The 41,589-nt window shown below is 40.3% G+C and carries 34 protein-coding genes and 2 pseudogenes; 10 read left to right on the top strand and 26 right to left on the bottom strand.

Annotated elements, in window-relative coordinates; all coding sequences use genetic code 11:
- The first annotated feature begins 404 nt into the window (after positions 1–404).
- Entirely contained in the window at positions 405–1,259 is an 855-nt protein-coding gene (gene folD, locus BIW53_RS07770) for a bifunctional methylenetetrahydrofolate dehydrogenase/methenyltetrahydrofolate cyclohydrolase FolD (protein WP_070991300.1), read from the top strand.
- Positions 1,260–1,361: 102 nt separating this feature from the next.
- On the opposite strand, the gene BIW53_RS07765 is transcribed toward folD, so the two are convergent.
- The 8 genes from BIW53_RS07765 to prmB all read right to left on the bottom strand — a co-directional run bounded on the left by BIW53_RS07765 (position 1,362) and on the right by prmB (position 10,252).
- Positions 1,362–3,872 (bottom strand): hypothetical protein, encoded by a 2,511-nt coding sequence (locus BIW53_RS07765; RefSeq protein WP_070991299.1) that lies wholly within the window; start codon positions 3,870–3,872, stop codon positions 1,362–1,364.
- A 62-nt stretch (positions 3,873–3,934) separates the two neighbouring features.
- Entirely contained in the window at positions 3,935–4,444 is a 510-nt protein-coding gene (locus tag BIW53_RS07760) for a DUF4402 domain-containing protein (RefSeq protein WP_217495707.1), read from the bottom strand.
- 39 nt (positions 4,445–4,483) lie between these two features.
- On the bottom strand, positions 4,484–4,981 hold the full coding sequence (locus tag BIW53_RS07755; RefSeq protein ID WP_070991297.1) for a hypothetical protein: 498 nt from the start codon (positions 4,979–4,981) through the stop codon (positions 4,484–4,486).
- Between the two features lie 21 nt (positions 4,982–5,002).
- Positions 5,003–5,761 carry a fimbrial biogenesis chaperone gene (locus BIW53_RS07750; protein ID WP_070991296.1) on the bottom strand — a complete coding sequence of 253 codons (759 nt, stop codon included), beginning with the start codon at positions 5,759–5,761 and terminating at the stop codon, positions 5,003–5,005.
- A 262-nt stretch (positions 5,762–6,023) separates the two neighbouring features.
- Positions 6,024–7,019: a phytanoyl-CoA dioxygenase family protein gene (locus BIW53_RS07745; RefSeq protein WP_070991295.1), complete on the bottom strand. Its 996-nt coding sequence runs from the start codon at positions 7,017–7,019 to the stop codon at positions 6,024–6,026.
- Positions 7,020–7,109: 90 nt separating this feature from the next.
- Complete coding sequence (locus tag BIW53_RS07740; protein ID WP_070991294.1) at positions 7,110–7,979, bottom strand: MBL fold metallo-hydrolase; 870 nt, start codon at positions 7,977–7,979, stop codon at positions 7,110–7,112.
- Between the two features lie 185 nt (positions 7,980–8,164).
- Entirely contained in the window at positions 8,165–9,265 is a 1,101-nt protein-coding gene (gene aroC / locus BIW53_RS07735) for a chorismate synthase (RefSeq protein ID WP_070991293.1), read from the bottom strand.
- Positions 9,266–9,316: 51 nt separating this feature from the next.
- Positions 9,317–10,252, bottom strand: a complete 936-nt coding sequence (gene prmB, locus BIW53_RS07730) for a 50S ribosomal protein L3 N(5)-glutamine methyltransferase (protein ID WP_070991292.1) — start codon at positions 10,250–10,252, stop codon at positions 9,317–9,319.
- 89 nt (positions 10,253–10,341) lie between these two features.
- Here prmB and smrB point away from each other — a divergent pair, with 89 nt between their 5' ends.
- From smrB to BIW53_RS07715, 3 genes are all read left to right on the top strand, one after another.
- Complete coding sequence (gene smrB, locus BIW53_RS07725) at positions 10,342–10,899, top strand: endonuclease SmrB (RefSeq protein ID WP_070991291.1); 558 nt, start codon at positions 10,342–10,344, stop codon at positions 10,897–10,899.
- A 95-nt stretch (positions 10,900–10,994) separates the two neighbouring features.
- Positions 10,995–11,798, top strand: coding sequence for a response regulator (locus BIW53_RS07720; RefSeq protein WP_070991290.1), 804 nt, complete (start codon positions 10,995–10,997; stop codon positions 11,796–11,798).
- A 168-nt stretch (positions 11,799–11,966) separates the two neighbouring features.
- Positions 11,967–12,233, top strand: a complete 267-nt coding sequence (locus BIW53_RS07715) for a hypothetical protein (protein ID WP_070991289.1) — start codon at positions 11,967–11,969, stop codon at positions 12,231–12,233.
- Between the two features lie 200 nt (positions 12,234–12,433).
- Here BIW53_RS07715 and BIW53_RS07710 read toward each other — a convergent pair whose 3' ends face one another.
- On the bottom strand, positions 12,434–13,039 hold the full coding sequence (locus tag BIW53_RS07710) for a peroxiredoxin C (RefSeq protein WP_070991288.1): 606 nt from the start codon (positions 13,037–13,039) through the stop codon (positions 12,434–12,436).
- Positions 13,040–13,286: 247 nt separating this feature from the next.
- Complete coding sequence (gene fadR / locus BIW53_RS07705) at positions 13,287–14,000, bottom strand: fatty acid metabolism transcriptional regulator FadR (RefSeq protein ID WP_070991287.1); 714 nt, start codon at positions 13,998–14,000, stop codon at positions 13,287–13,289.
- A 178-nt stretch (positions 14,001–14,178) separates the two neighbouring features.
- On the opposite strand from fadR, the gene dsbB reads away from it, so the two are divergent.
- Together dsbB and BIW53_RS07695 are read left to right on the top strand one after the other, a co-directional pair.
- Complete coding sequence (dsbB, locus tag BIW53_RS07700) at positions 14,179–14,694, top strand: disulfide bond formation protein DsbB (RefSeq protein ID WP_070991286.1); 516 nt, start codon at positions 14,179–14,181, stop codon at positions 14,692–14,694.
- Entirely contained in the window at positions 14,691–14,993 is a 303-nt protein-coding gene (locus BIW53_RS07695) for a hypothetical protein (RefSeq protein WP_070991285.1), read from the top strand. The genes dsbB and BIW53_RS07695 overlap by 4 nt, the downstream gene beginning before the upstream one ends.
- A 29-nt stretch (positions 14,994–15,022) precedes the next feature.
- Here BIW53_RS07695 and BIW53_RS07690 read toward each other — a convergent pair whose 3' ends face one another.
- Positions 15,023–15,328 carry a ComEA family DNA-binding protein gene (locus BIW53_RS07690; protein WP_070991284.1) on the bottom strand — a complete coding sequence of 102 codons (306 nt, stop codon included), beginning with the start codon at positions 15,326–15,328 and terminating at the stop codon, positions 15,023–15,025.
- Between the two features lie 267 nt (positions 15,329–15,595).
- On the opposite strand from BIW53_RS07690, the gene BIW53_RS07685 reads away from it, so the two are divergent.
- The gene (locus BIW53_RS07685) at positions 15,596–15,898 is read left to right on the top strand and encodes a YebG family protein (protein ID WP_070991283.1); all 303 of its coding nucleotides are present in this window, start codon (positions 15,596–15,598) and stop codon (positions 15,896–15,898) included.
- Positions 15,899–15,964: 66 nt separating this feature from the next.
- Here the strand turns inward: BIW53_RS07685 and BIW53_RS07680 are convergent, their stop codons facing one another.
- From BIW53_RS07680 to BIW53_RS07665, 4 genes are all read right to left on the bottom strand, one after another.
- Entirely contained in the window at positions 15,965–17,155 is a 1,191-nt protein-coding gene (locus BIW53_RS07680; protein WP_070991282.1) for an amino acid aminotransferase, read from the bottom strand.
- A gap of 126 nt (positions 17,156–17,281) precedes the next feature.
- On the bottom strand, positions 17,282–17,947 hold the full coding sequence (locus BIW53_RS07675; protein ID WP_070991281.1) for a GAF domain-containing protein: 666 nt from the start codon (positions 17,945–17,947) through the stop codon (positions 17,282–17,284).
- Positions 17,948–18,015: 68 nt separating this feature from the next.
- Positions 18,016–19,659, bottom strand: coding sequence for a fused response regulator/phosphatase (locus BIW53_RS07670; RefSeq protein ID WP_070991280.1), 1,644 nt, complete (start codon positions 19,657–19,659; stop codon positions 18,016–18,018).
- A gap of 27 nt (positions 19,660–19,686) precedes the next feature.
- Entirely contained in the window at positions 19,687–19,992 is a 306-nt protein-coding gene (locus BIW53_RS07665) for an STAS domain-containing protein (RefSeq protein ID WP_070991279.1), read from the bottom strand.
- 201 nt (positions 19,993–20,193) lie between these two features.
- On the opposite strand from BIW53_RS07665, the gene BIW53_RS07660 reads away from it, so the two are divergent.
- Complete coding sequence (locus tag BIW53_RS07660) at positions 20,194–20,523, top strand: SUI1 family translation initiation factor (protein ID WP_070991278.1); 330 nt, start codon at positions 20,194–20,196, stop codon at positions 20,521–20,523.
- A gap of 179 nt (positions 20,524–20,702) precedes the next feature.
- On the opposite strand, the gene BIW53_RS07655 is transcribed toward BIW53_RS07660, so the two are convergent.
- The gene (locus BIW53_RS07655; RefSeq protein WP_070991277.1) at positions 20,703–23,666 is read right to left on the bottom strand and encodes a YncE family protein; all 2,964 of its coding nucleotides are present in this window, start codon (positions 23,664–23,666) and stop codon (positions 20,703–20,705) included.
- 537 nt (positions 23,667–24,203) lie between these two features.
- On the opposite strand from BIW53_RS07655, the gene BIW53_RS07650 reads away from it, so the two are divergent.
- Positions 24,204–26,984: a DUF5666 domain-containing protein gene (locus tag BIW53_RS07650; protein WP_070991276.1), complete on the top strand. Its 2,781-nt coding sequence runs from the start codon at positions 24,204–24,206 to the stop codon at positions 26,982–26,984.
- A 302-nt stretch (positions 26,985–27,286) separates the two neighbouring features.
- The gene (locus tag BIW53_RS07645; protein ID WP_084228098.1) at positions 27,287–28,201 is read left to right on the top strand and encodes a TolB-like translocation protein; all 915 of its coding nucleotides are present in this window, start codon (positions 27,287–27,289) and stop codon (positions 28,199–28,201) included.
- A gap of 54 nt (positions 28,202–28,255) precedes the next feature.
- Here the strand turns inward: BIW53_RS07645 and BIW53_RS07640 are convergent, their stop codons facing one another.
- The 10 genes and pseudogenes from BIW53_RS07640 to BIW53_RS07600 form a co-directional block, all read right to left on the bottom strand.
- The gene (locus tag BIW53_RS07640; protein ID WP_070991275.1) at positions 28,256–29,254 is read right to left on the bottom strand and encodes a sphingomyelin phosphodiesterase; all 999 of its coding nucleotides are present in this window, start codon (positions 29,252–29,254) and stop codon (positions 28,256–28,258) included.
- A gap of 345 nt (positions 29,255–29,599) precedes the next feature.
- Positions 29,600–30,208 carry a hypothetical protein gene (locus BIW53_RS07635; RefSeq protein WP_070991274.1) on the bottom strand — a complete coding sequence of 203 codons (609 nt, stop codon included), beginning with the start codon at positions 30,206–30,208 and terminating at the stop codon, positions 29,600–29,602.
- Positions 30,209–30,600: 392 nt separating this feature from the next.
- Positions 30,601–30,717: pseudogene (locus BIW53_RS21280) on the bottom strand (class I SAM-dependent methyltransferase); the annotation flags it as partial.
- 36 nt (positions 30,718–30,753) lie between these two features.
- Positions 30,754–31,710, bottom strand: a complete 957-nt coding sequence (locus BIW53_RS07630) for an RbmA family biofilm matrix protein (protein ID WP_070991273.1) — start codon at positions 31,708–31,710, stop codon at positions 30,754–30,756.
- 553 nt (positions 31,711–32,263) lie between these two features.
- Positions 32,264–34,549, bottom strand: a complete 2,286-nt coding sequence (locus tag BIW53_RS07625; protein WP_070991272.1) for a fibronectin type III domain-containing protein — start codon at positions 34,547–34,549, stop codon at positions 32,264–32,266.
- A gap of 406 nt (positions 34,550–34,955) precedes the next feature.
- Entirely contained in the window at positions 34,956–36,008 is a 1,053-nt protein-coding gene (locus BIW53_RS07620) for a DUF5700 domain-containing putative Zn-dependent protease (RefSeq protein ID WP_139158802.1), read from the bottom strand.
- 495 nt (positions 36,009–36,503) lie between these two features.
- Positions 36,504–38,069, bottom strand: a complete 1,566-nt coding sequence (locus BIW53_RS07615; RefSeq protein ID WP_070991270.1) for a hypothetical protein — start codon at positions 38,067–38,069, stop codon at positions 36,504–36,506.
- Position 38,070: 1 nt separating this feature from the next.
- A complete protein-coding gene (locus tag BIW53_RS07610; protein WP_070991269.1) occupies positions 38,071–38,580 on the bottom strand; it encodes a hypothetical protein in 510 nt (169 codons plus the stop codon).
- Positions 38,573–40,024 (bottom strand): hypothetical protein, encoded by a 1,452-nt coding sequence (locus tag BIW53_RS07605; protein WP_139158801.1) that lies wholly within the window; start codon positions 40,022–40,024, stop codon positions 38,573–38,575. Before BIW53_RS07605 ends, BIW53_RS07610 begins: the two co-directional genes overlap by 8 nt.
- A 544-nt stretch (positions 40,025–40,568) precedes the next feature.
- Positions 40,569–41,543 (bottom strand): annotated as a pseudogene (locus tag BIW53_RS07600) (transposase).
- Positions 41,544–41,589: the final 46 nt, after the last annotated feature.

Below are 41,589 nucleotides of genomic sequence, written 5' to 3'. Positions count from 1 at the left end.
ATTTGAACCTGCGACCCCTTGGACCCAAACCAAGTGCGCTACCAAACTGCGCTAATCGCCGATACCATTTGTTGTTTTCGAGTGACCTCGTTGACAACGGGGTGCATAATAGTGATTTGGCCGAACTAGGTCAAACACTTTTTCAAAAAATCGTTTCAACTGACTACTTTTGCTACAAAATGTTCAAGAAGTAGATCACTTTGCTGAAAATTAAACAGTTTTGAGGCCCTATTTGGCGCTGATAAGCAGATATTATTAGGTAAAACGGTATATCAGCTTGGCGCTTGCGCTGTTTTCTGAGAAAATAGCACAATGACGCTACTTTATATTGTTAAGTGGCAATTTGAGCGCAACCCCTATACGCTCACTATCGTTCAAGTTTTTAATCCCAAGAAAGGTCACCCATGACGGCAAACATCATAGATGGTAAGGCAATCGCCAAACAAGTACGCACAACAGTAACTAAACGTGTTGCCGAGCGCGTTGAACAGGGTCTTCGTGCCCCAGGACTCGCAGTTGTATTGGTAGGGCAAGATCCTGCCAGTCAAGTTTATGTTGGTTCAAAACGTAAAGCATGTGAAGAAGTCGGGTTTATTTCAAAGTCTTTTGACCTCCCAGGGGATACAAGTGAACAACAGTTGCTAGAGTTAGTTGATGCTTTGAATAACGACCCTGAGGTTGACGGTATTTTAGTTCAATTGCCTCTACCTGAAGGACTTGATGCTGAAAAAATTCTTGAGCGTATTCATCCACATAAAGATGTAGACGGTTTCCACCCATATAACATTGGCCGCCTAGCACAGAGAATGCCAGCACTTAGACCTTGCACACCGAAAGGTATAATGACGCTACTTGATTCAACAGGTGTCCGTTATAAAGGAATGCATGCTGTCGTTGTTGGTGCTTCAAATATTGTTGGTCGCCCTATGTCTTTAGAGCTTTTACTGGCAGGCTGCACAACCACCGTATGTCACAAGTTTACTCAAGATTTAGAAGCACATGTTAGACGAGCTGATTTATTGGTAGTCGCCGTTGGTAAGCCTGAATTTATTCCTGGGGATTGGGTTAAAGAAGGTGCCATTGTAATTGATGTGGGTATCAACCGTTTGGATTCCGGCAAATTAGTTGGTGATGTTCAGTACCGTATCGCAGAGCAAAACGCCAGCTTTATCACGCCTGTACCTGGTGGTGTTGGCCCTATGACAGTAGCTAGCTTGATTGAGAACACTCTTGAAGCTTGTGAAAAATACCATAGCTGAATTTAAGCTCTGATTTTAAAAATAAAAAGCCACATCTTGTTGTGGCTTTTTGCTGTCTGTAACAGCTCTAATAACCACTTTCACTCTCATAAATTTCGTTACTTATAAAGATTCCTTACTGGCTATTGCTTTAGGTATAAGCTTAATAGGCTCTAAAAAGAAAATATAATCATCTGCCATTTGTGTATCTATCACTTGCTGACAGTTTTCACATTCAAGGTTGTGATCACGCAAATATTGCTCAGGTACTGTTAGTAAATATTGGCCCTTCTGAAGTCTATCTATTATGAAAAAGCCATCATGCTCTGTACTGTATTCTCTCAATGAAGATTGCTCACCTTCGAGTGTTAGTATTTCAAGGGGGACAAAACCACTATTTCGCTCCTGCTTACCTTGAGCATTAAACTTTATTACCTCCCCTTCTGCCTCAAAAACTTGCTGAAAAGGGAGCGCAACATCTATGACACCACCGGGATGTGATTCAAGTTGCACCGTTGGGAAAACCGGGATCAAAAAAGGGTTGTCTAATGACTCTGCGTCCACATGAAATATAGTAGGATCATAAACGTCTACTCCCACCATGTGCGATTGTTCTTCGGAAACAAACTCCTTTGGTCGCTGCTGTGAAGCTTTTAGCTTAACACCATTTAGGATAGGCTCCGAAAGCTCTCCATCCCACATACCATTATAGTTTGAGTCCAAAAAGGCCCAATTTTTGACTACACTACCTCGCCTATACGACGAACTACTTAATGTTTTTAACGGAGCCTTGCCATGAAATGAAAAAGAAAAATTCAGCGTCGCTACGCTTTCACCGGCAGTGCTGTTGGATAAAGAAAAACTTAGAGACACGGATTCTAGTGACTTCGAAAGTCGAAATTTAGTTGTTGTATCCTTGCGCTCTGGAGCGTAACGGACAGATGTAGAAAAGTTATACCCTTGCCAGTACTTGTTGTAGGACAGCATAAATTGGTCAGCTTTTCGTTCATAAAACTCACGGCTTAAGGATAGATTCAACGCTCCCCAACTACTATTGTATGAGGAAACAAACGATACCTTGTCAGCACTAAAACCGCTCACTTGATTGTTCCAACTAATATAGTGGCTATGTCCCTTTGCAGAATATCCTAGTTTAAACTCTACACCTTGTTCTTGAGCATTAAACCCAGAACTCGATGCATCATAATAACGACTATCAAACTTGAACACTTCACCTGTGTATATATAGCCTACAGAGCGACTCCTAACGATAGAATCTTCCATGTCGCGCTTACTATTTTGCAAATATACGGCGTGGTTGTTACTGTTAATATTCAATTGACCTTCATATATCAACTGATCGCTATAGCCAAGTTTGGAAGTGAACAGCGAGCCCGTGTCGTCCCGCCACTCGATATCCGTGAAAGGGATCAGGTTGCTTTGTTGCTCGCTGTCACTCCATTCCAATCCACCACGTAACAATGTCGACTTGCTATAAATATAAGTGGCATTGGCCATTGCGAACTTGCGCTCATTTTTTGCCCCATACGTTTTAAGTAGGCTTTCACTAGAATCAACGTACAAAAATTCAGGAGTCCACTGCCCCTCCCTTAATCCCTGCCAACTAGGTTTAGATATGGCGCGCTCCTCTACCCTTCCATCAGGATAGTTAAAACGGATCCGATATACCGCTCGATGATCTCTAAAATTTAGCCCTTTAAACTCATAGAAACCATCGTCACGAGCGACTACAAAATCCAGCAAATAATCATTTTGAAATAAAGAAACTTCGGTGCCAGGTATAATATAACCACTAACATTTTCTTGTAACTTCTGGCTCCTCCTTTCATCTTGACCAAAATACAGTCCGACCCCTTTTGAAACGTTCTGAGAAAGCGTAGCTTGGGACGCTCTCACATCTCCAAACTTATAGCTCATTGGCACTCTATGCATATGGAGTTTACGAGAAAAAACAGCTTCTCCAGTCAATTCATTATTATCACTTTGACTCATTTGAATATCAGCTTGGTGATATAACAAATCCTGCGTAAGCTGTGCATATGCGTAATACCCAGCATCCTTTTGATGCTTTAGCGCTAAATTAACGTCCATATTAGGAGCCGTAAACGCACGATATTCATTTTCTTTAACCAATAACGATGCTTTTCTTTCCTTAATAGCTGCTATAAGTTTTTTCCTCTCCTGCGCTATTAGCTCTTTGGTTCTAGGATGCATATCATTAGTTATTATCCGCAACCATTGCTTAGCGTGATTGAATTCATATTCTATTGAGAGAACTGCCAACAAACGGATTGACACAAATGGCTCATCTTCTTCAAGCATAAATAGCTCTGGAGATAGAGTTTTGTTTACTTCTTCATCCCAAAACTTCCCCGTTAGCAGCCCAGAGTTCATATCAAGTATGAGTTCACAAGCTAGATGCTCATTAAAGCTCTGTAGTGAAAGGTAGAAATTCTCGTAGTCTCGAGTAATAAGTTCAACTTCACCAGAAACGAGTCGGTTGTCGATTTTCAGATCAGCAAAAATAAAATCGAGGTACTCTTGCGCCTCACCACTGCGAGTAATGAGTAAATTCAGTAGTATAAAAAACAGGAGGAAAGCTGAACGTTTCACAGAAGCAGTTGGAAGTTAAAAGTTGCAGAAGCTAGCTGCCTTGCAGCTAGCACTTTTTGAGGTTACTGATATGCAGCTACAATATCGTAAGTGAATGATTTAACACCAGGGTTTTGCATTGCTAGGTCATGGTCAATCAAAGTAATTGTACCGAAGTTGCCTAAATCCAAAATACCACCAGAAGTTAACTTCTGGTGTGTGGCAAGGGTAGAAGACTCAAGAAGGTTCATAGTAAAACGCAAGCCGTCTTGATCTTGTGACTGTGCAGGTAATGTCCATGTTACGTCCGCGTAAGGTACACCCGACAGTCTAAAGTGAGCATAAGTCCCAGAACCTGTACACAATCTGTCTTCGGCAGATCTACCAGACGGCTGGTTTGGTTGTGACGTACAAACTGCACCGACGTTAGTAGCACGAGTGATCATCAGCTCAGGGAAAGACATTGCTTGAGTTTGCGTGATTGTAAGTGGCACTTCTTCCTTTTTAAGTGTTACTTCAACAGTGAACTGCTCTGCATTTGCTGTTGCGCTAAGAGCTAGAGCCATAGCTAGAGTCGAGATCTTTTTCATCATGATTTCCTTTAGTTAATATTTTAATGGGTAGAAAAATTATTATTGGTAAGCTACTGAAATATCAAAGGTAAAATAATATTCCGAGCTGTTAGCAGCGTCTTTATCCACTAGCGTAATCATACTTTGTGCGACATATTCAGCAGTACCTGAAGCATTTAGGCGTAAAGTTTTTACAATTGGCGTGGCATGTTTGTTGGTGGTCAAGCGCAAACCGTTGATCGTGTGATCGGCTGTATGGGTCAGTACTATAGTAGCATTCGCAGCTCCCACAATGTCGAATACTCCAGGCTGACCTATCAAGCCAGGACAAAGTGAGCGAGCACTATTATTTGGGTTAGGCGTACCCGTTGCACTGCAATAGGCTCCTTCCTCAGTACTATTATCTGAGAGCAAATCTGGAAACTGCAGCTTCTTAACTTCAATTATCTCTAGTACGGTTTTTACAGCTTCATAATTAACCTGAAAACCGAATTCCTTTGCTGATGTGCCAACAATTGGAAGCATGACTAGTAATACCCACAGCAGAGGCTTTCTCATAATATATTCCTTTAAATATGATTATATTTTTGTCTCAAATTGCAATTCTGCGTTTTCAACCAAGCTTTCAAGAGCGATGGTAAGTTCGCCGCTTATTTTCTTGGCATCAATATCTGTTTTAAACGTTCGCTGATTTAACTCTGGGTAAATACTAACCTGATTCGCACGATATAATTCATTCCCTTGCTCATCTTTGACGACTAAATTACCACTAAAAGACCCTACACCCTCACGAGAGAAAACCAAGTTCAACATATTATCTTCACTACTAATAAAATGCTTTTTTAGTGTTGCCTTAGCTTTTTCTTCAGCTGAATAATTTTTAATAAAAACAGGAATTATATACTTAACATTTGGTTGAATGAAAACTCCAGATACCTGCTTTACCACTTCTGAAGTTAAAGATTCGACCATAAGGTGTGAACGGAACTCGCCTTTTTCTTTAACGCCTTTTTTGATAATACGAATTCTGGCAAAACTTTGGGGAGGTATATCTCGAGCAACTCGTGGACCAATTCTCAAATAATCTTTGGCAGATAGAGCATACTCATCAACAGCTTCTAAGTGCCCCGCCTCATGCATTTGCATTTCTGTAAGCATAACTCTGAAGCTTTGTAATCTATCTGAGTCGTTGTAAATCCGAAACTCTTGTCTGCGGTCATCTTGTTCAAAAACAATTCTTGTTTTATCAAGTTTAAAACTGGCTGCTTGGATTGAAAATACCATGAAAAGCGTAGTGAAACAAAAAGCGACTAGTATAGCTCTATTTATAAAAGACAATTTAAACCCCTAAAGACATCAAGATCAGACAGAACATTAACACATTATTAATATCCAACCATCTTTATTAAACATTGATTACACAAGAAATAATTTGAGGGTCACTTTACACGATGTTTATAAAACAGGCAAAAACAAATAACAGCAAGAGCTATAAAATATAAATAATGAGTATAAAAATACCAATAATGTATTTATTCAATATTAGCCGTTGATTCTTTTTTCTTAAATGACAAAAATATTGACGTTCATTTGTAGTTATTCACCGAGTTTTTGGAAACGGATACATATTGATGTATTGGACTATTCTTGGTTGCTCGGTCAGATTGGGGCGGCTTCCATGAGGCAAAAAATGGTGCCAAATCACCATATCACCAGCATTTGCACCAATGGCCCTAGAACCAAATTGATGAAGGTCAATCTGATGTTGCTTACTCACATATTGTTTGATCTGTTTAGGCAACTGATGATGGAAGCCTGGTACAACCGTTAATGCCCCTTGCTCTGGTGCTGTATCGGTCAAATATACTATGCCTTGAGTACCAAGTTGTAGTGGTTTGCAAAGGTTAAGATCCCAGTGTAAATCGGGACCTGAAAATGGATGTGTATGGGTCTGTGGAGGGTTAAAACCACACCGATCGGTAGACACGATTAGGTCTTCTGTCCCCCATAACTGGCTATAAGCTTTATGGATCCGTTTCGCATTACGTGCCTGTGTTAAAGCGGGGTGCTGAATTAATTCAACCATAATGCCAGCGCGCAGTTCCAAATCATACCACTTTGATGAGTCATTAAGATCAACACTCAAAAAATCAGCAATGGCTTTTTTAACTGCAGAACATTGTTTCAGATCCAATGCCTCTTTTAAGATCACATAACCATCTTCTTGCCACTGTTGCAAATCTTCTGAAGTTAGCACATCTGGCATGGCTGCTATTTCGTCAAACCTTTGCTGTATCTGTGCAGGCTGATTTACCCCATTAAGATATGCACTGGCGCGATTTAAATTCAACAGACTAAAGCTACTTATTTTGGCAATATGACTTAAAAAGCCATCAAATGATAAAGCGTTCTCATATACTGCTGATATACCTTGATGTTGACTGACACCCAGTAAGTCGAATATAGCTCGATCAACCTCACTATCTAACTTCAACTCAGAGTCAGCTGAGTTAAGCAATTGAGTGTGTTGCCACCAAACAGTCTCTAACAAAGATGTATCACAGAGCAAGCTTGAAGAGTTTACAGATGATGCCATTAATATTCCTTCATATGTGCATGTAATAATACAACTGAGCGCACAATAGATTGAGAGCTGGTAATAATATCAGCTGAATTTTACCCGTTATCAATCATTACCTTCTGAGGACATTAAACTGCGATAAAACAATTTAGTTACACGTTCTTGAGGTAGCCAATTTGCATAACTCAATTTTAGCTCCGCCAGCGGCTGAGCCGCTACAACAGCTTCTAAGCTTTGGTGCTTTTCTATCGCTGCAAGCATGATGCTTTTAGAGTGCTCAAGAAGCGCTTTATATTCTGTCAAACCATCTTTATTGGTAACAGGGCCATGACCTGGGATCACAATCGTCTTATCATCGATACGCTCAAGGATATTAGCAACGGACGCTATCACTCCATCAAGTGAGCCACCACTATCTACATCGACAAATGGCAGACTGTTTAAGTTGAAAAATATATCACCTGTATGTACAGCGTTAGCGCGTTCATAAAAAATCACCGCATCACCATCCGTATGGGCATTGGCATAATGCCAAACTTTGGCATTCTCACCATTAAAATGCAGCGTCATGTCTTGGCCAAAGCTGATCACTGGCAAAAATTTCGAACCTTCACCATGTTTGTCTTTCAAGCGACGATATACGTTTTTGTGCGCGATAACATGGCTACCCGCGTTTGCAAAATTTTCGTTCCCACCTGTATGATCACCATGATGATGTGTGTTGATAACAAACTCAGGTACTTCTGGCTTTAGTTTACTTATTTGTGCTCGTATGCCATCACTCAATTTCGCAAACTGATCATCTACCAGATAAATACCATCTTCACCCACACTGATAGCTATGTTTCCACCTTGACCATAGAGTACATGAAGATGGGGCGATAGCTGTCGCAGTTTGAATTCTACTTCAGCACTAGCATGGTTCATTGCACACAGTACTAAGGGTAACAAAAGTACTTTCAAGATACGCTTCATAATCAAATCCATTACAGTTTCGTTGGTATAAGATATATTTCAACCTTTTGATTAATAAGGTAGCTTATTTTTATATTAGTGGGAAAGTATTCTCTACTTCAGGGGGGATTTTTTTCGGGGTGAATGAAAAATAGTGTCTGGCTTTCATTTTCCTGCGGATCATGAAAACCAGTTACTATACGACGTTATTCTATACTGGCTTTGATAGGACCATGTGCTAATTGCACATCTGGGTTTTGCCCACGCTGGCGTAGCAAATGATCCATCAAGGTTATCGCCATCATCGCTTCAGCAATTGGTATAGCGCGAATACCAACACATGGGTCATGACGCCCTTTAGTGACCATCTCAACCGCTTCATTTGAGGTATTAATACTTTGACCAGGAATGGTAATACTAGATGTAGGTTTAAGCGCTATTGAGGCGATGATATCTTGCCCCGTTGAAATACCTGCCAAAACTCCACCCGCATGATTGCTGGTAAAACCATCTGGTGTTAACTCGTCACGGTGCTGGGAGCCTTTTTGCTCCACAACTGCAAAACCATCGCCAATCTCAACCCCTTTAACCGCATTGATACTCATTAAAGAATGAGCTATCTCTGCATCTAAACGGTCAAAAACCGGCTCTCCCAAGCCAACAGGTACATTTTTAGCAACAACCATCACTTTCGCGCCAACAGAATCTCCAGACTTTTTCAGTTCACGCATGTACTCATCAAGTTCATCCAACTTGCTTTCATCGGGAAAGAAAAATAGATTCTGCTCAACCTGCTTCCAGTTGAATTGCGTGGCTTTAATTGGACCTAATTGCGATAAGCAGGCATTAATTTCAATGCCATGTACTTGGCGCAGATATTTTTTCGCAATACCACCTGCTGCTACTCTAATTGCAGTTTCTCTCGCTGATGAGCGCCCTCCACCACGGTAGTCGCGGTGACCATATTTATGCCAATAGGTATAATCCCCGTGACCTGGGCGGAACACATCAGCAATTTTTCCGTAATCCTGAGAACGTTGATCGGTGTTTTCAATCAACAGGCCAATACTGGTACCCGTTGTTTTACCCTCAAATACTCCGGAAAGAATCTTGATCTCATCCCCTTCTCTGCGCTGCGTGGTGTAGCGACTTTGTCCGGGCTTTCGTCTGTCTAAATCAATTTGTAAATCAGCTTCACAAAGCTCTAATCCCGCCGGAACACCATCAACCACACCACCTAAGGCTGGGCCATGACTTTCTCCGAAGGTGCTCACTTTAAAAAGCTGACCTATGCTATTACCTGCCATTATTTATCCTCATTCCAAATGACACCCTAAACCACTGAGTTAAATCATTAATCAGTCATTAAAATATTCAATTAATTGCTGCTTTGAAACCACAAACACACCAAGACCACCGTGCTCAAATTCAACCCATTCAAACGGTGCGCCCGGATACAATGCTTCCATATGTACCATAGAGTTACCTACTTCTACAAACAGCCAACCATCATCAGTTAAGTGTTCAGCCGCCTGTTGTAAAATAGTACGAGTTACATCCAAGCCGTCTTCACCTGATGCCAACCCAAGTTCTGGTTCATGATGAAACTCATGGGGTAAATCCGCCATATCTTCAGCATCAACATAAGGTGGATTGGCAACGATTAAGTCATACTTCTGACCTTCGATACCACTAAATACATCAGACTGAATCGCAAACACCTGATCTTGAAGCATATAGTCATCAATATTGATATTGGCCACTTCCAACGCGTCATACGAGATATCCACTGCATCTACTTGTGACTCTGGAAAAGCCTGCGCTAATGCAATCGCAATACAGCCAGAGCCCGTACACATATCCAAAATACGCTCAACGGGCTGAGCTTCTCTCAACCAAGGAGAAAACCTGTTATTGACTAATTCCGCAAAAGGCGAACGAGGAACCAATACTCGCTCATCAACATAAAAAGGCATTCCCGCAAACCATGCTTGATTGGTCAAATAAGCAACTGGGGTACGCTCAACAATACGCGTTTCGATATAACTCAACAACCTTAGTTTTTCGGTGCGAGTTAGACGCGAGTTCATTAGCTCTGTTGGAGTGTCCAAAGGCAGATTTAAAATAGGTAACACGAGACTTACCGCTTCATCCCACGCGTTGTCAGTACCATGTCCAAAAAACAGCCCCTCGCTTGCAAACTGGCTAGTGGTCCAACGCAGCCAATCTCTGATTGTTAGTAAATCGCTTACCGTTTCTTGCGTTAACGCTTCTGTTACCTGAAATTCGCTCATGTTTTTATCTCAGTCATCATAATGTAATTGTTGCTATTGTAGCGGTTTTTAAGCTGGGTTTTTATGCTTTTTTTATTTAGAATGTCCCAATGAAAAAAGAACGCCCAAACTCCCACATGATTAATGATGCTGATTTTGATTTATTCCGTCAGTCTATTGCTGGTGCAACAGAGTATAAACAAGATACAGTGCGCTTTGACAAGGCTCCAAGCAAGCCCAAATTAAATGAGCTTGCCAGCCAAACAAAACAGCATCAGTCTGAGTTTTATTTTTCCGACGAGTATATCCCTGACATTGATACCCATGGCACTGTAAACTATGTCAGACCGGGTGCAGACAGATACCTTGCTAAACAATTGCGCAGAGGAGATATCGCGCCAGAGTTGATCCTCGATTTGCACGGCTTAAACAAAGATCGCGCTAAAGAAGAGCTTGCTGCGTTAATCCATGCGTGCAAAAAGCAGCACTACTACTGTGCCTGTGTGGTTCATGGCATTGGTGAACACATATTAAAACACAAAGTGCCGCAATACCTTGTTCAACATCCAGATATACTTGCCATGCATCAGGCTCCCCTAGAATATGGCGGCAAGGGCGCGGTTTTAATTTTAGTTGACCTTCCACAATCAAATGAATTTAGGCGCTAAGCAAAGCCATACGCTTAATTAACTGGCTCCTAAGCCCACCTTTGGTTAATATGCTCGTAAACAATATCGATAACGCATACATTAACAGGGTTCATATGAACGAATTACTAAGTGCTGATCTTGCTATCTTGCTTATTGAGCCATCTCCTACGCAAAGAAAAATTATTACTAAAGAACTGCAAGGCGAAGGTATATTGCATATTGATTTTGCCGATTCTATCGCTGATGCAAAAGCCCAATTAGAAAGCAGTATTCCGGATCTTATAATTTCTTGTCTTCACCTACCCGATGGCAGTGCAGTAGATATCCAGCATCATATTAATAATGATCTCAGCGAATACTCCATTCCGTTTATGCTGATTTCCAGTGAAACACGAAAAGAGCAACTGGAAATATTTAAACAATCTGGTGTGATTGCTATTTTACCTAAGCCATTTAATAAACAACATTTAGGCAAAGCAATCAACGCAACTTTAGACATTTTATCACCGCAAGAGCTAGAGCTAGACCTTTATGACATTCAAGATCTACGCGTACTCATTGTTGATGATTCTAAGCTAGCGAGACAATACATACACAGAGTATTGACGAACTTAGGAGCCAGCCGATTTACTGAAGCTGAAGATGGTGCTCAAGCCCTTGAAATATTACAAACACAAATGTTTGATTTAATCGTTACCGATTACAATATGCCACAAGTTAATGGTCAGGAACTCACAGAGTCAATCCGCAACAGTGACAAGCATGCGCATATTCCAGTGCTGATGGTGACCTCAGAAGCAAATGACGCGCACTTGTCCAATATTATGCAATCTGGCGTCAACGCACTGTGTGACAAACCTTTTGAACCTGATACTGTGAAAAAATTGATTTATCAGCTGCTTGAACAAGATAGCTAAAATATAGCGTTTTTAACCATACTCAGTGGTCAATTTAGTACTTTCAATATCATTGACCACGACACCATAAAAATAAAGTACAATAAAAACAACCACATAAAATATTTTCATAACATGGCACAACCTTTGTAATAGTTATCACGACTAACAATCCAAAGGAGCAATATTATGAAAACTTTATCAAAACTAACTGCTATCGTATTAATTAGCTGTGCAAGTGCAACTAGCTATGCAAACCCACTACAATCTGATACCACCGTCGAACTATCCGATGTGATCAGTAATGCTATCACTACTAGCATCAACAACAGCATTGAAGAACTTAAAGCTTCAACACTTAAAGCGGTAACTCAGTCTTTAGACATCGCTTCGGAACAAGAAGCCACTGTGGTTATGTCGAAGTCGACTAAAACTCAAGAGGAAAGCTCATTATGAGTTATGAACTAATGTTATTGAGCTTACTTTCTTTACCAGTCATAAGTACATTTGTGGCGTATATGGGAATTGAGCTACTTCGCTTTGTCGGACAAAGACTAAGCGTGGGGTAAGTGTATGGTGGTATCTAGAATAAACAAGGCGTGCAGGCAAATAAAAACCCGCCAAGCGGCGGGTTTTACAAAACGAAAGACAGCTTATTATAGCGCGTTTTCGTTTTCAGATAGGAACTTAGCAACACCTTCAGGGCTTGCGTCCATACCTGCTTTACCTTCAGTCCAACCAGCAGGGCATACTTCACCGTGCTCGCTGTGGAAAGCTAGAGCGTCAACCATACGTAGCATTTCATCAATGTTACGACCTAAAGGAAGATCGTTAACTACTTGGTGACGTACATTACCTTCTTCGTCGATTAGGAATGAACCACGGAACGCAACGCCAGCTTCTGGGTGCTCAACGTCGTATGCTTTACAGATCTCGTGTTTTACGTCTGCAACAAGTGCATATTTAACTGGACCAATACCACCTTCGTTTACTGGTGTATTACGCCAAGCGTTGTGTGAGAATTGTGAGTCGATTGAAACACCGATAACTTCAACACCACGCTTTTGGAACTCTTCAAAACGCTTGTCAAATGCGATCAACTCAGAAGGACAAACAAAAGTGAAGTCTAGTGGGTAAAAGAACACAACCGCTTTTTTACCTTTGATGTTTTCATGTAGATTGTAGCTATCTACGATTTCGCCATTACCTAGTACCGCTGCTGCTGTAAAGTCTGGTGCCTGACGGCCAACTAATACACCCATTGTTTTCTCCAAATAGTTAGGTTTTTGTCCAATTATATCTAGCACATATCCATGCGCTAAAACTGTACTGACTATATTGAGGCAAATTTAAAAAAAACAACCTCAAAACAAATTTGGCCTCAGTGTATTCCTCATCACCTAAAAATAACAATCGAATAAAGCGATAACTATCATCTATTTTTTTGATTAAGACTTGGATCAGCAATACAAAAAACGCCTCATTTGGGAGGCGTTTTTTGATAATCTATTAATCCATAATGTTGTCAGGCATCTCACCACGGAGCTGCTGCCAGATCTCACCAGTTTTATGACCATATTTACGCATTAGCGAAATAGCACCATCATGATTTTGCTCTTGGGCTAATATAGTGAGATCTTTATAAAACTGTCTTGCAAGTTCTCTTGTGCGAGCATCAGAAAAATAGTGACCACCTATTTTTGAGTACAATCCTTTAAAGCCATTAAGTACTAGCACGTAAATACGGTTGTTACCTGCAACAGCTAATTGGTGATGAACACGGTAATCATATTCGGCAAAAGCCTCCGCAGTGTCTTCTAGCTCATCACTTTTTGATAGTATTTCAATGACTGATTGAGGGTTAAACTTGATTGCAGCACGAGTATAAATAGCGCTGATATTTGTGCGAGCAGATAAAAGTTGATCCGTTAACTCCGGCATCTTATCTTCATCCAAGCGCGCGAGTGTCTCAAGGATGTTTAAACCAGATGTTTCCCAAAAGTTATTTACGCGTGTTGGCTTCCCATGTTGGATAGTTAACCAACCATCTCTGGCTAATCGCTGAAGTACCTCACGTAGAGTGGTTCTCGTCACACCAATTAATTCAGACAGCTCTCGCTCGGCAGGTAAAATAGAACCCGGTGGAAACTCTCCGTTCCATATAGATTCAACAATATACTCCTCAGCAAACCCTGCTGGACTCTTGGCTTTGAAAATTCTCATTTAGCACCACTTATTAAAAAATGACCGCACATTATGCAATCCACTGATTGTACCAGATGATTTTCAACTAACAAGCAAAGAAAACGATTAGTAACCTGCTTAGCGCTATGCCGAGATTAGTTGCAGCAAAAAGCGTTTATGACTCATAATAGCAACAAAATAATACTCAGGAGTAGGTATGAATTGGTTAAGTGCACTGTCGTCATCTAAGAAGGCATGGGCGTTACTGGCTTTAAGTGCCGGATTATTCGAAATCACGGCGTTGTATTTTCAATATGTGATGGGGCTAGAGCCGTGCATCATGTGTATTTATCAACGTACCGCCATGCTTGGCTTATTTGCAGCGGGTATTGTGGGCTATTTATCACCGACAAACTGGCTAGTTAAAGGATTAGGATTTACCATTTGGGGAATAAGCAGTATTTGGGGTTGGATTATCGCCCGTGAACACATCAATATGCAAACAACCACAGACCCCTTTGCCTTTACCTGTGACATCGTGCCAAACTTTCCTAGCTTTATGCCGTTGCACGAGTGGTTCCCCGCATTTTTTGCAGCTACAGGTGACTGTGGGAACATTGATTGGTCTTTCTTAACACTCAGCATGCCTGGTTGGATGGAAATCATATTTGCGTTCTATAGCTTAAGCTTTATCGTTATTTTGGCCTCAAGTCTTTTGGTTCGCACTAAATGATTATCCGCCTTAGCCAGATAAAATCTCTCGAGCCTTACAAGCTGCGTGACAAACAACGTATATTGGCCATCGCTTTGGATGAAATGCCTGCTACGCGTAAAGTGACACTGCGTATCGCTAAGCTTACGGTATTAATACCTTTTTTCATCGCCTTAGCCTACTTTGAAGGGTGGAGCTTATTACCTATTTTACTAGTAGCTGGACTTAGCTACCCTATCCTTACCAGTCCAATTGAAATCATATTTGCTAAGCCGTGGCTTAATGAAGCTGTTGACAAATTTGAATCTGAGCAACGCTAGAAAGGGCCCGATGGGCCCTTAAACCTTGCTTAAAAACGAATCTTGCCCTCTAATTTAGCTGCGATTCGGCTCCCAATGCCTTTAACTTGTTGTAACGCATCAAGGTCTACAAACCGGCCGTTTGTTTGGCGGTAGTCAATAATAGCCTGAGCTTTCTTTTGGCCGACTCCCGGCAGCTTTGCCAGTTCATCAATTGAAGCTGAGTTAATATCAACTAAATGGGTGGTATGGTCAACGATCGTAACGCGAGTAGAGTCATTGAGCTCTTGAGCACTTGCATTGCAATTAAGCCCAAAGCCGATGATTAAAGTTACAACAAATATAATTGATTTCATTATAGTAGTTCCTTACTAGTTATATTCCTTAATTTAATCCTTTGCGTAAGTACTCATACTTCAAAAATACTTACTATCAAGGAACATTAAATAAAGGAAATGTACCTTAATTTGTCAAGATACTTGTCCATGAAAAACACTCAGGTAGTTTTAATTTAATAAAGTTACGTTATGCTGGTTAAGATAAAGGGCAAGAGTGAATAAAACCTTGCATAATGCATCATAAAGATTTACTGTATAAAAAAACAGTGTTTAGCAGGAGTGATCATGGCTGTTATTGTTAAGTATGTGGTTGAAAGAAACGGAGTCGAGCGCATGACCTTTACCAGTAAAAAAGAGGCTGATGCATACGACAAAATGTTAGACGTTGCAGAGTCGTTGGAGCAGATGCTGAGCAAAGTTGATGTTCCCCTTAGCGAGCAACAAGTTGAATCGCTAGCACTTGAGATTGCGAAGCAAAAAGATGAATTTGTAGCTGTGCTAAAGGGCAGTAAACCCGCTGTAACAAAAAAAGCTAAGCCCTCTGCCAAATCAAACACTGAAAATGTAACGCCGTTAAAAGAGGCGTAGGTAGTAAGGGTTACAACTGACAATAAAAAAGCCGCAATGTGCGGCTTTTGTATATCTAGCTGTTTGTTACTTCAATACATCAGCAACGGCATTAGCGAAGTAATCGATGTTTGCTTGGCTGATACCAGCAACATTTACTCGGCTCGATCCAACGATATAGATACCATAATCTTTTTGAAGACGATCAATTTGCTCTTTATTGATACCTAAGAATGAGAACATACCATTTTGTTTATCAATGAAAGAAAAGTCCTGAGCAACGCCCTTAGCCGCTAAACTATCTTTGATTAACGTACGTAGCCCATTGATGCGTGAACGCATTTCATCTAACTCTTCGTGCCACATTTGGGTTAATTCAGTGCTGCTTAAAATTGTATTTACAATATCAGCACCATGCGCTGGAGGCATTGAATAAATGCTACGTACAACACTCAACAATACTGAGTTTGAGATGTCTGCTGTTGCTGCATCTTTAGAGATGAGTGTACACGCACCCACTCGCTCACGATACAACCCAAAGTTCTTTGAGCACGAAGAGCAAATGATAAGCTCATCTACTGCGTCAGCAAGTAAACGTAAGCCATAGGCATCTTGATCTAAGCTTGCACCAAAACCTTGGTATGCAATATCAATTAATGGTGTAAAACCTACTTCTTTTGCTAGTTCAGCAACCACTTTCCACTGCTCTGCATTAAGATCCATGCCGCTTGGATTGTGGCAACATGCATGAAGTAATACAACATCACCTTTTGGCACTTGTTTTAGCGCATTGATCATTTCATCAAAAAGCAGGCCCTTATTTTCGTAGTCATAGTAAGGATATTCTTTAACCTGAAGGCCTGCTGCTTCAAATAAACTAATGTGGTTTGCCCATGTTGGAGTGGTAACCCACACTGTTGCATTGGTATTACAACGTTTGATGAACTCCGCAGCAACGCGTAACGCACCAGTACCACCTGGCGTTTGAGCTGTGCGAACTCGATTAGCCAATAATGTGCCGTGCTCACCTAGAAGCAACGACTCCATCTTATGACAAAAATCCAAGTTACCTGCTAAACCAATGTAAGATTTCGTTTTTTCATTTTCTAATCGAAATGCTTCCGCCTTTTTAACGGCACGTAGCACAGGTGTATCGCCCTGTTCGTCTTTATAAACCCCAACGCCTAAATCAATTTTGTTTGGGTTTGTATCTTGCTTGTAAGCTGCCATCAATCCTAGGATTGGATCTGTTGGTAGTGGTTTTAATTCACTGAACATGGGTCATCTCTTATTTTACGTTATATCAGCGAGCAATATCTGCACTGCACGGGCGCTATGCCTCGCTGAACACTAGGGTTTAAACTGAGCTCATATTAACATAATTATTGGTCAAAACGAGTCATATCACTCAGGTAGATACTGAGGAATTTTAATACATACAGCAATTAGTAAAGCTAACACGCTTGGTGTAAAAAAATCTTTGCTAAACGCTTCAGCATCAATGATACCGATACAGTTGTTTGCATTATCAAACAGTGGTAAACAAGCTTCGGCCTGTACTTTTGGATCACAAGTATAATACTCGCCGCCGTTACTAACATAAGCTGGAACATCGTTAATCACACGGCCTCGACCACTCATAGCTACCTGTACGTTATTACTTGTCGCAGCAAATTGCTCATTAACAGGAAACAATGGTCGGCTTGGTGCTCCAAGGTAAGCCAGTTTCAATAGCTGAGCCCCCTGTGATGTATCACGAGTCTGATATATACCAAACCAGTCCACATTTGTTTTGCTTTGTACAAAAGCCACGATGGACTGTAACTTAACTAACGCTTGTGAGGTTTGTTGATCTTGCGAAAGTAGTGAGGTCAGCTCAAAAGGTTCATCCTGAAGGTGGCCAAATAAACTACATGCCCCACCTTCACCAAGCTCTGGAATACGATAGGACCACACAGCATCTTGCCAGTTATTCTGGTCCTGTAAGAATGCATCTAATTGAGATAAAGCCAATTCAACATCGGCAGGCTCTGTATTAAGAGCCGATTGAGTTAGGTAAGAAGAAACCATCTAGCCATCCAAACATCTAAAAACAGCGTTAGACTAGCACGCAAATAATGCTTTGCAAATAGAAATTATTACAAAGAATAAACTATTTTCACCTCGTTACCTTGGGTGTTAAATTGAATGTCGCAAGACATCTCTTGCAGTAAACGTAGCCCTCGACCGTACTCCAACAGAAGATTATCATCTTCACTGTCCTTAACTCTAAATCCGCTACCCGAGTCTGCAATTGTAAATATTAATACAGCTTTTTGGGGCACATATTCAACCTTCATACTTACCGAAGCTTTTTCTAGTTTTAACAGTGCTTTTTCTCTAATTTGATAATACTCCAAAAAGCCGTCGTCTTTATTTTTGATATTTGAATCTAAGCCAAGCACGCCATGATCCACAGCGTTGTTATATGCCTCCGAAAGCAGTAAGAAAATATTAGACCTATGCTCGCTCACTCCTTCTATTTTGCTCAGGACATCAACCAATTCCAATATTGGATCCGTGCTAGCAATACACTGGGCGTCAACCTTTACACTCAACTCAAAAGGAATTTTTGAGTATGTAATGGGTGCATTTTTGATTTTTTCGCTCGCTAAACAATTGATAATGGCTATGCTCAAATCGTCTTGCTGTGCGCTATGTTCAGAAAAGCTTTGCGTCAGTTGAATTATTTGCTCAGTCGAGATGTTGTCACAGCTTCGCAGTACCTCTTTCAACCGCTGCTCACCGAACATTTCTCCATGTTTATTTTCTGTTTCGATTATGCCATCAGTGGCCAGCACCAACCGCTGGTTTGCTTTGACTTCCAAATGAATTGTTGTGCGCTCAAACTCGTCATCATCTAAAATTCCCAGCGCCATGTGTTGTGACTCTAACGTTTGTATTAGATTACCTTGCTCATCAATGAGATAAATATCAGGCAACCCGCCTAGCCAAGCCGACACACTTCTCCCTGATTCGCTAAGCTCCACAATGGCTGCCGCACAAAACATGTTGCTTGGTAACAAGGTGTTTAATACCCCGTTTAATTCAAATGCAATGTCATTAACCGCCATCCCTTTACTAACCATGGCATAAAAAATTCGTGACGCAGGTAATGCACCGACTGCCGCAGCCAAACCATGTCCAGTAAAATCTCCAAGTAGACAATAAAACCCACCCATAGGACTTTTTGCCATCAAGAACATGTCTCCATTGAACATTGAAGCTGGGGAAAGGTGATAGTCACAATGCTGATGATATCGAGAAGATTGATCGAGGGCGTTACTGAAAATGTGTTCAACAATTTCATGCTCTCGTTCTATTTGATTGTAGTGATATTCAAGTTGCTTCTTCTGCTGGTTCGCCTCTTGGCTCAACCTGCGAGTACGAGCATGAGCCTTGATCTTTGCAGATAATATAACTCTATCAAACGGCTTATGGATAAAGTCATCACCACCTACGGCTAAACATTTCTCAAAGCTGTCATGATCTTCTAGTGTGGTGATAAAGATAACTGGTAGATACACATCCCCAGCCAATTCTTTTATTTTAGGCGCAGCCTCAAACCCATTCATTACTGGCATAATGACATCGAGCAACACCACATCAATTTCATATTGTTGCATTAACTCAATTGCCTGAGCTCCATCATTAGCAACAACCACTTCATATTCTTGTTGCTCTAACATCGCTTTTAGCAAAATACAGTTTAACGGCTGATCATCTACAACCAATACGCGCACAGTTACATTTCCTGTTGAGAGGCTTTATCAGTCAATATCAAACTTTTTGTCAAACCTTGATATTTGCAATATTTTCTTTAGTTGAGGGCGACAGTTGGTAATTTGAATAGTATCGATTGATTCTGCGAGCGTTTTTTTCATATTCAACAGCATACCTAATGCAGAGCTATCCATGTAATCTGTTTCTCTCAAATCAACCACGACTTTTTCAGTCTGCTCACCAACATCGGCATACGCCTGACGAAAAGACTGAACGAGGTTAAAGTCAAACTTTCCTCTTATTTGTATTGTTAAGGTCTTACCGTCTGCTGAAGAATTTTTGCTCAAACTCATGTTAAGCTCCTAAAATATTTCGAATTTACTATTCAGTACACTGTCTTAAATATAAGCACTTTATTCAGTTTAGCCACAAATAAGTTACTGCGGAAAAATTAAGCTGATTTTTTCTCCTTTAATTCAACATCTGAAATACTACAGATACGAAAAAGATTAATGTTATGATCAGTTCACTGTTTTTTAAGTTGTGAGAGAAAAATGTCTGATAGTCGTTTAGTTTATTCAACAGAAACCGGGCGAATCGATACCAAAGAACCAAAAAAGGAAGTGGAATCTAAAGTATTTAAAGACGGATTCGTCAGAATTGAGAGACAAACAAAAGGGAGAAAAGGCAAAGGAGTCATGCTGGTTGTGGGCATCGACGCTCAACAACATGATTTGAAGAAGCTAGCAAAAATATTAAAAAGTAAAATGGGTCAAGGCGGCGCTTTGAAAGATGGGATCATCGAAATCCAAGGTGACGATAGAGAAAAGCTCAAGCAAATATTAGAAGCTCTGAAATTCAAAGTAAAAATAGCTGGAGGCTAGCGCACAGCCTTAGTTGCCGTGATGGGGGTAACACAGCGTTATTACCTCGTACCCATGCAACATTACTAGCTAATATGCCAACACTTCCAGCGAACCTTCTCTTCAGAGTTTGTCAATGTAAATGTAATAAAGCCACCGAGAACAATCACCAGTGGCTTGTTAGTTCTTGATAAACTTAACTATTGACTACTAAATGACGAAAATGGAACCAAATAGAGCGATGGAGCTGATAATACAGCAAGACCAGCAGGCAATGTGACTAAAGATGGATTAGTACCATAGAAACGAGTCATACTATCAAGTACAAAGTTACTTTTTATTTTTCCACTACTACGGTCATAAATTTGAAGTGCTGGATCTGTGTGGCCGAAGTGTGCGTGCAACAGGAAATACACTTCGTTTTTGTCTAAGTCTGAACTTATGGCTGGTTCGAGTGATCTTTCGTCGGTTCCGAGGATAGTAGCATCATATCTTTGTTCAGTTGTTTGCGACATTAGGTCAACGTATTCACCATCACGGTTAATGATAGCCCCCCCATTGATATGTACCGGATAGTCAAGGTTAGGTGACCCCTTTGAGCCCGCTTTAAAATCGTACAAAAAATGAATACCTGTGCTGTTTACCGACAATTTACTGATAGGTGCTGCGCCCTGATAGCTTTGGCCCTCAAGTGGCGCATAAATATAATAACTGCCGTCAGAGTCAAAGCCAAACGATTTACCACTACCACTATAGCCATCTACTATCCCTTTTATCTGATCCATATACACTTCCTGTGGAAGAATCTGGCCATTACCTATCACCATCAGTGAAGAGATCCCATGTGAATATCGTGTGCCAATTGCCAGCACAACGGCGTCACTCAATACGGGAGAACTATACATATTAATGAGATATACATCTTTAGGTAGTTCTATGAATTGTTTATCGAAATTACCAGAACTAAGCTCAATACGAGCAACGACACCCGCTTTTGAAAAAATGGCATAGAGATAATTACCATTAGCTGAAAGCGCTAGTTTATTTGGATTACTCAGCAAAGGAATATAATGCTCAACCTCAAGACTGTTACTATTAACAATGGCAACACTGTTACCTTTAGGTCCGCTTGTGTGCTTCATTGCAAGATAAAGCTGGTCTCGTACAGGATCAAATACGCTGTCTTGTATGTCACAGTTAAGTTTAATTAGGCTCTGATTAGATTCGTTCACATGGTTTATAGGCGCACAGTTTTGAGTCAAGTTTTGCGCCAGTGCGTCCTTCTCAATAAATTGGACGGAATGTCGTCCTCTAAGTACAACTCTAGAAGACGTAGACAGTACTTGTTCTGTTTCAAAGTTGCCTAGTGTGTAGCGTGCGACTTCCGCCTGATTATCATAGCGACTAACAACAATTTCTGAGCTATCTACATTATAAATACGTTCATTATTACTATCTAAATGTATTAACCCTCCCTCTAAAATGCTCCCAAATTTGACTAAACTTCTTTGCTTTACAAAGGTACGATCGATGAGATACCACTGGCCATCTCGCTGTATATCATAGTGTGGAGACCCATAAAAAATAGGACTGCTGATAGAGAGCACATCCTCTTGACTTATATTTAATTGAAAACCTGTGCCAGCGTCATCAACCACTATGAGCTTTGCTCCATCTGAAGCGTAAACGAATGAACTCACGTAGTAAGGCCTATCGTTTTGTTCAATCCCCCTTAACGAATTAGAAAACGGCTGCTCTCCTTTGAAAATATACAAATTATCGTAGGCACCGTTTTGTTCTGTATTTACAGCAATTTCATCCTCATTCGTGGGTGACGTTTGAACATCTTTGACAACACCTTTGGAGACGCGAATCGTATTCAATAATTGTAGGTCATCCGCTGCATATGAATGAACCTCATTACTTTGTTGAAACGCGATGTAAAATTTTGAGTAGTCATGACTAAATCGAATCAACTTAGGCGCCATATCAAAGTCTAGCAATTCAGATATTTTGTTTGATGAATCATCCATAGAAAGTAGTTTATGACCACCCATAGCGTCAGAAACTAAAAACAGTATTTGCTCTCTATTTTCATCATAAGCCATATCCACCGAAGAAATAGACAGCTGCTTCATGCTTACAGCAGTGGGTAAAGGGTCATATTTATTGTCCGTTAATGAAAACAAGAAGCCTTCAAGTAGCTCCTCATAACTTTCTATGGCCAGTTCAGTATCAACAAACTTACCCGTTCCTTCTACATCGATTTGTATTGGGTCAGTTTCATAATTCAAACGCACTGCGTTATGTTTACTGAAACATATCAATGGGGTGTACGTATTAAAAGACTTGTCACTCATTTGACAGGTAAATGTCGCCCCTAAAATAGAACTATTTATAAACAAGTCCATGCTTACATAAGGATATATAGCACTATTGTTATTTCCTTTGGTTTTGCTCAAAGAAAATTTTGAAAGATGCTCTTGTTGACCATCAACTATCACCGCAAAGTATTGGCTATCAACGGCAGTCGCTTTGAGTTCCTCACTCTTTTCAATGATGTCCCCCACTCCCAAATGATAATCAATTTGATAGACGCCTACTGCCTTTTGATCCCAACCTTTAACGGTTAAGCCGGTGCTCATATCAGCAATCGCACGTAAACTAATACCACTGTCGTCAATCGAGAACGCCTCAATATTGAGTATCACTTCTCCATTAATTGTGTCTGCGAAGAATGTGTCATTACAATTTTGATAAGTTAGTACTAGCAAATCACCCGCAGACACCGAAAGACTGTCGTCTGCATCCGTAAAATCAACATCAACTGCACCTGTGCCGTCAGTACCACAGCTAACATCATAATCCCCATGTGGTTGATTATGTTTAATTATCCGATTTACAAATGATTGACTCGCTTGTAGCACTCCTTCGGTGGCAACTAACGACAAACCAATTGCAGAAAATGAGTTATCACTTTGTGAAAATACAAGTGTCCCGCTATTTTCTCTACCTGGCACTTTATCGATATTTGATCCTGTACCTGTACCTGTACCTGTACCTGTACCTGTGCCTGTACCTGTGCCTGTACCTGTGCCTGCACCTGTGCCACCTTCGCCGCCTCCACCACACGCTGATACCGCAAGGGCTACCATTAAGGTCATAATGAATCGAATAGTTCTTTTAAACCGAATCCCGACGGCTTCAGTTATGGTTATGGGGTCAAAGAATCTGGGCAAAATATCCTCGAGTATATAGTTTAAGTGTTGAAAGTTTGTGATTGTTCACTCGTTATCGGGTCATCAAAAGTAGCGTTGTAGTAAAAAGCAACTGATTGTATCTATCTTTCAGCACGCGCATTTGGTTTTATCCCGAAAATCGCAGCAGTCTACACAAGTGACTAAATTCCGTCCACCTATACCGAGTCATCAGATTTCGAACATAAACCATTGAGAGCTTTAACACCCCCTAACACGAATTGGCCTGATAGATATTGTAAGGCGTGCAAACTCACTACACACAGCATATAACCAATACTTTTTACCCATATAAAATACAAAAGCCAATTCTTTTGTATAAGTCAATAAAACTCGTTAGACTGTGTTAGCGAAATTAACACTTCACCTTGAACTGACCTGAGTTGCTGCTTCGCATTTTCTCAGTTGGTGAATTATTTTATGTTTAAAATCCGGAGCTGTTATATGAGACGCTTGAATACATTATTTTACGGCGCATGTCTGATTGCACTATCAGGCTGTGGAGGCGGCAGCGGTGATCAAAGTACCACACCTACCACCCCAACCCCCTCAGATCCCCCAGCACAAACGATTGATACTGGAGATCTTACAGTCAGTATTGCTGGCCTCCCTCAAGGGGTCAGTGGCAATGTTACTATCACAGGTCCAGACGGCTACAGTAGCGAACTGAGTCAGTCTAAAACGATTGCAGATTTAACCGTCGGCAGCTATACGGTCACGGCAAATGCCGTCACCGCAGAGTCTCTCAGTTATGATGTACTACCTGCTGAATATACTGTTGACGTTTCTAAAAACACAACAAACAATGTTGAGCTTATTTACCAATCTCCCGTCGTCAGTAAGGGGGTTGTCAGTAACTTTGGCAGCATTTATGTTAACGGTGTACGTTACGATACATCAGGCACAGACTTTAAAGATGAAGACGGTGAACCAAGCACTGAAGATGACTTTGAAGTCGGCATGCTAGTGACCGTAGTAGGGCGCTCTGATGCAGACGGAGAGCACGCACAGGCTGAAGAAGTATACTTTGAGCTTAAAGCCAAAGGCCCCGCTGAAGCCATTTCATTGACCGATTCCACGTTACAAGTACTTGGTTTTGTTTTTCTCATTGACGAGTCTACTGAGTTCGAAAATACCACGCTTGAAACCCTACAGATTGATGACTTTGTAAAAATTAGTGCCATTCAAAATGATCAGCAACAACTGGTCGCCACTCATGTTGAATTAGATAATGTAGACACCACGCTCAAAGTCGCGGGAGTTGTATCATTACTTGATGAGCAAAGCAGCACGTTCTCATTAGATAATTTAGTAATAGATTACAGTACAGCCGAGGTGGAAGGTGTACTTGCCGATGACGAGCAAGTTGTGGTTCACAGTGAAACTACCGCCAGTGAAGGTGTTTTGCTCGCATCACACGTAAAAGTCATTGAGCGTGAAAGTAGTGATGATGACCAAGATCAAAGTATTCAGTACGCGTTAGATGGTGTTATCAGCGAAGTCGTTGATAATAGTAGCTTCACGCTTGGCGATGTAACAGTTAGTTGGTCATCTGATACTGAATTTTTTGGTGGTGAGGCCAGTGAGCTGGAGGTAGGCGTTCGAGTTAAAGTGCATGGTACGCTTACAGGCGACCAATTAAGCGCGAGAAAAATCCGCCTCGACAAGCAAGGTGTGATCAAATTAGAAGGTGCCATTGAAGAGGTCAATATCGATACTCGTCAGGTACTGGTGCTTAATACGCTATTTACGCTGGATGACCACAGTAAGCTAAAAGACAAATCAAGCCAGAAAGTTCGCCGCATGGAAATTACCGATCTGGTCTTTGGAGATATTGTTTCGATTAAAGCATTTGCCTCATCTGATGGTGATTCTTTATTGGTGAAACAATTAACCAGAGAAGCTGTATCTGATGAAGCGCCAGAGGGCAATGTGGAAATTGAAGGGTTAGTAAGCAGCATTGAAGCCCCTACTCTCACCGTTCAGGACGTCAATATTACCACCAGCGCAGTAACAGAATTTGAAGTTGATGGTGAAGCTCTTGACGCTGATGGCTTCTTTGCTGTGGTACAAGCCGGACACTTTGTTGCCGCACATGCTCAAGCAACATCTGATGGTCAGGTTTTAGCTTTAGAGATAGAAGCTAAAACCAACGCTGACGGTGAAACATCTGAATATGTAAAATTATCTGGTGCTGTGCATGATTTTATCTCTGCTGAGAATTTTAAGGTAAATGGTCGCCTCATCAGAACCAACGAATTCACACACTTTGAAGGTGGTACACAAGCGTCACTTGAAGATGATGTAATGGTTGAGATAAAAGGCGAAGAACACTCTGATGGCAGTATTGTGGCAATCAAAATTGAATTTGAATCAGAGGATGATGTTGAAGAAGTAGAAGTAAAAGGTGCCATCACAGCATTTACCTCAATCACTGACTTCACCGTAGTTGACCAACCCGTCACAACCGATGAACACACTATCTTTAAAGGCGCTAACAGTGAAAGCCTAGCAATTGATGTGGAAGTTGAAGTTGAAGGTGTACTCAATGCAGACGGTGTGTTGCTTGCACATAAAGTCGATATTGAATCACATCAGGATGAAATCGAGGTTTCTGGTGAAATAAGCAATTTTGTATCGGCACAAGAGTTCAGTGTGAATGAGCAAGCCATTACCACAACCGATGAAACCAAGTTCAAACATGGTAATGCCAGTAGATTGGCCGATGGCGTAACAGTAGAAATTGAAGGCACGCTAGATCAAAATAATGTGCTGGTTGCATCTAAAATTGCGTTTGAAAAGCTAGAAAAAGTGAAACTGACCGGTGAAGTAACCAGTTTGTCTGAGCAAGCCTTTACGATTGCAGAGGTAACCGTAGAATATTCGCAGCAAACACAATTTGAACATGGTGAGGCCTCTGACTTGGCTATCGGTATAACGCTTAAAGTCGAAGGACGTAAGCAAAGTGACACACTTGTCACTGCCGAAGAAATAGAGTTCGTTGACGGTGAACACGACGAGCACATCGAAGTGAGCGGTAAAATCAACAAGTTTACCTCAGCGACTGAGTTTTCGATTGGCGCACGTAAAATCACCACTGACGCTGACACACAATATATTGGCGCAGAAGCGAGTGACCTGACACGCGGCATTAAAATTCACGTCAAAGGTATTTTGCAAGACAACAATATTGTGCTTGCACAACAAATCGAGTTTGACGACTAACTGTCAACTCGTTAGCTATCCAAAAAAGCCTTATCCATGCTCTGATGTGGGTAAGGCTCATTACCATCCCCGCATTATGCTTCACTTAAACACTAAAAGCGCCTACTACTGACCGATATCACGACTGGTATTACCAAAATATGAAATCAACTTAATAAACTTAAGTATCAAAAAGTTAAATACCAAGCCAAAGCGAAATCATCAAGAAGTCATGACAACATCAGGTATCTAGATAGCAACTTACATATGGTAGAGTTGTACAAGCTTATTTTGGCTGGGCTACATAAAAACAAGGATAAATCATGACACAATACCGTTATTTTTTGATGCTGTTAATCTCTTTACTAATAGCAAACAGCGAGGCTTTGGCAAAGAGTGAGCGACCACTACTAAAAGGCCCCTACCTTGGGCAAACACCTCCTGGAATGATGCCAAAAGTATTCGCTCCTGGTTATGTTGCTACGAGACACAGAGATTACAGTGGCTCGTTCACACCAGACATGCAAGAGTTTTACTTTTCCAGAAAGGATGTCGACACGCAAAAGTGGTGGCTGGTTAGATTTAAAAGAATAGATAACCTATGGCATGAATCTGTGATTGGCCCAAGAATTGGAAGACCTATCCTATCGCCTGATGGCAATACCATGTATTTAGGTAGCAAATATATGCAACGTACCAGCAGTGGCTGGTCACAAGTCAAAAGTCTGGGGCCAAAGATTGATAGGCAAGATTGGGGCATTATGCGCCTGTCAGCATCGGCTAATGGCACGTATATATTTGATGATTATAAAAATAATGATGTACTGCGTATCAGTGAAGTAAAAAATGGTAAGCGCCAAGACCCCGTATTACTTGGGGCAAACATTAACTCTGGCAAATGGACAGCACACCCCTTTATTGCCCAAGATGGTTCTTACATTATCTGGGACAGTGAAAAAGACGACGGCTATGGGGACAAGGATTTATACATTAGCTTTCGTCAGCCTGATAACTCATGGGGAAAAGCAATTAACCTAGGTGCGCCTATCAATACCGCGGGGATAGAAGCAGGGGCTTATGTTTCCCCTGATGGCAAATACTTATTTTTTAACAGAAATATTCTAAAAAAAGGCGAAACAGAACCCTCCTCTGATGGTGATATCTATTGGGTTGATGCCGCAGTGATTGAAAGGCTGCGACCCAAGTCATCAAATAGCAATCTGCAAGCCGTAGATTGAAGAAATATACAAACAGACAGAGCGATGTATTACCACATCACTCGTCTTCAAGTTTTAGAACTCCAGATTCACCTGCACTGGGTAGTGATCAGATAACTCATTGTAGTAACCATCATGATAGTAGCGGCCGCCACTTAAATTCCAATTTCCGCGCAAGTAGCCCCAATACCAGTTTTTATCTGCTTTGGGGTATCGCACCATCATACTCGGGGTGTTACTAGGCTGTTTATGATCACGATGCCAAAACACATAATCTAACGTGTCATTGTAGTCTAGGCTGTAATCAAAATAGTAAGCGTTGGCTTTGGTAAACCAATTATGTTTTGCAGAGTATGAACCAATCAGAGGCGTTTGAAAGTGTAACTCTGCACGGGCGGTTTCAAGCATATCAGCCACTTCTTGCTGTTTACTCCACTGCACATTCATATCGCCGCCGATGATAACCGCTTCATCAGCAGGAATATTTTCAGCCGCAATAAAGGTTTGGATTTCATTGAGCTGTGCCATACGAACGCGATGATCTTGCTCTGTATCGCCATCATGCGTTGCTTGTAAGTGAGTACCAACCAAATGATAACGTTGAGTGCCCTTTTCTATCTCCACATAGGCAAAGCCTTTATTCGCTAGGTGATCCCAGCTACCGCTCAGGCTATTATTAAACACATGTGCTTTTTGCGTGATGATTGGATATTTAGAAAGAATAACCACCCCGCCACGAATAACAAAAGGGCTATTTGAACAGTTACCCGTTAGGGCATCCCAACCGCGACCACTACAATCTTGTCCTACATTAGGCGTTTGGTAAGGGTACAGGTTTGACAGCCTTGCTAAAGCTTGTTCCGCATCGCTACTAAACACCTCACTGACCAAAATAACATCTGGGCTGTCACTGAGCTTTGTCAGCACAGCGGGTAGACGCTGTGCTCTGTTACTTTGATCCCAATCCTGTACATTTAATTGCATGATATTATAAGCCATGACTTTAAGTGACTCGGCCAAACTTTGCGTACTCAACAACATTAGTGCACACGTCAGGGCATACTTCATCTTCATGTATTTCTCCAAAACTGCATTTTTTTTTTAGTTTTAATCGAAGTATTCACCCTCTAACCGACTGACTAAATGCAGATAAATAGTGAAAACTCAGGAGCGCAAAGGTAACCATATGAAATGTCAGAACGATTTCGCTAAGTTGCCTTTTTCATGAAGCTTTTTTGGAGTTTGTATGACTTTGAGATTTCTTTGTTGCGAAGGGGCCCGTAAGCTAGGCACATGGGCCACTCTATTAGGAGTAATCGATATCCATGTTATGTGGTAAAGAGCCTCTGAACTATTTATTTAACTATGAGGCTCTAGTTTCTCAATCAATCGAACACATATTTATAAAAGACAATACAGCTAGTTTGACCAAGCTATATTGACGGTAAAGTGTGTTAAGCGAGAGTTCTTAGTTCTACATTCGTCTCTTGGAATATACGAAGGGCAATCACTGTTAATTTCAGGGTTTACGACGCGACTTCTTAGCTCAAGCTCTACATCCCTCAATAGCATGCTATTTACCAAAGCACTAACATTGGCCCCATTGAGAGGTATACCCGAACCACGGGGAAAACCGCCGCCCCTTTTAGACTCGTTATAAAACCTATTCTGAGATGTAAAAAAGCCTAACAGAATTTCATAATTAGCCACTAATACAGCTTCTTTAAACGTATAACTGTAACTAACACTATTAATTTTGGCGTTGTACGGCACGCCAAAATAAGTAATACAGTTACTAAATGGCAGCCGAGGTTTGGGCTGAGTACTTGTCCAAGGATTTGGATAGTAACCATCGGTAAAAGGCATGGTTACGTCGTATGTTGCCCTACCATTGGCGTCATAATCAGCTGGTGAAAAGTTTCCATCTTCCTTTACAAGATTTAAAGTACAGTTACCTTGTTGAGCCAAAGCAGATGAACAGACAAACGTCGCACAGGTTAATGCTATCAATGCATATATTTTTTTCATGTTAAGTAATCCTTTATCGAAATTTTTAACTACTTTTGATGTAGTAAGCCGCTCACCCCAACTCAAAAACTGAGCAGGCTGTAAGCCATATAAAAATAGTTAAACTCGACAACTAAGCAAGGTATCCGCACAATAATGTATTGTTAATTGTCTCTGTTTTCGTTTATAGATAGGTTGTGAAAATTTCGGTGTACGAGGATCGTTGAGTTAGAAGTCTAACAGGTTGTATTAACTCACTTTTGTATGGCGGTTTTAAGTACCTAAGAAAAAAGGTGCGATATAAAAATATGAAACAAATTGGAAAGGCAACAAGACGTTACCTTTCTATGTCTGGTTAGATGCGCCAAGCAAGTTTATTGGTAACCTTACTCTGAGCTAGTAATCACACTTTCTTATAGCGCAGTTTTAACAAATTTAAGAGTCATACGGTCTGATTCACCTATTTTTGTGTATACCTCTTTGTCCTTTTCTTTAAGAGCTAGACTTGGTGGCAATGTCCAAAAACCTTTCTCACACAGATATGACTCACAGCCACTCAAGTCATACTAGCGAACGTATACCCACATTTTTTCGCCATTATAGTAAGGCCCATTTTGTGCATTTCCCCAGCCTGTGCCTTCTCTTTCTATGATAAATTTAGAGGATGAATAATCGTATACCGCGACAATATTACTCTTGTTAGAACCAAACACCGAGTAGTCCTGCCCTGCACCACCACAGCCACTAGACTCATTGTGAGCAAGCAGGTTTTCTGTTAAAGACTTAGCTAAAGGTTTACAGTTTGCGTTTTTTAAAGCATCCATATCAAGCACTGCGGTAATGGTATCCGCAACCACCAGCACTTCTTGAGAAACATATTTTAAATCAGCCCATTTTTGGTCAGAAATAACACCGCCTTCAAGCTCTGGAGAAGTTAGCTCTTCAACCACTTCATTCGGTTGTGTCCTTCTTTTAATACCAACGAGTGTCCAGCCACCCCCTTTGGTTTCCATATCACAATAAACTTGGTATGGACTCTCTGCGCTCATTGATTTTATTGTATAAACACCGCTTCCTTTGCTGTGCCCATTTGCTAGGATCTCGCTACAGCTAGTATTTTCAGTATCTGAGTACTGTTTATAAAAAGAAAAATTAGACGAAGTGACCTCACCAGTATCTCTGTTGTAAACAGACAGCACATAACTATATTTGCCCGCAGGAAATTCGGCAGGAACAACAACACTTGGTCTAGTTTTCTCTAGAGCTGTACCAGCGGATAGCATAATATTGCTTGCCGAAGAGCGGTTATATAACTCCCCTTTTGGGAAAATCAGCGTGTCGTAGTACCTTAAGTTAACATCAGCATTGCCTTCATTCTTGATAAGCATGTCAAAGTTTACTCGGCCACCATTGGCTTCTACTTTTGCATCCACATTATCTAATGTTGCCTCAACAACGATATTGGCATAAGAAATAGAAGAAAACATCAATGGAACGATTAGGGCTGTTTTTTTTAATTTCATCCGTTACATCCTTTTATAACATTTTTTCGATTTGCAGCAACTGCACCTATAAAGGGTACTTTTATGTATGCATTTTGTCAAAAAAAGTGCACATGAACAAGATGTTAAAACATCTTGCCTTTATTATTGTTCTATTTGGATTGATGAACCGACAGTTAGTTTTTAATTGGATTTGTAAGGGAGTTAGTATGATTTAGTATAGTTTTAGAAGCTACACTGCGCGCTTAGCTGATTACAAAGTTAACACCTTGATGGATAGAGCATTGTGGGTGACGGTAGAGCACATATCAGATGGTGACGTGCATAATGAGATTTCACTTGCACAAGTACAAATCCGTTACCTGAAAATTTATTCGAAATCACTTGCAACATAATAAGGCATCTCTATTTTTGAAGCCGAGATCCGAGGGCTAAAGAGCATTATAACAAAGTTCATTACGGCTAAAATGCCACTCGTTTAAAAGCGAATGGCATGTTTTCTTTTTTTTGATCTGTTTACCTGAAATCGAAGGTGAAGTTTAAAAGGCACTCTCCTCCAAAAGTCAAATTACTATCACTCCCAAGCTTCTAGGCACTTAGCAGAGCTCGCATTCGAGTCAAGCTTGGTACTTTCGTTGTAGAAGTCATTCACACAATCTAGCAGTGCAGGTGTCTTTATATACCAATCAGAATGGCCGATATAAAATAGTATACTTCTGTTACCCACAAAGTTTTGGAACACTTCCACTTGCTCTTTGTAACTATCTCTTTGATGCTTCTTTTTATCTTCATCAACAGATGTCAAATCAAAGGCATTATCGAGTTCCATATCAACACCTATTTGAGTGACTTTTCCATATTGTTTAACAGGAATAAAATCTCTAAGAGTGCTAGAAACTATCTCTTGATCTTCAACATATTGCTTGATTTCATAAAAGTTTGATTCTGAATGTTCCTTATCATTATCAAGCATCCTCGCCAATACCACATTAGGTTGTATGTTTACTTTATCAAACACCACACCGTGCCTTTTACTAAGTTGATATAATATTGTTCTATAACGACTGTTGAAATAAGGAGCAAATCTCAAGCCTTTATATTCATTAGAATGGTATTTTTCATTTGTTTCCCAGTCTTTGTGAACATATCCAGAAAGTTTTGACTGTGATATCGCTTCCTCTAATATCTCATTGTATTCCAGATCAATTGCATCTCTTAAATTCCACGCATACTTTATACCTAATGAATAGCTCTCATATTCATCTTTACCACCTTTAATAACATAGTCCGTGTCAAAGTCTTCTTCATACATATACATACCGCTTACACGGGTACTCCAAAAGGTTGTACCAAGCTCTTCGATGACTTTAGTACGTAGCTGATTTAGAAAGTCTTTAATTTGCCAATTTTCTGGGTAACTGCCTCTGACTGGTGGCGTTGAAATCCATACTTTCTTATCTTTATCTGTTGCTTGAGCAATAGCTTTTAGCGCAGGAATAACATAATCTAGGTATACGTCATAGTGACCGACATGGTAACCAACGGAATCTTTTAGGCAGCTGTTTCCAGTAAGCAAAATAACAAAGTCAGTGACATTTTGAAGTCGGTTGTTAATCGTATCTGTACCAAGAACCTCTACGTCTTGACAGCCATACTCACGCTTAATATTGTCTGGTTTGCAATTTCCTAAACTAACACCAGGGGTTGAACACCAAGATCTCAGTACCTCGCTCTTGTTATACTTCATTCCAACAAATGCAAGAAAGCTTTTATCTGGGACTGCAACTACAGAGCCTATAAGGTCTATTGTCGCAGACTTGGTCGTTGTTTTACTGCCATTTGTACAGCTGAGAATTTTGGTCGTCTTTTGAGTGATTTTATAGACTTTAGTACCTATAACCTCAACACCATCACCATCCAAGGTGCAATAATCCGCGTTGCTTGAACTCCATGATAATGTGGCAAAAGAGCGAGGCTTTACTTGTGAAGAACTCCAATTTAACTCTACCGAAGGAGGTTGACTGTCTAAATCAACAACAACTTTTGCGGTTAGTAAACCGGCACATCCGTGGGTATTACATGCGTGCACAACATAGACATATCGACCACTGGGTCGATCGTTCACTTCATCAGAAAGTTGAGAAGTTGGTAGCTTTTGAGCGATTCGGCTCCATTCGCCGCCATCCGCTTTTTCATATAAATCATAATAAGTGGCACCTTTGGCAGCGCCCCATGTTACCGTATAAGAGCCTGTTTCACTTGTAAATTCTTTTACATTACGTGGAATAGTCGAAGGTTTAACGCCAATATGACTTGTATCTGACCCGCTTTTACCCCATTGATTAGTACATGTGACGGTTTTTGATGTACTTCGAGTCAGAGTATAGTTTTTACTTCCACTCGTTCCAACCGATACACCATCCAACTTACAAGCATTGGCATCTGTTGAACGCCAAGAAAGCGTAGCTGTTGTGTCATAATCAATCGGACTTTGCTGCCAAGACGTAGTGACAGTTGGCGTTTTAGGATTACGCTCTACTATCGCTCTTTCGGCTAATAATCCTGAAGAACAACCATGAGCATTGCACGCGTATACAACATAAGCATACCGCCCGGTTTGACGCCCTGAAACCCGGTAAGATGTGCTGCGCACATTGCCATTGATTAAGCTCCAACGCCCATCAAACTTTTCCCAAAACTTGTAATACGTTGCACCGCTAGCACTCCCCCAACTGATTGAATATGAACCTGTTGTGCTTAATATCGTTTTAACATTCAGGGGGATATTTGGAGGTGGGGTGCTAGCAAAGACATTAGTTGAAAAGACTAATATCATGAGAGAATAAAAATATAACTTCACACTTATTTCCTTAATATATTAATTATTGTAGTGCTAACAAAGTCAGCACCTTCCTTAAAGTTGCAATAATAAATTATCACCTTGAAGTCTAAAGCAGGGACAACTCATTGTACCTGTAATAGGTTCGAAGTAAACTAGCTAGATATGTATCTTTACTCTGCGAATGAAATATAGGTAGCGTTCTAAAGCAAACCCTGAGTATTTGTTTATGAGTAAATGTACTTGTTACATCGAAAAGAAAAGTGGTAATGCACAGAACTAACAGGGAACTAACAGAGATGAGCTAATGGGACAGTCACTTTAAAAATACTAACACCTTACCAAGTAAAATTGGAAAGCGCTCGTATAGAGGTATATCACTAACAGGTAAGTGGGCAACAGTATATAAACTCTATAAACACAGGTGCTAATGTGCATACTTTTTTTCTAGCAACTCAATATTACGCATTGTTTGTTGTGAAAATTGATAAAGCGTATTATGTTCGATTGCCGCGGATTGGTACAAAGTAAAAAACATGAAAGGATTGCCAATACTTGATACCAACGCTTGTTTTCCTTGATATTGTTCAATGGCTCTGGCCATAAAATATCCTGTAGGGTGACCTGCCATAGGCAATGATTTTCTGATTTGAACGGCTAATTCTTGTTTCGCTTTTTGAGAATATGTCATGTCGCTATATTGCTGAAAAAGCTCATCAAAACCAGCCAGCAATGTCGTGCTCTGTTGATATTTTTCTTTGTATATTTGAGCAAAAAGACTATCTTCCATATACCCTTTTTGGAAGTAAATTTGACTTTTATCAACTAAATCAGCAATTCCTTCGAGTTGTGTTTGTATTAGAATCCACATCACATCAGCGTCAGGCGTATTTTCTTCCGGTTGCCGAAAAGCCGCCAAATCATGACTAAAATAATGATGGAACTCATGCGCTATCCAATATTTCAAACTAGACTCATTTGATAATGCAAAAAGTGGATCTAGCACTATGCGCTTTTTAAAACCACGGGCATCATTATCAAAATATGAAAAAGAAATTTTTGGCAAAGTTGCAAATAGAGTACTAGTGTTAGGCAAATATTCTTGAGCTAATCTGACATATTCTTTATAGTTTTTTGAGTAACTGTTGGTAAACACTTTGATAAACGCCGACAATGCCTGCTGCTGATGTTGTGTACTTCTCAAGTGCTGAATAAAGCGCGCTTTGATGTTGCCATCGTTAATTAATTTTTCAGCCTTTTGATATTCAGAAGGCTTAAAAGCTAAGATAAATAGTTGCTTAAATATTTGCTCTGGTATTTCATTCGCGACAAGTTCAAAATACCCTGGTGTTTGAAACAAAGCTTGCCATTGCTTCTCTGTTGGTAAGTCGTTTTGCAGAAGTATATGTTGAACCTCCCAAAATATCTCAGCACCTTCAGATTCAATATCAGTAATACTAGCCTTATTACTTGAGCTCACATCAAGGCTACTCTGACCATTAGAAGTTGGCAATTGGCTGCACGATGTTACGAAAGGCAATAACAGTAGAAATACGCATAATATCATTGCGACACACTCTAGTCTTAGCTTTTACTCACAATTTATTATAGGCATCAAAAACGGCTTGAAGCCTTTTTTATTACCACTCTATTTCCTCAAGTATTCCGTGCTAATAGATCTGTACCGGTCATTGTTTCGAATACAATAGGCATCACTTAGCTCATTACGCTAAAGTGTAACTCCCCCATAAACTGAAACAGTTCTGCGCTAATCCCACTATTCATTCATAAGCTTAGAAATGATTTGAACCTAAAAAATCCAAAAGTTAGATGAGCCAACTACGGTTTCAAGTTTGAGTACCCGTAACCATTAAGTTAACAACGCAGCTAAAGTTTCAAGTGGGAGTGACTGTCCATATCCTTCTTTTCCTTTAAATACAAAAACTTGATACCTCTAGATAGCAAACATATTGACTTAATTAGGCTCAAAATTATCACAGCAGCCATTGGCCGTAACGAATATATCTTTTTCGGTACATATTAAGCCCGTTGGAGAGCCTTCTGGGTAACTCGAATTTCTATTTACTAATTTACAGTATTCACAGCTATTACGGTTTAAGCCAGAATATACTGCGTGCTTACGCTGCTCTGAGACAACTTTATCAATCGCGTCAAAAAAAAGCGCTTCATCCACGTCAACCCACTTTTTACCTTGAATAGGGTGCTCATAAGTAATATCCGACTCTAGACTGAGTTCTTCACAACACGGCTCACCATGAAAAAATAAAAGTATGCAGTTCTTTTCCTTGCTGTATTGCATGAACTCAGGCGCCCTACTACTGTAACTGAAGGTCGTTACTACTCTGCCATTACGGGCCTCAATTACATCACAGTACATATTTCGAAGCTCGACGTAGTAATTGTCATTTAGGCTTCTTTTACCTTGAGCCATAACATCAATATAAACTTTTGGGTATTCTACAAACCCGCTCTTTGGCTTTCGAGAATAGCTGCCACATATTTTCTCATCGTATCCATAAGGGTTACTCCCGCTGTAACATAGTATCGCTAATTCATGATGGTCACAGCTTCCGTAATCTGACTGAATGTTGCGCTCATGCACACATGTCAGACACCGCTTATCTAGGGCAAACTCTTCCTGTTCCGCATATCGGATACCAACTTCAATCATAGCATCCAAAATTGGCTTTCTAATAGTTGGATCATATGGATATTGTTCTCTAGTTAAAAAGGATTTGCTTATAGAGATTGCATTTTGTGTAGCAGGTAAAGGCTCATCCGTTCTTTCTTTTTCCACATGTTCATGACACCCACCCCAAACTAAACTTTTTAGCGTTCCTTTTAAAGCGCAGCTATATCTGACAATCGCCCCTTCATGCTTAGTTAACAAATTCCAGCAGCTTTTACATTCAGCGGTAATATCAGCTTTAAACTCTTTACACCCAGTGTCTACCCGAACTTTGCCACCAATATTACAATAAATCACGTCTGTGCCAGACTCAGGTTCACCTACAGTATCAGCATAATGCTCGCAGGCGTAACAACGGTTTGGAAAATAATAACGCTGATCATGCAACGTTGAATCATATTGCAATGTTGACTTTTCTTGCGCTACGCTATTTGCATTACTTCTTGTTTTTCCACACTTTGAGCAAAATTCTATATTCTGCCCTTCTCGCAGCTTCCATTCATGCTTACAAAATATCTGAGATTGTTTAGGTACGACTGCAAGTTCACAGGCAAAATTCTTGCGAATTTCTTCTATTTCTTCACTAATGGAACAGGTAGGAATTTCCTCAGTGTAGATGAATACTTTTAACTCACCGTAATTATCAACAAGCTCGACTCGACCCTTTTCTTTAAGTTCATCAATACCCAAACCTGTCATTCTGTGTAGCAGGTTTACTTCATCATCTTCACGCCAGTCTCTCCCTGTACCACTACATTTATTACATGGGTTTCCCAAACTGCTATATTTGTTGTCTTTGTTGCATCTAGAGCAATTCAAATAATAAGGCATCTTAAGCCCTCGAAATTATTGAGCCACGCCTAAAGCTATTGCGAAAAACAACGTGCGTGTCTGTTTGATATGAAAAGCCATTTTCACTTAGCCAATCGATGAAAGTGCTAGGCACTTCTGCATTTTTACAGTATTTTAAAAGCTCATCTAATTTAACTTTCTGCTCTCCGGTTTCGTCATCAAGCTCAGCTTCTTCTAATAGAGGATCAATACCTTTACCTGCTAGTATTTTCACTTTATATGGATTTACAACCGAAACGATACAAAACGCAAAAACAAGTTTTGCATAAATATTCTCTGTAGCTTGAAAACCAACAGCAAACCCTAAAGCTTTTGAAAATCGATCAATCATATTTTGAAGATCAGTTCTTCGCGTTGATAAAAGCACTCTCATGTGCAACTCGTCGAGACCTTCCCTCTCATCTGGCTCAACAAGTTCCACATCATCAAAAATAGTTAACTCACCATCCCATTCAAGAATGACATTGCCAAGTTGTAGGTCTTTATTCATAGTCAAAAATCTCCGCTATTGAGCGATTAAAAGCTTTTATAAACTTTGAGTTTAAGGAGTCTTCATTCATACATTTGTGAACAGCATTTCTTATCCGAGCACCGTGCTCTGCGCAACACTGAACTTTACGGTTTTCTTCAATTGGTAGTATGGCCAATGCTAATTCATCGTATAGTTTTAATAAAAAGTTCTCATTCTCAAATGAAGTTTCTGCGTGGGTTGTGTCATCTATGAATTGAATATGTGAAAATTCTGTCCACATCACAGTAAACTTGGCTTGGTCAGTATAGTTGGACAAAATACATGGGATACAAAAATTAGAGTCCCAAAAGGCGAACTTTTCTTTTAGGTAATAGTTAATAGCTCTATTTTTGTTACTTAGGGTGACTTTCTTAGTCGGAAAGCCCGCTGGTACCACGCACTTATACACATCAGAATATAAGCGGATATTTATATAAAACTGCAAGTATTTATCTTCATCTAGTGTCCCACAGAAATCTAAAATTGATTCAATATTGGACTCATCACGCTCTACATGTTGCAAGCTTTTCATAAACTCAAAGTCTCGTACATGAAGATCGACAAACTCTTTTTTATATATGTGCAGTTTACCAACTAAATTCGACACTAAATCAACCGCCTCCTCAAACGTTGTAACAGCTGTTGTCATAACATTTTTGGATTTCAAATATACATCTGTTAAAAAGAGAAATGTAAGCCTTGAGTATCTTAAAGCTTCCTCATTTGAGTAGTCAAAATCATAACGATTAGAAAAAGTATCCCAAGCAATGGAGTATTCCTTTCCCTCTAATTTAACTCTCTCGTTAGTTAAATCATTTTGGGCTAAAAGCTGAAACGCAACCGCACCACCTTCTATAACTTCAAATACATTAACAGCACCTTCTTTAGGCCGACTATATAGCTGTTTAATTGCCTCCGTTCTATCTTTCTTTATTATTGAAAAGTACTGTTCTTCCTCTTCATTCTGAGGGTTTTCATAGATACTTCTCAACCCAATCATAGAAGGGGAAAGCTTATTTCCAGTACCTATATCCCTTGCCAAAAGCCTCAGTGCCACCAGTGCTTCTCTTCTTTTGGCTTCTGAATACTCTGATAGCAGCGAACAAGTTAACGTTTGATAAATATGATAAGACTCGTGTGCCAATATTTGTTCAAAGTCTAAATAAGCCCACTCGGGAATAGTCTCACTGTGAAGGGCATGTTCTTCTAGTCTTTCAAGAATTTTGCCTTTTTCAATAAGGTAGGTATTTATTTCACGCTCATCAAAATACATTGAGAGCGTATCAATATGCATTTTTGCGCCATTAGATAAGGCAGGTAAAGCGCACAGAGTCCAATCAGAAGTCTTTTGATTATATTCCTTTAATTCAGAGTCGTCCCTAGACCTCTTTTCTCTGCTATAAAACGATATTACATTTGACATAAATATTTCCATTTCCTTGGTTGATATATCAAACAGGTCAACCTATTGTAGCTTCCGCCTATTCAATCCCTGTATACATACATATGTTATACATTTTAACAACCAATATATTGTGCTCGAAGAACCATATACCTACTGTCTCGCATTTTGGTTCTGGATGAAAAGTAATCATATAGAAGTTTTTATATAACTCAATAACACAAGCCTCCAAATTTATACTTAGCTTTAAATTCATTGAGAAACTACAAATGCTTATTGCAAAGCTAATGGCAAAGCTAATGGGAGGCAAAGCTAATGGGACAGTCACTTTAAAAAAACTGAATGGGACAGTCACTTTAAAAAAACTGGTAAGCTAAGCCTTGTCCTAGCTGGCACAGCTTCCTTAATGAATTCCTTGATGAGATATGTAACCAAAAATGCCCCGTAATTGAGTCGTGATTATTTTAACTGGATGACTTTTAGAGAATTACCCTATGTGTTAAACGCAATGGTCCCTGCCTGTTACAGCATATCCCGCTTGGTGTGGATAATTGCTAGCTGGATATTAGGAAAATAGCGCTTCACTAATTTTGATACTTCGTCGCCGTTTATGCTGTTGTCGCTCACAGTACACATCAAGATTATGTGTTTTACCTACTGCGCCATGAAACACCTTTTCAAATTGCGTTGTGAGCTTTATCCAGTTGTAAGCTTGAATGTTTAATCGTTGCAAGATGGGCGCTTCATGTTCTTCTATGTAGCCACGTTTGTCTAAGCGAATACATTTACCTGTGAGCTCAACAAGCTGTAAGTAAGATTTAAGTTCGAATGGCAAACCCTTTGGTATATGTTTTCTGGGACTACCCGCAAAGCGTGCAAGCTGTTTTGGTTGTTTACCTGCTTTTGCATGTTGGCAACGTAGTTTAATACTGGTATGAGCTGAGTCTTCTGGTGTTTTTGCCATCTCCGCCCTGATAGGGTTTAAATCTATATAGGCCATACAGGCCATTAGAGCCGCGTCATCTAATAGCGCTTAGCTTTTGAACCGCCCTTCCCAAAAATGACCTGTGCATTTATCTTCTTTATTCGCCCTGCGCGCGATGTTTTCATTAAGGACACGCATAAACCAACTGATGCTTGAGAGTCTGTTTCTGTATTCTTTTATCTCTTTGTCTAAAAAGAAGCGCTGACCTTCATCTAAGCACTCTCCTTGTAAGTACATCAGAGCACGCTTTGAGCCTTTAAACAGCTTGTGCCAGCGTAGTAACACCGCTTTGTCACTCAACCTCTGTGCTTTTTCAGCATCTATATACAACACTACATGGGTGTGATTACTCATGACTGCAAAAGCACACACATCGATGCAAAACACCTTCGCTAAGAACAGTAAACGCTGCTCTACCCAGCCGCGGCGATGTTCATATGATTTACCCGTCAGCTTATCTTCTCCGCATAAAAATGCGCGGCGAACACAGCGTGACACACAGTGATAATAAGGTGTATCTGACAAACTGATTTGCCGCTTCCTTGCTAATCCCATCGTTCACTCCTTGAACTTAGAATTGATTATAAAATTGAAGAATTAA

The organism is Pseudoalteromonas byunsanensis (assembly GCF_001854475.1).
Lineage (GTDB): Bacteria > Pseudomonadota > Gammaproteobacteria > Enterobacterales > Alteromonadaceae > Pseudoalteromonas > Pseudoalteromonas byunsanensis.
This window is presented reverse-complemented; position numbering and strand designations above follow the sequence as displayed.

What these genes read in the sequence shown, in the direction of transcription:
- folD (WP_070991300.1), top strand. Translation starts at nt 405, where the DNA reads ATGACGGCAAACATCATAGATGGTAAGGCAATCGCCAAACAAGTACGC.
- BIW53_RS07760 (WP_217495707.1), bottom strand. Translation starts at nt 4,444, where the DNA reads ATGATGAAAAAGATCTCGACTCTAGCTATGGCTCTAGCTCTTAGCGCA.
- BIW53_RS07755 (WP_070991297.1), bottom strand. Translation starts at nt 4,981, where the DNA reads ATGAGAAAGCCTCTGCTGTGGGTATTACTAGTCATGCTTCCAATTGTT.
- BIW53_RS07745 (WP_070991295.1), bottom strand. Translation starts at nt 7,019, where the DNA reads ATGGCATCATCTGTAAACTCTTCAAGCTTGCTCTGTGATACATCTTTG.
- BIW53_RS07740 (WP_070991294.1), bottom strand. Translation starts at nt 7,979, where the DNA reads ATGAAGCGTATCTTGAAAGTACTTTTGTTACCCTTAGTACTGTGTGCA.
- aroC (WP_070991293.1), bottom strand. Translation starts at nt 9,265, where the DNA reads ATGGCAGGTAATAGCATAGGTCAGCTTTTTAAAGTGAGCACCTTCGGA.
- prmB (WP_070991292.1), bottom strand. Translation starts at nt 10,252, where the DNA reads ATGAGCGAATTTCAGGTAACAGAAGCGTTAACGCAAGAAACGGTAAGC.
- smrB (WP_070991291.1), top strand. Translation starts at nt 10,342, where the DNA reads ATGAAAAAAGAACGCCCAAACTCCCACATGATTAATGATGCTGATTTT.
- BIW53_RS07720 (WP_070991290.1), top strand. Translation starts at nt 10,995, where the DNA reads ATGAACGAATTACTAAGTGCTGATCTTGCTATCTTGCTTATTGAGCCA.
- BIW53_RS07715 (WP_070991289.1), top strand. Translation starts at nt 11,967, where the DNA reads ATGAAAACTTTATCAAAACTAACTGCTATCGTATTAATTAGCTGTGCA.
- BIW53_RS07710 (WP_070991288.1), bottom strand. Translation starts at nt 13,039, where the DNA reads ATGGGTGTATTAGTTGGCCGTCAGGCACCAGACTTTACAGCAGCAGCG.
- fadR (WP_070991287.1), bottom strand. Translation starts at nt 14,000, where the DNA reads ATGAGAATTTTCAAAGCCAAGAGTCCAGCAGGGTTTGCTGAGGAGTAT.
- dsbB (WP_070991286.1), top strand. Translation starts at nt 14,179, where the DNA reads ATGAATTGGTTAAGTGCACTGTCGTCATCTAAGAAGGCATGGGCGTTA.
- BIW53_RS07695 (WP_070991285.1), top strand. Translation starts at nt 14,691, where the DNA reads ATGATTATCCGCCTTAGCCAGATAAAATCTCTCGAGCCTTACAAGCTG.
- BIW53_RS07690 (WP_070991284.1), bottom strand. Translation starts at nt 15,328, where the DNA reads ATGAAATCAATTATATTTGTTGTAACTTTAATCATCGGCTTTGGGCTT.
- BIW53_RS07685 (WP_070991283.1), top strand. Translation starts at nt 15,596, where the DNA reads ATGGCTGTTATTGTTAAGTATGTGGTTGAAAGAAACGGAGTCGAGCGC.
- BIW53_RS07680 (WP_070991282.1), bottom strand. Translation starts at nt 17,155, where the DNA reads ATGTTCAGTGAATTAAAACCACTACCAACAGATCCAATCCTAGGATTG.
- BIW53_RS07675 (WP_070991281.1), bottom strand. Translation starts at nt 17,947, where the DNA reads ATGGTTTCTTCTTACCTAACTCAATCGGCTCTTAATACAGAGCCTGCC.
- BIW53_RS07665 (WP_070991279.1), bottom strand. Translation starts at nt 19,992, where the DNA reads ATGAGTTTGAGCAAAAATTCTTCAGCAGACGGTAAGACCTTAACAATA.
- BIW53_RS07660 (WP_070991278.1), top strand. Translation starts at nt 20,194, where the DNA reads ATGTCTGATAGTCGTTTAGTTTATTCAACAGAAACCGGGCGAATCGAT.
- BIW53_RS07655 (WP_070991277.1), bottom strand. Translation starts at nt 23,666, where the DNA reads ATGACCTTAATGGTAGCCCTTGCGGTATCAGCGTGTGGTGGAGGCGGC.
- BIW53_RS07650 (WP_070991276.1), top strand. Translation starts at nt 24,204, where the DNA reads ATGAGACGCTTGAATACATTATTTTACGGCGCATGTCTGATTGCACTA.
- BIW53_RS07645 (WP_084228098.1), top strand. Translation starts at nt 27,287, where the DNA reads ATGACACAATACCGTTATTTTTTGATGCTGTTAATCTCTTTACTAATA.
- BIW53_RS07640 (WP_070991275.1), bottom strand. Translation starts at nt 29,254, where the DNA reads ATGAAGATGAAGTATGCCCTGACGTGTGCACTAATGTTGTTGAGTACG.
- BIW53_RS07635 (WP_070991274.1), bottom strand. Translation starts at nt 30,208, where the DNA reads ATGAAAAAAATATATGCATTGATAGCATTAACCTGTGCGACGTTTGTC.
- BIW53_RS07630 (WP_070991273.1), bottom strand. Translation starts at nt 31,710, where the DNA reads ATGAAATTAAAAAAAACAGCCCTAATCGTTCCATTGATGTTTTCTTCT.
- BIW53_RS07615 (WP_070991270.1), bottom strand. Translation starts at nt 38,069, where the DNA reads ATGCCTTATTATTTGAATTGCTCTAGATGCAACAAAGACAACAAATAT.
- BIW53_RS07610 (WP_070991269.1), bottom strand. Translation starts at nt 38,580, where the DNA reads ATGAATAAAGACCTACAACTTGGCAATGTCATTCTTGAATGGGATGGT.
- BIW53_RS07605 (WP_139158801.1), bottom strand. Translation starts at nt 40,024, where the DNA reads ATGTCAAATGTAATATCGTTTTATAGCAGAGAAAAGAGGTCTAGGGAC.